Origin of the sequence: Microbacterium zouquanmingi (assembly GCF_052266675.1) — a bacterium.
Taxonomy (GTDB): domain Bacteria; phylum Actinomycetota; class Actinomycetes; order Actinomycetales; family Microbacteriaceae; genus Microbacterium.
On record NZ_JBQPRA010000001.1, the window covers coordinates 1 to 56,502 of the forward strand.

The 56,502-nt window shown below is 67.2% G+C and carries 54 protein-coding genes and 1 pseudogene (1 of these 55 only partly in view); 25 read left to right on the forward strand and 30 right to left on the reverse strand.

What is annotated here, in order from left to right; all coding sequences use genetic code 11:
- Positions 1 to 279: 279 nt before the first annotated feature.
- Positions 280 to 1,161 carry an NAD(P)H-binding protein gene (locus ACTU6V_RS00005; protein ID WP_443474563.1) on the reverse strand — a complete coding sequence of 294 codons (882 nt, stop codon included), beginning with the start codon at positions 1,159 to 1,161 and terminating at the stop codon, positions 280 to 282.
- 84 nt (positions 1,162 to 1,245) lie between these two features.
- Here ACTU6V_RS00005 and ACTU6V_RS00010 point away from each other — a divergent pair, with 84 nt between their 5' ends.
- The 11 genes from ACTU6V_RS00010 (at position 1,246) to ACTU6V_RS00060 (ending at position 13,876) form a co-directional block, all read left to right on the forward strand.
- Positions 1,246 to 1,974 (forward strand): helix-turn-helix transcriptional regulator, encoded by a 729-nt coding sequence (locus ACTU6V_RS00010; protein WP_443474564.1) that lies wholly within the window; start codon positions 1,246 to 1,248, stop codon positions 1,972 to 1,974.
- Positions 1,975 to 2,108: 134 nt separating this feature from the next.
- Positions 2,109 to 2,594 (forward strand): pyridoxamine 5'-phosphate oxidase family protein, encoded by a 486-nt coding sequence (locus tag ACTU6V_RS00015; protein ID WP_443474565.1) that lies wholly within the window; start codon positions 2,109 to 2,111, stop codon positions 2,592 to 2,594.
- A 279-nt stretch (positions 2,595 to 2,873) separates the two neighbouring features.
- The gene (locus ACTU6V_RS00020) at positions 2,874 to 3,902 is read left to right on the forward strand and encodes a LacI family DNA-binding transcriptional regulator (RefSeq protein WP_443474566.1); all 1,029 of its coding nucleotides are present in this window, start codon (positions 2,874 to 2,876) and stop codon (positions 3,900 to 3,902) included.
- Positions 3,903 to 4,025: 123 nt separating this feature from the next.
- Positions 4,026 to 4,916 (forward strand): ROK family protein, encoded by an 891-nt coding sequence (locus ACTU6V_RS00025; RefSeq protein WP_443474567.1) that lies wholly within the window; start codon positions 4,026 to 4,028, stop codon positions 4,914 to 4,916.
- Positions 4,913 to 6,727 (forward strand): class I mannose-6-phosphate isomerase, encoded by a 1,815-nt coding sequence (locus ACTU6V_RS00030; protein ID WP_443474568.1) that lies wholly within the window; start codon positions 4,913 to 4,915, stop codon positions 6,725 to 6,727. The genes ACTU6V_RS00025 and ACTU6V_RS00030 overlap by 4 nt, the downstream gene beginning before the upstream one ends.
- Positions 6,728 to 6,775: 48 nt before the next feature.
- Positions 6,776 to 8,047 (forward strand): ABC transporter substrate-binding protein, encoded by a 1,272-nt coding sequence (locus ACTU6V_RS00035; RefSeq protein WP_443474569.1) that lies wholly within the window; start codon positions 6,776 to 6,778, stop codon positions 8,045 to 8,047.
- 8 nt (positions 8,048 to 8,055) lie between these two features.
- Positions 8,056 to 8,931 (forward strand): carbohydrate ABC transporter permease, encoded by an 876-nt coding sequence (locus tag ACTU6V_RS00040; protein ID WP_443474570.1) that lies wholly within the window; start codon positions 8,056 to 8,058, stop codon positions 8,929 to 8,931.
- A 1-nt stretch (position 8,932) separates the two neighbouring features.
- Positions 8,933 to 9,742: a carbohydrate ABC transporter permease gene (locus tag ACTU6V_RS00045; protein WP_443474571.1), complete on the forward strand. Its 810-nt coding sequence runs from the start codon at positions 8,933 to 8,935 to the stop codon at positions 9,740 to 9,742.
- Positions 9,743 to 9,754: 12 nt separating this feature from the next.
- Positions 9,755 to 11,863 (forward strand): glucosidase family protein, encoded by a 2,109-nt coding sequence (locus ACTU6V_RS00050; RefSeq protein WP_443474572.1) that lies wholly within the window; start codon positions 9,755 to 9,757, stop codon positions 11,861 to 11,863.
- A 130-nt stretch (positions 11,864 to 11,993) separates the two neighbouring features.
- Entirely contained in the window at positions 11,994 to 13,148 is a 1,155-nt protein-coding gene (locus tag ACTU6V_RS00055) for a DUF5005 domain-containing protein (RefSeq protein WP_443474573.1), read from the forward strand.
- Positions 13,145 to 13,876 (forward strand): SGNH/GDSL hydrolase family protein, encoded by a 732-nt coding sequence (locus ACTU6V_RS00060; RefSeq protein ID WP_443474574.1) that lies wholly within the window; start codon positions 13,145 to 13,147, stop codon positions 13,874 to 13,876. Before ACTU6V_RS00055 ends, ACTU6V_RS00060 begins: the two co-directional genes overlap by 4 nt.
- Positions 13,877 to 13,926: 50 nt before the next feature.
- Here ACTU6V_RS00060 and ACTU6V_RS00065 read toward each other — a convergent pair whose 3' ends face one another.
- On the reverse strand, positions 13,927 to 14,316 hold the full coding sequence (locus ACTU6V_RS00065) for a glycosyl hydrolase-related protein (RefSeq protein ID WP_443474575.1): 390 nt from the start codon (positions 14,314 to 14,316) through the stop codon (positions 13,927 to 13,929).
- A gap of 53 nt (positions 14,317 to 14,369) precedes the next feature.
- Positions 14,370 to 14,534: pseudogene (locus ACTU6V_RS00070) on the reverse strand (glycoside hydrolase family 38 C-terminal domain-containing protein); the annotation flags it as partial.
- A 111-nt stretch (positions 14,535 to 14,645) separates the two neighbouring features.
- Here ACTU6V_RS00070 and ACTU6V_RS00075 point away from each other — a divergent pair.
- A complete protein-coding gene (locus ACTU6V_RS00075) occupies positions 14,646 to 15,029 on the forward strand; it encodes a hypothetical protein (protein WP_443474576.1) in 384 nt (127 codons plus the stop codon).
- On the opposite strand, the gene ACTU6V_RS00080 is transcribed toward ACTU6V_RS00075, so the two are convergent.
- The 3 genes from ACTU6V_RS00080 to ACTU6V_RS00090 are packed head-to-tail and all read right to left on the reverse strand — an operon-like array spanning position 15,013 to position 16,700.
- Positions 15,013 to 15,189: a hypothetical protein gene (locus ACTU6V_RS00080; protein WP_443469537.1), complete on the reverse strand. Its 177-nt coding sequence runs from the start codon at positions 15,187 to 15,189 to the stop codon at positions 15,013 to 15,015. The two genes, ACTU6V_RS00075 and ACTU6V_RS00080, sit on opposite strands and share 17 nt — an antisense overlap.
- Before the next feature lie 20 nt (positions 15,190 to 15,209).
- Positions 15,210 to 15,776, reverse strand: coding sequence for a TetR/AcrR family transcriptional regulator (locus tag ACTU6V_RS00085; RefSeq protein WP_443474577.1), 567 nt, complete (start codon positions 15,774 to 15,776; stop codon positions 15,210 to 15,212).
- Positions 15,777 to 15,815: 39 nt separating this feature from the next.
- On the reverse strand, positions 15,816 to 16,700 hold the full coding sequence (locus tag ACTU6V_RS00090; protein ID WP_443474578.1) for an SDR family NAD(P)-dependent oxidoreductase: 885 nt from the start codon (positions 16,698 to 16,700) through the stop codon (positions 15,816 to 15,818).
- Between the two features lie 153 nt (positions 16,701 to 16,853).
- Here ACTU6V_RS00090 and ACTU6V_RS00095 point away from each other — a divergent pair, with 153 nt between their 5' ends.
- Positions 16,854 to 17,849, forward strand: a complete 996-nt coding sequence (locus tag ACTU6V_RS00095; protein ID WP_443474579.1) for an SDR family NAD(P)-dependent oxidoreductase — start codon at positions 16,854 to 16,856, stop codon at positions 17,847 to 17,849.
- A gap of 194 nt (positions 17,850 to 18,043) precedes the next feature.
- On the forward strand, positions 18,044 to 21,193 hold the full coding sequence (locus ACTU6V_RS00100; protein ID WP_443474580.1) for an ATP-binding protein: 3,150 nt from the start codon (positions 18,044 to 18,046) through the stop codon (positions 21,191 to 21,193).
- Here ACTU6V_RS00100 and ACTU6V_RS00105 read toward each other — a convergent pair.
- Positions 21,171 to 21,659, reverse strand: coding sequence for a hypothetical protein (locus ACTU6V_RS00105; RefSeq protein WP_443474581.1), 489 nt, complete (start codon positions 21,657 to 21,659; stop codon positions 21,171 to 21,173). The genes ACTU6V_RS00100 and ACTU6V_RS00105 overlap by 23 nt on opposite strands.
- 179 nt (positions 21,660 to 21,838) lie before the next feature.
- Between ACTU6V_RS00105 and ACTU6V_RS00110 the strand changes: the two genes are divergently transcribed.
- Positions 21,839 to 22,372, forward strand: coding sequence for a large exoprotein (locus ACTU6V_RS00110; RefSeq protein ID WP_443474582.1), 534 nt, complete (start codon positions 21,839 to 21,841; stop codon positions 22,370 to 22,372).
- Positions 22,373 to 22,386: 14 nt separating this feature from the next.
- On the opposite strand, the gene ACTU6V_RS00115 is transcribed toward ACTU6V_RS00110, so the two are convergent.
- The 4 genes from ACTU6V_RS00115 to ACTU6V_RS00130 all read right to left on the reverse strand — a co-directional run bounded on the left by ACTU6V_RS00115 (position 22,387) and on the right by ACTU6V_RS00130 (position 25,776).
- Complete coding sequence (locus tag ACTU6V_RS00115; RefSeq protein ID WP_443469544.1) at positions 22,387 to 23,253, reverse strand: CPBP family intramembrane glutamic endopeptidase; 867 nt, start codon at positions 23,251 to 23,253, stop codon at positions 22,387 to 22,389.
- 92 nt (positions 23,254 to 23,345) lie between these two features.
- Positions 23,346 to 24,014 carry a response regulator gene (locus ACTU6V_RS00120; RefSeq protein WP_443469545.1) on the reverse strand — a complete coding sequence of 223 codons (669 nt, stop codon included), beginning with the start codon at positions 24,012 to 24,014 and terminating at the stop codon, positions 23,346 to 23,348.
- On the reverse strand, positions 24,011 to 25,195 hold the full coding sequence (locus ACTU6V_RS00125; protein WP_443474583.1) for a sensor histidine kinase: 1,185 nt from the start codon (positions 25,193 to 25,195) through the stop codon (positions 24,011 to 24,013). The genes ACTU6V_RS00120 and ACTU6V_RS00125 overlap by 4 nt, the downstream gene beginning before the upstream one ends.
- A gap of 8 nt (positions 25,196 to 25,203) precedes the next feature.
- Complete coding sequence (locus tag ACTU6V_RS00130) at positions 25,204 to 25,776, reverse strand: TetR family transcriptional regulator (protein ID WP_443474584.1); 573 nt, start codon at positions 25,774 to 25,776, stop codon at positions 25,204 to 25,206.
- A gap of 65 nt (positions 25,777 to 25,841) precedes the next feature.
- Between ACTU6V_RS00130 and ACTU6V_RS00135 the strand changes: the two genes are divergently transcribed.
- Both ACTU6V_RS00135 and ACTU6V_RS00140 read left to right on the forward strand, forming a co-directional pair.
- A complete protein-coding gene (locus tag ACTU6V_RS00135) occupies positions 25,842 to 26,429 on the forward strand; it encodes a biotin transporter BioY (RefSeq protein ID WP_443474585.1) in 588 nt (195 codons plus the stop codon).
- Between the two features lie 56 nt (positions 26,430 to 26,485).
- Positions 26,486 to 26,629 (forward strand): hypothetical protein, encoded by a 144-nt coding sequence (locus ACTU6V_RS00140; protein ID WP_443474586.1) that lies wholly within the window; start codon positions 26,486 to 26,488, stop codon positions 26,627 to 26,629.
- Between the two features lie 21 nt (positions 26,630 to 26,650).
- On the opposite strand, the gene ACTU6V_RS00145 is transcribed toward ACTU6V_RS00140, so the two are convergent.
- Both ACTU6V_RS00145 and ACTU6V_RS00150 read right to left on the reverse strand, forming a co-directional pair.
- Entirely contained in the window at positions 26,651 to 26,848 is a 198-nt protein-coding gene (locus ACTU6V_RS00145) for a hypothetical protein (protein WP_443474587.1), read from the reverse strand.
- 111 nt (positions 26,849 to 26,959) lie between these two features.
- Entirely contained in the window at positions 26,960 to 28,450 is a 1,491-nt protein-coding gene (locus ACTU6V_RS00150; protein ID WP_443474588.1) for an alpha-L-fucosidase, read from the reverse strand.
- A 99-nt stretch (positions 28,451 to 28,549) separates the two neighbouring features.
- Here ACTU6V_RS00150 and purL point away from each other — a divergent pair, with 99 nt between their 5' ends.
- From purL to ACTU6V_RS00165, 3 genes are all read left to right on the forward strand, one after another.
- Complete coding sequence (gene purL / locus ACTU6V_RS00155; RefSeq protein WP_443469552.1) at positions 28,550 to 30,871, forward strand: phosphoribosylformylglycinamidine synthase subunit PurL; 2,322 nt, start codon at positions 28,550 to 28,552, stop codon at positions 30,869 to 30,871.
- A 154-nt stretch (positions 30,872 to 31,025) separates the two neighbouring features.
- Positions 31,026 to 31,175, forward strand: a complete 150-nt coding sequence (locus ACTU6V_RS00160) for a hypothetical protein (RefSeq protein WP_417512334.1) — start codon at positions 31,026 to 31,028, stop codon at positions 31,173 to 31,175.
- Positions 31,176 to 31,339: 164 nt separating this feature from the next.
- Positions 31,340 to 31,693, forward strand: a complete 354-nt coding sequence (locus tag ACTU6V_RS00165) for a TraR/DksA family transcriptional regulator (protein ID WP_443469553.1) — start codon at positions 31,340 to 31,342, stop codon at positions 31,691 to 31,693.
- Between the two features lie 85 nt (positions 31,694 to 31,778).
- Here ACTU6V_RS00165 and gnd read toward each other — a convergent pair whose 3' ends face one another.
- Complete coding sequence (gene gnd, locus ACTU6V_RS00170) at positions 31,779 to 32,834, reverse strand: phosphogluconate dehydrogenase (NAD(+)-dependent, decarboxylating) (protein WP_443474589.1); 1,056 nt, start codon at positions 32,832 to 32,834, stop codon at positions 31,779 to 31,781.
- Between the two features lie 106 nt (positions 32,835 to 32,940).
- On the opposite strand from gnd, the gene ACTU6V_RS00175 reads away from it, so the two are divergent.
- Positions 32,941 to 33,735 (forward strand): hypothetical protein, encoded by a 795-nt coding sequence (locus ACTU6V_RS00175; RefSeq protein WP_443474590.1) that lies wholly within the window; start codon positions 32,941 to 32,943, stop codon positions 33,733 to 33,735.
- 122 nt (positions 33,736 to 33,857) lie between these two features.
- Here ACTU6V_RS00175 and ACTU6V_RS00180 read toward each other — a convergent pair whose 3' ends face one another.
- Both ACTU6V_RS00180 and ACTU6V_RS00185 read right to left on the reverse strand, forming a co-directional pair.
- Positions 33,858 to 34,715 (reverse strand): fumarylacetoacetate hydrolase family protein, encoded by an 858-nt coding sequence (locus ACTU6V_RS00180; protein ID WP_443469556.1) that lies wholly within the window; start codon positions 34,713 to 34,715, stop codon positions 33,858 to 33,860.
- A 19-nt stretch (positions 34,716 to 34,734) separates the two neighbouring features.
- Positions 34,735 to 35,712, reverse strand: coding sequence for a C-terminal binding protein (locus ACTU6V_RS00185; RefSeq protein WP_443469557.1), 978 nt, complete (start codon positions 35,710 to 35,712; stop codon positions 34,735 to 34,737).
- A 78-nt stretch (positions 35,713 to 35,790) separates the two neighbouring features.
- Here ACTU6V_RS00185 and ACTU6V_RS00190 point away from each other — a divergent pair, with 78 nt between their 5' ends.
- From ACTU6V_RS00190 to ACTU6V_RS00200, 3 genes are all read left to right on the forward strand, one after another.
- A complete protein-coding gene (locus ACTU6V_RS00190) occupies positions 35,791 to 36,540 on the forward strand; it encodes an SDR family NAD(P)-dependent oxidoreductase (RefSeq protein ID WP_443469558.1) in 750 nt (249 codons plus the stop codon).
- Positions 36,533 to 36,883, forward strand: coding sequence for a nuclear transport factor 2 family protein (locus ACTU6V_RS00195; protein ID WP_443469559.1), 351 nt, complete (start codon positions 36,533 to 36,535; stop codon positions 36,881 to 36,883). The genes ACTU6V_RS00190 and ACTU6V_RS00195 overlap by 8 nt, the downstream gene beginning before the upstream one ends.
- 268 nt (positions 36,884 to 37,151) lie before the next feature.
- Complete coding sequence (locus tag ACTU6V_RS00200; RefSeq protein WP_443474591.1) at positions 37,152 to 40,049, forward strand: hypothetical protein; 2,898 nt, start codon at positions 37,152 to 37,154, stop codon at positions 40,047 to 40,049.
- An 83-nt stretch (positions 40,050 to 40,132) separates the two neighbouring features.
- On the opposite strand, the gene ACTU6V_RS00205 is transcribed toward ACTU6V_RS00200, so the two are convergent.
- From ACTU6V_RS00205 to ACTU6V_RS00240, 8 genes are read right to left on the reverse strand one after another with little or no spacing between them, the layout of a single operon-like run.
- Positions 40,133 to 40,909 carry an SDR family NAD(P)-dependent oxidoreductase gene (locus ACTU6V_RS00205; protein ID WP_443469561.1) on the reverse strand — a complete coding sequence of 259 codons (777 nt, stop codon included), beginning with the start codon at positions 40,907 to 40,909 and terminating at the stop codon, positions 40,133 to 40,135.
- Position 40,910: 1 nt separating this feature from the next.
- A complete protein-coding gene (locus tag ACTU6V_RS00210) occupies positions 40,911 to 41,990 on the reverse strand; it encodes an enolase C-terminal domain-like protein (RefSeq protein ID WP_443469562.1) in 1,080 nt (359 codons plus the stop codon).
- On the reverse strand, positions 41,987 to 42,748 hold the full coding sequence (locus ACTU6V_RS00215) for an SDR family NAD(P)-dependent oxidoreductase (RefSeq protein WP_443469563.1): 762 nt from the start codon (positions 42,746 to 42,748) through the stop codon (positions 41,987 to 41,989). Before ACTU6V_RS00215 ends, ACTU6V_RS00210 begins: the two co-directional genes overlap by 4 nt.
- Before the next feature lie 42 nt (positions 42,749 to 42,790).
- Positions 42,791 to 44,206: a hypothetical protein gene (locus ACTU6V_RS00220; RefSeq protein ID WP_443474592.1), complete on the reverse strand. Its 1,416-nt coding sequence runs from the start codon at positions 44,204 to 44,206 to the stop codon at positions 42,791 to 42,793.
- A gap of 32 nt (positions 44,207 to 44,238) precedes the next feature.
- Positions 44,239 to 45,981, reverse strand: a complete 1,743-nt coding sequence (locus ACTU6V_RS00225; protein WP_443474593.1) for an ABC transporter ATP-binding protein — start codon at positions 45,979 to 45,981, stop codon at positions 44,239 to 44,241.
- Positions 45,981 to 46,826 carry an ABC transporter permease gene (locus ACTU6V_RS00230; RefSeq protein ID WP_443474594.1) on the reverse strand — a complete coding sequence of 282 codons (846 nt, stop codon included), beginning with the start codon at positions 46,824 to 46,826 and terminating at the stop codon, positions 45,981 to 45,983. Before ACTU6V_RS00230 ends, ACTU6V_RS00225 begins: the two co-directional genes overlap by 1 nt.
- Positions 46,819 to 47,781 (reverse strand): ABC transporter permease, encoded by a 963-nt coding sequence (locus ACTU6V_RS00235; protein ID WP_443469567.1) that lies wholly within the window; start codon positions 47,779 to 47,781, stop codon positions 46,819 to 46,821. The genes ACTU6V_RS00230 and ACTU6V_RS00235 overlap by 8 nt, the downstream gene beginning before the upstream one ends.
- Position 47,782: 1 nt before the next feature.
- Positions 47,783 to 49,315: an ABC transporter substrate-binding protein gene (locus ACTU6V_RS00240; protein WP_443474595.1), complete on the reverse strand. Its 1,533-nt coding sequence runs from the start codon at positions 49,313 to 49,315 to the stop codon at positions 47,783 to 47,785.
- Positions 49,316 to 49,466: 151 nt separating this feature from the next.
- Here ACTU6V_RS00240 and ACTU6V_RS00245 point away from each other — a divergent pair, with 151 nt between their 5' ends.
- Positions 49,467 to 50,123 (forward strand): GntR family transcriptional regulator, encoded by a 657-nt coding sequence (locus ACTU6V_RS00245; protein WP_443474596.1) that lies wholly within the window; start codon positions 49,467 to 49,469, stop codon positions 50,121 to 50,123.
- Between the two features lie 99 nt (positions 50,124 to 50,222).
- Here ACTU6V_RS00245 and ACTU6V_RS00250 read toward each other — a convergent pair whose 3' ends face one another.
- The 6 genes from ACTU6V_RS00250 to ACTU6V_RS00275 form a co-directional block, all read right to left on the reverse strand.
- Positions 50,223 to 52,403, reverse strand: a complete 2,181-nt coding sequence (locus tag ACTU6V_RS00250) for a peptidase C14 (RefSeq protein ID WP_443469570.1) — start codon at positions 52,401 to 52,403, stop codon at positions 50,223 to 50,225.
- 102 nt (positions 52,404 to 52,505) lie between these two features.
- Positions 52,506 to 52,634, reverse strand: coding sequence for a hypothetical protein (locus ACTU6V_RS00255; protein ID WP_443469571.1), 129 nt, complete (start codon positions 52,632 to 52,634; stop codon positions 52,506 to 52,508).
- Positions 52,631 to 53,590, reverse strand: a complete 960-nt coding sequence (locus ACTU6V_RS00260) for a Gfo/Idh/MocA family oxidoreductase (RefSeq protein ID WP_443474597.1) — start codon at positions 53,588 to 53,590, stop codon at positions 52,631 to 52,633. The genes ACTU6V_RS00255 and ACTU6V_RS00260 overlap by 4 nt, the downstream gene beginning before the upstream one ends.
- Positions 53,587 to 54,588 (reverse strand): hydroxyacid dehydrogenase, encoded by a 1,002-nt coding sequence (locus tag ACTU6V_RS00265; RefSeq protein ID WP_443469573.1) that lies wholly within the window; start codon positions 54,586 to 54,588, stop codon positions 53,587 to 53,589. The genes ACTU6V_RS00260 and ACTU6V_RS00265 overlap by 4 nt, the downstream gene beginning before the upstream one ends.
- Complete coding sequence (locus tag ACTU6V_RS00270; RefSeq protein ID WP_443474598.1) at positions 54,585 to 55,646, reverse strand: dihydrodipicolinate synthase family protein; 1,062 nt, start codon at positions 55,644 to 55,646, stop codon at positions 54,585 to 54,587. Before ACTU6V_RS00270 ends, ACTU6V_RS00265 begins: the two co-directional genes overlap by 4 nt.
- Positions 55,646 to 56,502 carry the 3' portion of an NAD-dependent epimerase/dehydratase family protein gene (locus ACTU6V_RS00275; RefSeq protein ID WP_443469575.1) on the reverse strand. The gene runs 178 nt beyond the window's last position, so 857 of the gene's 1,035 nt are visible here — the last part of the coding sequence; the start codon falls outside the window, past its right edge — the gene reads right to left on this strand; it ends in the stop codon at positions 55,646 to 55,648. The genes ACTU6V_RS00270 and ACTU6V_RS00275 overlap by 1 nt, the downstream gene beginning before the upstream one ends.

A 56,502-nucleotide genomic window follows, 5' to 3' on the forward strand; every position in this document is an offset into this window, starting at 1 on the left:
GCCTGAAAACCCCAAACAAGACGAGTCAACTAAACCGACAGCAGTCCCAGGCGAGAACCGGCCGCGCATGGGATTCGACTGAGTACGTCCCGGGCCATCACGGTGGCTGAGAACTGGGAAACGGTGTCCCGGCTTGTCCCGAAACGTCGAAGCTCCGATGACTTGGGCACGACCAGCTCAGCTAAGTCGGGGAGCGTCAGTGAATCGTTCCGCCCGAGACTCTCAGTTGCCAAGACAGCCGCACTCACCGCCGCGGTGGCGCGGCGGTGTAGAAAGCTCTCACTGGCTCACCGCTTTGTGAGTCGCGAACTCGTCCCGCACCCACGCCCGCAACGTCGTCGGAGTGGTCGTCACCACCGACCGCTCCTGCTCAGGCGTGAAGTCATCGCGCAGCCCGGTCGACATCCCCAGCAAGGCATCCGTCATTGCCGCCGGCATGCCTGCGTCGACGTACTGCCGCAGCATCTCCTCATCCGCGATCCGTTCGACGATCACATCTTGCCCGAGCTCTTGCGTCAGGATCCCGGCGACCTGCGACCAGCTCAGGTCTTCTGGTCCGTGCAGAGCCTGCACGCGATGTCCCGTCCATTCACGATTGAGCAGCATCAGCGCCGCCACTTCAGCGATGTCGCGGGGCGCCACCCAGGCCATCGGGGCGTCGATCGGCAGCACCGTCTGCAGCCTGCCTGACTTCAGCGACTTGACGTCGAGCAGCAGGTTCGTGAAGAAGTAGCCGCACCGCAGATGGGTGACGTCGGTGTCGAGTCCGTCCAGTGCGACTTCGGTCGCCGCGAGTCCGTCGATCTCACCGGCACCGTGGCGCTTCTCGGCGCCGATGCTGCTCTGGAACACGACGCGACCGATACCGTTCTCGGCGACCGCACGCACGAGAGCCTCCGTGGCGCGGGCGTAGTCCGCGAGCGGATCCTCCGAAATGACAGACGGATCGACCCAGTAGATGGCGTTCACGCCGCGAGTCGCGTCCACGACCTCATCGACATTCTGCGAGTCCGCGCGCGCCACGTCGACGTAGGGGATCAGCTCCGGGGAGATCTGCTCTGGGTGCCGAGTGAGCAGCAGCGGGCGGATGCCTGCGCGCACCAGCATCCGTGTGAGGTGGCGTCCGACATTGCCGTTGGGTGTGGTGACAGCGATTCGCATGACGAGTCCTTTCCTCTGTGTGACCGGCCACGATAGAACCAGATGCGGCCTGTTATTGACCGCATCTTCGGTGATCATGGAATCGTGGACTCGCCATCGAATCGCACCCTGCATCTGCTGTCGCTGCTCCAGGCAGGCGGCGATTGGAGCGTTGCTGCGCTCGCTGAGCGACTGGAAGTGAGCCAGCGGACCTTACGGCGAGACACCCAACGACTGCGCGAGCTCGGGTACGACGTGCAGTCCCGACCGGGTCCAGGTGCCGGATATCAACTGCGCCCAGGGACGAAGATCCCGCCACTGCTCCTCAGCGCTGATGAGGTCGCCACGATCATCACGAGTCTGCTCGTGCTCGAGACCTGGGCCCCCGATGACCCGACGGCGTCTCTCGCCCGCTCGAAGCTCGAGCAGACGCTGCCTCCCGCCCTGCGCCGACGCGCGGCCGCCACTGCGATCTCGACCCAGATCCTGCACGAGGCGCCCGCACCCGTGGACTGGGCGCTCGTCGGCATCCTGTCGGATGCGGTCGCCCAGGGCGCACGCGTCGGCTTCGATTACACCGATCAGTCCGAGCGGCAGTCCGCGCGCGTGGTCGAGCCGCACCGCCACTTCCTCCGGAACCGGCAGTGGTACGTCGTCGGGTTCGACATCGACCGAGGCGATTGGCGCCTGTTCCGACTGGATCGGATGCAGTCGACCAGCATCCTTCCGGGCGCGCACTCGCCCCGGGAGCTCCCGTTCGCGTCGATCGAGAGCTGGTTGGCGAGCGACTTCGGCCGGGTGGGCTCAGCACCCGAAGGAGCCGCTAGTCGCTGAACGCCCCGTGGCAAGGCTCCGAAATCACCTCGCCTTTATCTCGGATGCACGCCGCTTTCAACCCCGTTCCCACGAATGCACGGAGAGCGCATCGTTGATTGCGACAGATGGAACGGAAGAGAAAGGTGAACCACATGACTGACTCCACGGACGACCGCGCGAAGGTCGCAGAACTCGTCAAGAAGTTCCGACTCGCGATGTTCGTCACGGCCCACGCCGACGGCACCCTCGTCGCGCACCCGCTCACGGTGCAGGAGGCGGAGTTCGACGGCGACCTGTGGTTCCTCGTCTCGAAGAACTCGTCGCCGATCAGAGATCTCGCCGCCGACTCGCACGCCAACGTCTCGCTCAGTTCGAATGACGCCTGGGTCTCGCTGTCGGGCACGGCACGCCTCGTCGAGGACCGCGAGAAGATCGACGAGCTGTGGAACCCTGTGGTCGAGGCCTGGTTCCCCGATGGTCCGGACGACCCCGCCGTCGGCGTGCTCAAGTTCAGCGCGGACTCGGCCGAGTACTGGGATACCCCGGGCGGAAAGATCGCCACAGTGTTCAGCTTTGTGAAGTCGAAGATCACCGGGGAGCGCTACGACGGCGGCGAAAGCGGCAAAGTGGATCTCTGACCCTGACGGGCGCGACGACCGCAGGCTGCCACACAACGAAGGAGCCACCGTGACTTCCCACGACGACCAGCCACACCGGGATCACATCCCCTGCCCGGAGGAAGAGGTCGCTGACCTGCTCCGGGCAGAACCCGACGTCGAGAATCACGCCCAGCATCCGGAGTGAGCCTGCGCCGCAGCACACCGAACCGGATCTTGCGAGAGCTGCGTACTCCGACTGGTAACGTTCCCTCGTAGCGCTCCTCATGCTCCATAAGTGAGCGCGCGTCGAAGGGCAACATGATGGCTGACAAGCCGCACCGTCCGACCGTCAAAGAGGTCGCGCAGCGCGCGGGTGTGAGCCCGATGACGGTCTCACGCACGCTTTCCGGCGGTGTCAACGTCAAGCCCGACGTGCAGCAGCGAGTGATGGATGCCGTCGCCGAGCTCGGCTATCACCGCAACGAGAACGCGCGCAGCATCCGTCCTGGCCAGAGCAGCGGGCTCATCGGCGTCGCCATAACGAACATCGCCAACCCGTATTACAGCACCTTCGCCCTCGGCGTCGAAGAGGAGGCCGCGCTCACCGGTCGGCGCATCCTGCTCGGCAACACATCGGAGGATCCCACCCGCGAAGCGGAGCTCGTCGGCGACTTCCTCGGACGACGCGTCGACGGCCTCATCGTTGTGCCCGCGAGTTCCACCGCGCTGCATCTCACCCACTCGCAGAGCCAGGGCGTACCCGTCGTGCTCGCCTCGCGCCGGGTCGACGGACTCGATGCGGACAGCGTCGTGCTCGCTGACGACGACGGCGCCTATCGCGGAGCCATCGCACTCATCGACGCCGGCCACACCCGCATCGGATACCTCGGCAACACGCTCTCGATCTTCACCGGAGAGCGCCGGCACGCAGGCTTCGTCCGGGCCCTCGAGGAACGCGGCATCACGATCGAACCGACACTCATCGCGGCCGGGCAACAAACGGTCGACCAAGCCCGCGATGCCACCCGCGCACTGCTCGGCATGAAGAACCCGCCCACCGCGATCTTCTGCGCCAACAACCGCAACGCGATCGGCGCCGTCAAGGCGATCAGCCAGCAACTGCACGCTGGGCTCAAGACGGCCGACGAGTTTCCTGAACTCATGAGCTTCGACGACTTCGAACTGGCCGAGCTGTCGCCGGTGCCAATCAGCGTCATCGATCACGACCCGCGCGAGCTGGGTCGGACAGCGGCGCGGATGCTATTGGACCGGCTGGACGGCGGCGGCGAGGCTGCTGCGGTGCGGGAAGTCGAGCTGCCGGTGTCGTTGCGGATGCACGTGCACTGACGGAAGCAATCCGACGCTTCGACTGACTCAGCGACCGCGTTGAGTGACGGCGTTGGAAAAGTGGTTGACACCTTTGCCGCAGGTTGGTAACGTTACCAATCAATCGACGGACGAGGAGGCCTGATGGAGCTGTGCATTGACTTCGGTGGCACCGAGATCAAGCTCGCCGTCATCGACGACGGACGCATTCTCGGCGCCGACAGCATTCCCGTCCGCGGCAACGCGACCGACCTCGAGGCGGCGGCCACGGCATCCCGTGCACTGATCGCGCAGACCCGGACCGCCCCGACCGCGGTCGGCATCGCCGTTCCGGGCGTCGTGTCACCAGCATCCGGGCGCATGCTGCACGCCAACGACAAGTACGACTTCCTACGCGACTTCGACCTCCACTCCTGGGCAAAGAGCGAACTCGGCCTGCCTGCTGTCATCGAGAACGACGCACGCGCGGCGCTCATCGGTGAGACGTCTACGGGATCAGCCAGCGGCGAGCGCGATGCAGTGCTCGTGACGCTCGGAACCGGGATCGGGACTGCCTCGATGATCGATGGAGTTCCGCTGCGCGGAGTCACCGGGCACGCTGGGATTCTCGGTGGTCACGCCACCGTCGACATCAACGGGCCGACCTGCCCGTGCGGCAATGTCGGATGCGCTGAGGTACTGGCCAGTGCGTGGGCGTTGCGCGAGCGGAGCGACGGGCTCAGCGTCAAGGCGCTCTTCGAGAGCGACGACAACGCCGAAGTCCGCGACAGCTTCCTGCACGTCTGGGGTGCGGGTGTCGTCACCCTGATCCACATGTACGACCCGAGCGTCGTCATCCTCTCCGGCGGCATCCTGCGCGCCGGGGCCGCCGTCAGCGCGCCTGTCGAGGCGTACGTGCGCGGGCACCTGTGGCCTTCCATGACACCGCCGCGGTTCATCGTGCCGCCGGAACCCGAATACTCCGTCGCCCGCGGGCTGAGCACGCTCGCCCGCCAGACGCATCCACGTACCGAGAAAGACCAGGAGACCAAGTGAGCACGCCGATCAGCGACATGCACCAGGGCCACACAGAACGCGGCCGTTACGACACCCAGCCCACCGTGGCTCTACCCAAGGGCGAGACGATCCTTCGCGGATCCGCCGGCTGGCTGGCTGCCGCCGAGACTGCGACGTCCCGGGGAGGAGCGATCCTGGCCGACACCTATCCGGGCGTCGACGTCCCCGCCCTCAAGACGCAGATCCGCGAGGCGCTCCCCGACTGGAACATCGTCGATGTCGAAGACGCCGCGCTCCCCGTCGCCGACGTCGAGCAGCTGATCGCCCCGAACCTCACCGACGACCGCGTCCTCGGCGTCATGAGCCACTTCGCGCTCAGCGACTTCTACGACGCGGCGGGGCTCGATGAGTTGGCCTCGGCCATCGCCGAGCGAACCGTCGTCGTCGGCTGGGGTGCCGGTCTGCTGGCCGAGCGGCTCGAGAGCGCCACCACGATCATCGTCGACATGGCCCGCTGGGAGATCCAACTGCGCCAGCGCGCCGGCGCCACCAACTGGCGTGCGAATAACGCGGACGAAGACAGCCTCCGCAAGTACAAGCGCGGCTTCTACGTCGAATGGCGCACGGCCGACCGCCACAAGCGCACCCTCTTCGACACCGTCGACTTCGTCGTCGACGGCAACGCGATCGCTCCGGCCGAGCCGCACCCCGATTCTCCGGATGCCGGGATGATCACCGGCAACGCCTTCCGCCAGTCACTGCGGGATGCGGCGGCCCGCCCCTTCCGCGTCGTGCCGTTCTTCGACCCCGGAGTGTGGGGTGGCCAGTGGATGAAGAAGGTCATCGGGCTCGACCCGGCCAAGGACAACTACGCCTGGTGCTTCGACTGCGTACCCGAGGAGAACTCGCTGCTGCTCGAGGGCGACGGCGGCGTCATCGAGATCCCGTCGATCGACCTCGTCTTCGCCCAGCCGGTCGAACTGCTCGGCGCGAAGAACTACTCGCGCTTCGGGGCAGACTTCCCGATCCGCTTCGACTTCCTCGACACCATGGGCGGCGGCAACCTCAGCCTGCAGGTGCATCCGCTGCAGGACTACATCCGCAACACCTTCGGAATGGCCTACACGCAGGACGAGAGCTACTACCTGCTCGACGCCGACGACGACGCCGTGGTCTACCTCGGCACCAAGACCGGCATCGACCAGCAGCAGATGGTCGATGACCTCCACGCTGCTCAAGACGGCGGTGCGCCCTTCCCCGCCGAGACGTACATCAACTCCTTCCCCGCCCGAAAGCACGATCACTTCGCGATCCCGGCCGGCACGATCCACTGCTCGGGCGCCAACTCGATGGTGCTCGAGATCTCGGCAACCCCGTCGACCTTCACCTTCAAGCTGTGGGACTGGGACCGGGTCGGGCTCGACGGCATCCCGCGCCCGGTGCACCTCGACCACGGCGTGAAGAACATCCAGTGGGATCGTGACACCGAATGGGTCAACGAGAACCTCATCGATCAGGTCGAGACCCTGCACACCGAGGGCGACGTGACCGAAGAGCGCACCGGCCTGCACGAGCTCGAGTTCATCGAGACCCGACGCCACTGGTTCACCCAGGGCGCTGACCACGACACCGAGGGCACCGTCAACGTCATCAACCTCGTCGAGGGCGATGAAGCGCGGGTCGTCAGCCCGACCGGATCGTTCGAGCCGTTCGTCGTCCACTACGCCGAGACGTTCATCATCCCGGCATCCGTCGGCCGCTACCGCATCGAACGGACCGAGCGTTCGCAGAGCACCCGGTTCGCCACGTTGAAGGCCTACGTGCGTGGATCACGCATGAGCGACAACTGAACACACAGCACGACCCACAGAAGCATCACCAAGAACAAGGGAGTTCCCATGATTTCGCGACGCAAGATCGCCATCGCCATCACCGGCGTGGTCTTGGCCGGAGTGGCCCTCGCAGGCTGCTCCGGCGGTTCCGGCGGCGGAGGCGGTGACGGCGAGACCACCGGCACGCTCAACTTCTACACCGACAAGGCCGCGTGGAAGCCCGACTTCGAATCACTCAACGAGACGAGCGGCGCCGACGTCGACATCACCCTGAAGACGACCGGCTACTCGGACGCCAATCAGTACGACGCGTTCATCAAGCAGTCGTTCCGCACCAACAAGTCACCGGGCCTGTTCACCTGGCACACCGGCCAGTCGTTGAAAGAGCTCGTCGACGAGGGCCTGATCGCTGAGACCACCGACATCTGGAAGAAGGCGATCGACGAAGGCTGGGTGAGCGAAGACCTCGCCGAGAGCTACACGTTCGACGACAAGCAGTACTGCGTTCCGATGAACATCGCCTACTGGATCATGTTCTACAACAAGGCCGCCTTCGCCGACAACGGCGTCGAGGTTCCCACCACCTGGGACGAGCTCAACACCGCCGCCGAGACCCTCAAGGCCGCCGGCGTCACGCCGTACTACCAGACCAGCACGCTGTTCACTTTCCAATGGTTCCAGCACCTCGTCGCCTCGACCGACCCCGAGCTCTACGAGGGCCTGACCACGGGCGAGGTGAAGTACACCGACCCCGAGATCGTCGACGTCATGAACATCTGGCTCGAGGAGCACGAGAACGGCTGGTTCAGCGACGCCGGCAGCACGACCGATCCCGCCGTCGCGCTCAAGCAGGGCGATTTCGCGATGATCAACTTCGGTACCTTCTACGCCGGCAACCTCGACGGTGCCGGCATGAGCGCCGACGACTACGGCATGTTCGCGATCCCCGCGGTCAACGCCGACCTCGAGAAGACTCCTGTGGCCGTCGAGTCCGGACCGATCTGCGTCGCCGAGAGCTCGTCGCAGAAGGATCTCGGTCTCGCCTACTCCGAGTGGTGGATGTCGGACGGCGCGCAGACCGCATGGAACGCCGCCCACGGTGACGTGGCCTTCAACCCGAAGGCCGAGGTCTCAGACCCCGCCCTCGCCGAGATCGGAACCGCCATCGCCGGTGACGACTACCAGTTGTACGACCGCTTCTTCGAGGCGATGCCGACCGAGATCGTGACCACCGCGATCGAGCAGTTCGGTGCGTTCAACGCCAACCCCGGCGACCCTATGCCGTTCCTGGAGAAGATCCAGGCCACGGCTGACAAGTACTGGGCAGAGCAGGAGTAACGCCCCGCATGGCGCAACAGAAGACGCGTTACCAGTGGTCCGCCCGGGGCTTCATCGCCCCGGGCGTGCTGCTCATCGCCGTACTGCTCTACCTGCCGCTGCTGTGGACCGTGTTCCTCAGCTTCACCGACTACAACGGACTCGGCAGTCCCGACTGGATCGGCTTCGACAACTACGTCGAGATGTTCACTGACGGCGACTTCGTCACCTCGGTGCTGAACACGCTGCTGTGGGTGGTCGGAACGCTCATCATCCCGGTCGGCATCGGTCTCGCGGTCGCTCTGCTCACCTGGAACCTCGGCGGCGGACTCTGGCTGCGCCTGCCCTTCCTCATCCCCTATGCCCTCTCGGGCATCGGCGTCGGTGTGGTCTGGTCGTTCATCCTCTCCTCCGGCGGTGCCCTGGATCAGGCCCTCGCGATGTTCGGGATCATGGATCCCCCGCGCTGGCTTCTGGATGCTCCGCTCAATACGATCGTCATGATCATCGCCGCCTCCTGGCAGGGAGTGGGCGTGAACGCCCTGCTGTTCACGGTCGGCCTGCAGGCCATCCCCAAAGAGCCTCTCGAAGCCGCGCGCATCGACGGAGCCAACGGCATCCGCCTGTTCACCAGCATGCTGTGGCCGATGCTGCGCCCGCTCACCGCAGTCGTGGTCGGGCTCTCCATCGTCGCCAGCCTGAAGACCTTCGACATCGTCTGGGGTATGACCAAGGGCGGGCCGGGCACCGTCTCGGAGACCCTCGCGCTGACGATGTACAAAGAAACCTTCGTCAACAGCGACTACGGCCTCGGTTCTGCGATCGCCGTGTTCCTCACGGTCATCACCCTGATCGCCTCCGTGACGTACCTGCGTCAGCAGCTCTCGCCGAAGAAGGAGATGTGACATGAAAGCCCTCCGTTACGGCATCCTCATCGTGCTCGGAATCGTGTGGCTGCTGCCCGCGTACCTGCTCGTCGTCAACGCGATGAAGGATCCGATGACCTTCACCTCGAAGACATCGTGGATCCCCACCGACTTCCACCTGTTCGAGAACATCGCCGCGGCCTTCGAGCTGTCGGGTCTGGGGGACAGTATCGTCAGCACGCTGCTGTACGCGATCATCTCGCCCACCATCGCGGTGCTCGTCGGCGCCGCGGCCGGATTCGCGATCGTCGCCCTACGCCTGAAGCACGGCTTCACGTGGTTCGTCGTGATCTTCGGCGGCTCTGTGTTCCCGTTGCAGATGATCCTGCTGCCGTTGTTCGATGCCTACTCCCGCACGGGCATGTTCGACACCCGCGTCGGCATGATCATCATCTACACGGTCATCTCGATCCCGTTCTCGGCGTTCGTGATGCGCAACTTCTTCACCGGCGTCGCGCACTCCACGTTCGAGGCCGCGGTGCTCGACGGCGCCACGACCTGGAAGATCTTCACCCGCATGTACCTGCCGATGGCATCCAGCGCACTGGTGGCAATCTTCATCCTGCAGGCGACGTTCGTCTGGAACGACCTGCTGCTCGGTCTGACCCTGAGCCAGTCCGACGACATCCGTCCGATCATCACGACTCTCTCCGGAATGCAGAGCACCTACGGCGGCGCGCAGATGTCGACCGTGCTCGCAGCGGCCGTGATCGTGTCGCTTCCCACCGTCGTGCTCTTCCTCTGCACGCAGAAGTTCTTCAGCAAGGGCCTGGCCCTCGGCCAGTACTGAAAGGCATCCATCTTGTTTCCTCTCATCCCGACCGTCGACGATCTCGCGGCCGACCCGGTCACGCACCACTACGACGACATGATCGCGCCCTCGGGGCTCACGAACATGCTCGGCACCGTGCGCGTCGACCACGACCTCACCGCGGTGTCCGCAGTGCAGTTTCCTCCTATCTCGCAAGGGCTCACGCAGACCGCTGTGCTGTTCGTCGACGGGCGCCTGTTCGCGTCGTACGGCGTGCTGGCCACGCACGAATGGCGACCGGATCGAGTCGTGCGGCGTGCGGTCATCGGCGAACTGACCATCGAGACGACGACGGTGTGCGTGCCGGGGTCGATGGCGGTGGCGATCGACATCGCGGTGTCGTCTTCTGTCGCGCGTTCTGTGGCGATTGGGATGTCGGCGGCGGCCCGCGTGACGCGGTCGGATGACGCGTGGTTGGATGCGGAGTCGCCTTCTGAGCCGGATGCCGCAACCGTCGTCGACGGCACGATCGAGTTCGCTTCGTCGGGTGCCGGGGCATGGAGCGTGCAAGGGCTGCTCGGCGGGTCTGCGGCGTTGAGCGGAGTCTCAGAGCCGGAAAGGTTCGACCTGGGCATCGGCGGCAACGGACGCGGGGGCGATCTGACCGTGACGCTCGACGTGCCGGCGGGCGGTACCGTCCGCACCTCTTATGTCCAGGCCGTCGGCACCACGGCATCCGCTGCCCGGGAGACATACGCGTCGATCGTGGCCGACGTGCCAGGGTCCGTCGCTTCGGCCGAAGAGTTCTGGAACCGGCAGCTCTCCGCCGCGTTCACTCCTGGCAGCGGTGAGTTCTCGGGTTCGCTGCCGGTGCTGGAGACCGCATCCGAGCCGCTTCGTCGCATCTACTGGTGGGCGGCGCTCGGCGTGATCTGGTTCCGTCGCGACTACGAGGGCAATGTTCTCGGCCGCTCATACGACACCCTGATGCCGAACTACTGGGGCACGACGACCTTCATCTGGGACTACAGCCTCAGCTCGGTCAGTCACGCACTGCTCGACCCCGCCGAGATGCGCAATCAGCTGCGGCATTGGATCTCGCTCGACATCCACTCGCACTTCGGCACGTCCTCTCTCACCGGCACGCCAGTCGGGCGGTGGTACTCGGTCAACGACTACTCGATGATCCGGCTCGTGCACGACTACGTGCGCATCACCGGCGACGTCGGGTTCCTGTCGGAGCGGGTGGGAGACACGACCGTGGCCGATTCCGTTCAGGAGTGGGCGACCGCTTGGAAGGCACTGCGCCGCGGCACCGACCTCGCCGACTACGGAGAGATCGACAATCTGCTGGAGTGCGTCAGCTCGTACACGCACGAGGTCGCGAGCCTGAACGCGGCGAACGTGTGGAGTATGCGGACGGCTGCCGACCTCGCCGAGCTGCAGGGCGACGACTCGGCGGCTGCTGAACTGCGCGATTCGGCTTCGGAGTTGCTGCCGTCGGTCGTCGCGCGTTACCTGCCCGGCGAGGGGATCTTCTCGGCAGGCCAACCAGACGGCACCCAGCTCGCGGTGCGGCACTGCTACGACTTCAGCGTCGTCGGCACCACGATCGCCGACGACCTCGCGCCCGAGGTTCGCGCCGAGATGGTGGAGTTCTTCCAGCGCGAACTGCAGACCGACAACTGGATGCGGGCGCTCTCGCCCTGGGATCCGGATGCGAGCTACAGCCCGCGCCCCGACCATCAGTGGAACGGTGCGTATCCGGCATGGCCGGCGGATGCGGGGCGCGCACTCGCCACCCTCGGAGCACCGTCCGTGCTGCTGGACTGGCTTCCCGGGCTCGCGCGGACTGCCAACCAGGGGCCGATGGGGCAGGCGCATTTCGTGGAGGAAGCGGTGCCGGGCATCAACGGCGGCGCACGCAAGGCCCCGCCGCAACTGCCGTACATCATCGACTGGGCGTGCTCATCGTCCGGCGCATGGATCGAGCTCGTGATCGAAGCACTGTTCGGGGTCTCGGTGGCCACGGACGGCACGGTCACTGCGGCCGGGTGCGTCGCGGGGATCGATCCGTCGGCGACGCTGCGCGGGCTGCGAGTCGGCGGGGAGTCGTACGACGTTCATGCGGACGGGCGCGTGGTCGCGGCATCCACCTAACCCGCACCCCATTGAAAGAAGAGTTTCCAGGGTTCAAGCCGACCTGAAGCCCGGAAACTCTTCTTCCACCCGGAGATGAGCGTAGGAACACCAGGCACGACAACAACCGAAAGAACACAAAGGAGTGGTCATGAAGAACAGAAGAATCCTCGCCGCAGGACTTGCCACGGCATCCGTCCTCGCCGGCGCACTGCTGGCCGCACCGGCGAGCGCGACGGTGGGAACCGGAACCGCCAGCGGTCAGTGCTCCCTGACCGACAAGACGCTCACGGCGACAGCATCCATCAATGAATCGCTCACCGACCAGTTCACCACCTACGCCGACACCGGCGGCGAGTGGACCGGCGGCGACAGCACATACTCTCTGCCGCTGCGCGGAGGGAAGACCGGCTGGTTCTTCTCCGACTCGTTCCTCGGCACGGTGAATCCCGACGGGTCTCGCCCGACCGACTCGCCGTTCGTCAACAACTCCGTCGTCGTGCAGACGAGCAAGGGCCTCTCGACCATCACGGGTGGCACGCCGGATGCTCCGGCCGGGATCATCCCGCCCGAACCAGACGGAAAGTGGTACTGGATCGGCAACCCCACACCGGGCGAGAAGCACACGGTGCAGGTGCCGCTGCTGCAGTTCGAGAAGACCGGCCCCAACCCCTTCGACTTCCGCTGGACCGCGAACCGACTGGCCACGCTCGACGACGAAACGCTGCAGCTGCAGTCGATCGTCGATCTCCCGTCTGAGACAGGCATCAACTGGGGATCGTGGACGCTGCAGGAGGGGCAGACCACCTACATCTACGGCATCGCCGACCCCGAGGGCGTGCGCTCGTCTTACGTCGCGCGCACGCAGGGCAAGGACGCACTGGCCGGTGACTGGACGTTCTGGAACGGCACGGACTGGGTCGCCGACGAGGCGGCCGCCGTGCCGGTCGTGCCCTACGTGGCGAACGAGTTCAGCGTCGCGAAGTTCCGCGACGGGTACCTGCTGATCACGCAGGACACCTCTGAGCTGTTCAGCACCCGCATCGTCGCGCGCACGTCGTGCTCGCCGACGGGTCCGTTCTCTGAGCCGGTCGAGTTGTACCGCACGCCCGAGACGGGGCTGGCCGGAAGCTATGGCGACGCCGATGTGTTCACGTACAACGCGCACGAGCACCCGCAACTGCGACAGGGCAACAAGCTGCTCGTCACCTACAACGTCAACACGTTCGACAACGTCGGTGACGTCTACGACGACGCGTCGATCTACCGGCCGCGCTTCGTCGATGTCGAGCTGGAGGTGCGATGACGGATGCTGCACGCCTCGAGGCTCTGCTGGCTTCGGATGCACCGCTGACGTGGGTGATGACGGGCGACTCGATCACTCACGGCCTCACCCACACCCGCGGCGCACGCAACTACGTCGACCATCTGCACGAGCTGATCCGGGGCGACCTCGGTCGCGTGCAGGATGCCGTGATCAACACCGCGATCAGCGGGTGGCGCATCCCGCTGATCCTCGACGACTTCGAGAGGAGGGTGGCGACGTGGCAGCCCGACGTCGTCACCCTCATGATCGGCACGAACGACTGCTCGACTGTGTGGGTCGAGCCGGTCGTCTCGCCTTCGGCATTCGGCGACGACATCGCGACGTTCGTGACTCGCGTTCGCGCACTGGGTGCGTTCCCGGTGCTGCAGACGCCGCCCTTCATCGACCAGTTGCGTGCGCCCGATCGGTCGCGGATCGGTGAGTTCGCCGCTGAGATCCGCGAGGTCGCCGCACGCGAGGAGGCGATCCTCGTCGACCAGGATGCGCTGTTCGCGGGGTTCTCGACCGGCACAGGTCCGGGCAACGAGGGGATGCCCTGGGGTCTGCTCGACGACGCGTTCCACCCGAACGCCGCAGGTCATGCGGCGATCGCGCTCGAACTCGCGCGGGTGCTCGGACTCGGCTCGACGGGTGAGACGCGTGTGCTGACCGACCTCACCTCGCGGGTCGCCGTGGCGCGGCATCCGCACTGGGGAACTGTCGACTGACGAAGATGATCACGCAGTAGCGAAACGCAGCGTCACTATCTCGAACGGGCTCAACTGCAGCTCGACCCTTCCTCCTCCGTCCGTACGATCGCGTGACCGTCCGCCGGGCGCTCGATGAGGTCTGTCTGCTCGATGGCCCGCACCGCGAAGCCGACGGTGAGGTCGACACGCGCGCGCACGCACAGCGGTTCGTAGAGACGGATGATGACATCTCCTGAGCCGTCCCCTGCGGACGTGACCGTCTCGATCAGCGCGCCGTCACCAGCGACGACAAGCGGGGCGACCGCGGTAGCAGCCTCGCGCAGCGGCAGATTCAGTCGGTAACCTGCCTCGATCGCGACGGAAACACCGCCGCGCACGAACGACGTCTTGAACGAGTAGCGCCTCTGATCAGCCTCCGGGTCCGGGAACAGCGGTGCGCGCACGAGAGTCTGCCGCACCAGGGCGAAGGTGCCGCCGCCGGTCCGCTCGTGGCAAGTCCCGTCGTGCCATAGATCGCGGCGTTCGCGACGCCGAAACCGAACTCGGCATCACCCACATGAACCCACCGCCGCGCAGCCGTCTCGAATCCCGCGGCTTCCCGGCTGGTGTTCGTGTGGATCGGGCGCTCGATGTGCCCGAACCGAATCTCGGAGCACGCAGTCGTCGTATGCAACATCGACCGGGACGCCGAGCTTCAGCGTCTTCTGCTGCTCGTGCCAGTCGACGTTCGTCTCGAGATCGACGGCGGCGATGCCCGCTGTAACGGTGATGCAGTGCTCCACGGTCGATGCGCGAACCAGCGCGTCACCCGGACGGTCGCGGATTCGTCGCCGTGTTCGATCTCGATACTTTCGGCTGTGACGAGATCGACGACCGACCGCCTGCACTCGATGTCGACGTCCCATGCATCGAACTTGCGTGGGGTATCACGGAACACCTGCAGCAATCCGCCGCGTCCACGAGCGAGACGAGAAGTCCGTCGGCATCCACCACCACGCTGACCAGTCCGTTGGACAAGGTGGTACTCCCCTCGGCCTCCGAGACGCGGACGTCTCCTGGGACGTCTCTGGTTCCGATCGCGAACGGCGGCACCCCGTCAATCGTCACCGGCCCCGAGTTCGCGAAGAACGACTCCTGTGCACACCGCCGAGACCTCACTCCGACCGGCTGAACATCCCCCGAAGCACCAGAAACACCACGAGCGCGACCACGGCGACAAGCAGCAGCTTCACGACGAACCACAGCACGCTGAACAGCACGCTCACCAGGGTCCACGCGATGATCACGGCGAGAACGACGCCGACGATGGTCCACAGGGTGCTCTTGTTCATGTGTTCCAGGGTACGGCGAGTCAGCGCGCAGAGATCCCCCGCATCAGCACGTCTACCACAGCATCCACCCGCGGCTCATCGAGCGGTCTGCCCAGCAGCGCCGCGTACGAAGACATCGCGATGAACTGATCCGCGACGACCGCGACGTCGACGTCGCTTCTCACATCCCCCGCGTCCTGCGCCACCCGAACACGCGAGATAACCTGCTCGACGATCGGACCGGCCAGGCGCTCGTTCAACCGCAAGCCGAGCACAGCATCCGTCGCGGTCACCGCGATCAGCGCCCGCGCGACCTCGACGCTCGCGCCGTGCGAAGCATCCGAAGACATCGCCGAGAACCAGGCCCGCAGATCCTCTGCCAGATCCTCCGACACGGGAAGCGCAGGCGTAGGCAGCGAACCCTCCAGCAGCGCCTCACCGAGGATCGCGGCCTTCGACGACCACCAGCGGTAGATCGTCTGCTTCGAGACGCCTGCCTCGGCCGCGAGGCCTTCAATCGTCACCGACTCGTATCCATCCGACGTCACCGCAGCACGCATCGTCGCCAGTATGGACTGGCGGGCTTTCTCACTGCGAGGACGAGGCATTCATCGAGCGTATCGGGCACCTGGTTCGGACGAAGCGGCTCAGCATGCCGCCTCAGTGAGATCCCACATCAGCCGCGCCTCCCGGTCATTCCGCAACGACCGGAACAACCGCCGTTCGCGCGGAGCGCCCGACAGCCCGAAAGGTCCACCGGGCGCGAAGAAGCTGCCCGGCGCAGCATCCCTCTCCAGTGCCATCAACGCGGGCTCCGCCGCGCGGGCAGGAGGGTTACCCAGATACCGCGCCAGCCGCGCCATCATGCCGAGTTCTCCTCCGGGCACCCTGCGACGCAACTCGGCAGCGATGCCAGTGTCGGGCGCAACGCCCGGATGACACAGATTCACGCCCAGGCCCCAGTTTTCCAGTGCATTCTGCCGCGCCAGCTCGACGCCCCACAGCCCGAGCGCGCGCTTCGACCCGGCATACGCACGCCACGCGCTGTACCGTCGTTCGCCCTCGAGATCGTCGAGCCTGCCGCGAGCCGCCGCCACACTCAGCTCCACCGCGATGCGCGCACTCCCCTCACGGAGCGCAGGCATCAGCTCACGTGTCAGCGCAGCATGACCGAGGAAGTTCGTCTGCAGATGCAGCTCGTGCCCGTCGGCAGAAACATGCCGCTCCCGATCCCCGAGCAGAATGATCCCCGCATTAATCACATACAGCTCGATCGGCTCGCCCGCGGCGCACAGGTTCTCGCCGAGCGACGTCACCGTCGCGAAGTCTGCCAGGTCGAGATCGCAGAGCTCAAGCGACGCATCCGGCATCGTCTCTCGGATGCTGCGGACCGCAGACTCCCCTCGCCCACGATCACGCACCGGAAGAAGCACATGCGCACCATCCGCAGCGAGTGCCCGCGCGATCTCCCGGCCGACGCCGTTGCTCGCCCCGGTCACGAGCGCGCGCCGCCCCCTCCACCTTCCGGCCATCGCTTCCTCGCTTCGTCGACTGGTGCTCCCACAGTGTCCGACTGCCCACGAAGCGGCAAGCCCCCAGCGACTTCCGTTCCTCTTCGGCGTAGACTCCTAATAACGAGACGTACCGTTGCGAAACATGCAGACGGCGGACGAAAGGGAGAAATCATGGCACTGACCGCACACTCCACCATCGGCGAATGGCTGAACGACGAGGTCGGCGGTGAGCTGGTGCGCGGCATGCTCGCGCAGTCCGGTGCCAACCCCGATTCCCTCGCCCCCGTGCTCGGTCTGCCCCTGCAGCAGCTCGTTGTTCTCAGCCAGGGTCAGATGCCGCAGTCGGTCGTCGACGACCTCGTCCGCGCGGCCAACGGCGGCGAGATCCCCGAAGACACCGGCCCCGCGGGCTGGGTCGAGAAGATCACCCCTGGCCGCTTCGCAGGAAAGACCGTGATCGTCACAGGTGCGGCATCCGGAATCGGCAAGGCCACCGCCTCCCGCATCGCCCGTGAAGGCGGGCGCGTGATCGCCGCCGACATCTCCGCCGAGAAGCTCGCCGCACTCGCCGAAGAACTTCCGGGCATCGTCACCGTCGCAGGCGACCTCACCCAGCAAGACGCGATCGACGCCGTGCTCGCCTCCGCCGGCGACCGCATCGATGCCCTCGCCAACGTCGCCGGCATCAACGACGATTTCTCGCCCGCCGGCGAGACGACGGATGCCGTGTGGGACCGCGTCATCGCCATCAACCTCACCGCCCCGTTCAAGCTCATGCGCGCGGTTCTGCCCGTCATGGAGAAGGCCGGCCGCGGCGCGATCCTCAACGTCGCCAGCGAAGCGGGCCTGCGCGGCAACGCGTCGGGCAACGCCTACACCGCAAGCAAGCACGGCATCATCGGCGTCACGAAGTCCGCCGCCTTCATGTACGGACCGAAGGGCATCCGCGTGAACTCCGTCGCACCCGGCGGCGTGGCCACCGGCATCCCGATGCCTCCGAACATGTCTTCCGCGGGGTCGGCACGCCTGTCCCCGTTCCAGCGCGCGATCCCCGCACTGGCGACCGCCGAAGAGCTCGCTGCGTCCATCACCTTCCTCCTCAGTGATGACGCAGTGAACATCAACGGCGCGATCGTCGCGAGCGACGGCGGGTGGTCGGTGCAGTAACCCGCGGCGCCCCGCCCCGCCCGGCGGGCTGCCGCGCTCATGCGGGATACTTTTGGTCGGTTATGAGTGCGCATAACAGACCAAAGTCATCCCGCATGAGCGCGGTGCCGGCGCAAGGAAGCATGAGCGCCCCGACGCCCGACCCACCCCACTGATATGGTGACGCCTGATGGGGTGGGAAAGGACGTGAGGGTGTGCTCGACGTCTCAGTACTGGGCGCGGTCAAGGCCAGCACTGGTGGCCGCGAACACCCTCTCGGCAGCGCCAAGCAGCGCGGACTCCTCGCTCACCTCGTCGTCTCACGCGGGCGGACGCTGTCACCGCAGTACCTGATCGACGAGCTGTGGGATCAGTCTGCGCCCCGAAATCCCGGCCACGCCCTGCAGGCGCACATTTCGCGCTTGCGCGCGGCGATCCCGGTAGAGATCACCCTCGCCGACGGCGGATACCGGATCGACCCGGCACATGTGCACACGGATGCCGCCCACTTCGAGCTCCTCGTCCAGCAGGGCGGCGTCTCGCTGTCCGACGGCGACTTCTCCCGCGCAACCGCGCTGCTCAGCGACGGCCTCGACCTCTGGCAGGGGACGGCCTACACAGGACTCCACGATCACACCGTGCTGCGAGCAGAATCCGCACGGCTCGGTACTCTGCGCTCGAGCGCGCTCGCAGACCGCATCGACCTCGATCTCGCACTCGGACAAAGCGCCGCGGTGCTCTCCGAACTCCACGCCCTCGTCGAAGAGAACCCCCTCACCGAACGCCACTGGGGCCAGCTGATTGCCGCTCTCTACTGCGACGGACGCACACAAGAAGCTCTCGACGCCTTCGCCCGCGCACGCGCGACCTTCGCCGAACACCTCGGTGTCGAACCCAGCAACGAGCTCAGCCGACTGCACCTCGGCATCCTTCAGGAGCAGCCCGCAGAATCGCTCCTCCGACTCTCGAGCGCGACGGTCGCCGAGTCCGAATCAGATCTCCCGACTCCGGATGCCGCAGTGCACAGCATCACCTCGCACCGACCCGATCTGCTCGCAGCCCTGCTGCGCGAGGGACAAACGACCCTGCTGACCGGCCCTGCCGGCATCGGCAAGACGCACCTGCTGCGTGCGATCCGCGCGCGATTCGAAGCGCACCGCTGCACCGTATCGCTGCTGACCGCGACTCCGCTCAGCCATGCCGTGCCGCTCGGCATCTTCGCCGGTATCGTGCCCGAGAAGTGGCTGACCCCCGCGCTGCTCGTCGACCATTTCACCCGAAACCGCTCGAACACGGTACTGCTCGTCGACAATGTCGAGCAGCTCGACGACGCATCCCTCTTCGTCGTCAGTCAGCTCATCCGCAACTCACGCATGCCGACGATCCTCACCGCCACCGACCTCGAAAGCACCCCGGGCGAGATCCACGCTCTCTACGACAGCGGCGAGCTCGCCGAGATCACCGTCGAACCGCTCACCGCCGATGACGCCCGCGAGCTCGTGCTGCACACGATCGGCGGCAGCCTCACCCCGGCATCCGCTGCCCGAATCTTCGCCATGGCGCAGGGCAACCCGCTGCACCTGCGTGAGATCCTCACCGCCTCGGTGCGCGAAGAGCGCCTCGTACGCACCGAACATGGCTGGGACCTGCACGACGACCCGGTCTCGTCCAGGCGCCTCACCCGCCTGGTCGGCGAGCGCTTCAGCGGCCTCAACGAGGCCGCCATCGAGGCGGCCTCGAAGATCGCAATCGCGGGAGAGCTTCCGATCGCAGCCCTCGGCGATGTCGAAAGACGGATGCTGGCGCGCGCCGACGTCGTCGTCTACTCAGCCCCAGGGTGGCTGCGCCTCTCGCACCCTCTGGACGGCGACTTCCTGCGCGGCCAGTTCAGCGATGCCCTCTGGCGCGAGCTCTCGCTCGAAGTGCTCAGCGCGCTCAGCAGCGACGAGGCCCAGGCGTTCCCCGCCGTGCGTCGCCACGTGCACATCCTCCGCCTCGAGCTCAGCGAGCCTGTCGACATCATCCCCACGCTCGAACTCGCCCAGTACGCGCTCGGCGCCTTCGATGAGCGCCTCGCGCTGCGCGCCGCGCGCGCCGTGATCGACCTCGATCCCGACAGCACCGATGCCCACCGGATCGCCGGCACCGCGGCATCCACCCTCGGCGATACCGAATCGGCGACCACGTACTTCGCGACCGCCGCCCGCACCGCCGTGACAGACGCGGAGCGCACAGCCGCAGCGCTCGCCCACGCGCAGCATGAGGGACTGCGCAACCACGACGCCTGCGCCGCGCTGAACCTCATCAATAATGCCGTCGGCACCGTCGATGACCCTGTCGAAGTGCAGCATCTGCAGCGCGACGCGACGCGCTGGGCCGCGATCGCCGGGCAGACGAGCGAGATCGCCGACGCTCCAGGAACCACCACCGACGCGATAGCGGTGCGCGGGCTCATCACCGCGGCCAACTCCGCAGCCGTCACCGGCCCGCTCCAAGACGCCACCCTCACTCTGCAGCGACTGAACCTCACTCCCGAAGAGCTCATCGCGCAGGTTCCCGGCGGGGCCGAACTCATCGAGCTCATCGCCATCGTGGCGCTTTCGAACACCGGCGACCTCACCGCCAGTCGTCGACGATTCAACCGTGCCATCACCCGCACCGAGACCGGTTCTTCGGAGTCCCTCGGCAGCTGGGAGTACGGACTCGCGCTCATCGACCTGCTTTGCGACGACGTGCGCCGCGCCCATGAGGGCGCCGAATCCGCCACCCGCCATCTGCAATGGCGCGACTCTTCAGGACTGCTGCCGGCCGCGACCGCTCTCGCCGGAGCCGCCGCCCTCGCCACCGGACGTGCGGAAGAATCGGATGCTCGGTTCGCCGCCATCCCCGCCTCAGCCGATACCGACCCGAAAGTGGTCATGCTGCGCGCCTGGACTCAGGCCTGGCATGCGCGCGCGGCCGGATGCGGCGGCGAGGCCGCCCGACTGCTCTTGGATGCCGCCCGCCGAATCCTGCTCGCACAGCACACCTACTTCGCCGGGCTGCTGGCGCACTGCGCGGTGCGCGCAGTCGGTGCTGCGCGCACCGAACACGCCGACCTGCTCGCCGAAGCGATCGCACTACTGAATGAAGCCCATGCGATCGGCGGCGGCGGCCTTCTCGGTTTCGCCACGCGGCACGCGATAGCCACGGCATCCGCAGACCGGATCACCCTCGACGCGCTCGCGCGCGAAGCAGACACCCTCGGAATGGCGGCGTCCGCCGCCGACACGCGCCGGATTCTCGGCCGTCCCCACAGAGCCGATTCCACCGGCGGCATGGCGCTCTGGGCGCCAGAACCGCCTACTCCTGGGCGCCAACGATGACGGTGTAGTTCACCCGACTGTCCTCTTCTTCATCACCCGCCAAGATTGCGGCAGACACGGTCAACGCGTCGCCCTTCTTATACATGACCGTGTACATCACCCCGAAGTCGTTCACTGCGGTCTCTTCCCAGCCCGCGAAATCTGCCGTGACCTGTTCCACGAGCTCTTCCTTGCTGCGCGGGTCGGTCACGATGACCAGCATCCCCTCCGTAACGGCCATGCTCTGAACGATGTTCTGGCTGACCAGCTTCACGTCCGGGGGGAAGTTCGCCGGCAGCTCGCCGAAGCTGACATCGACCTCGCCACCGCCCACCCCTTCGATGATGCTTTCCGCGGTGTCCTTCGCGTTGTCCTCGGTCACCTGTTCGACGAACGCATCGAGCGGATTCGCGAAGCATCCGGTCAGCATCGCCGCGATGACCACGGCCAGCGCACCACCGGTGATCCGTGCAGATCTGCGCCTCATGGTTGTCCCCCTGCTCTCTATGATTCCCTCGTAGCGCAGTTCAGCAGACCGCACTCACAGAGCGCTCACACGCGCCCGCACCCGCGTTACGGCCCCGCGCCGGTCGGGCCGCGTGAGCGGTCTGTGAGCCGACCCTGGTTGCATGGCGCACGCTGATACACCGATTCAAGGGGGAACAGATGGACGCTTACTCAGGACTGCTCGCTGCCTACATGGCTGCCATGGTCGGCATGGTCATCTTCGCTGTGCTCGCCTACGTGCTCACGGCGTTCTTCATGTCGAAGGTCTTCGCGAAGGCCGGCGTGCACGGCACCTGGCGGGCGTGGGTGCCCGTCTACAACTTCATGGCGTTCTTCAAACTGGGCGACCTGAGCCCGTGGCTGGTTCTCTACTGCGTCGGCGGCGCTGTGCTGCTCAGTTGGATCGGCATCGGGTTCATCTTTTCTCTCGCACTCTTCCTCGGCGGCGGCGTGGCGGCGTATCGAATCGGCATGAAGCTCGGCAAGGAGACCGGCTTCGTCGCCTTCTGGCTGATCCCCGTGCTGTGGCTCGGCATCGTGGCCTTCAACAAGGACCAGTGGAACACCGCCGTCGCACCCGCACAGTGGGCCGGCAATGGATTCCTCGCCGACCGCACCGTGTGGGAGGGCGTGCCTGTACAGACCACGACGGGCCCGGCACTCCCCGGCACGCCGGCCGGAGCCGACGCCTGACGCCGCTGTCCTGCTCAGCCCGCGAGGGCGATGGGGCCTTCGGCGCGGATGCGGCGGCGAGCCGCGACGATCATCAGCGTCGAGAGCACGAGGCTCAGGCCGACAGAGACGACGGATGCTTCGACACCGAAGCCGCCACCCGTGAGCCAGTCGTCGCCGTGCACCGTGGTCTCGAACAAGCCAGGGTTGCGGTGTCCGGATACCGGAATGCCGAACAGGCTCTGGACGGTGTTCCACACGAAGTGCAGTCCGATCGCGAACCACAGGTTGCGGCGCCACACGAAGGCGGCACCGATCAGCACGCCCGCTTCGACCGTGATCGCGAAGCCGCTCCACAGCGACGCCCCGGGGTTCAGCATGTGCGCGCCGCCGAACAGCAGAGCGGTGACCGCGATCGCCACCCACGGGCCGACGTACTTCTCGAACACCTGCAGCGCGAGACCGCGGAACACCAACTCCTCGATGACGGCGGCGCCGAGATTCACTGCGACCGCGAGCATGACGGTGGTGAAGACATCCACCGGATGCCACTGCACGGTGTAGCCGCCGAGGGCGGCGACGATCATCACCGAGGCGATGATGAAGAACGCTCCGACCGCACCGCCGAGCAGGAACTCGCGTCCGGCTGCCCATCTCAGCTCGGGAGTGCGGCGGCGGGCGAGCACGCGCATCGTCAGCAGGTACAGACCGATTGAACCCGCCGTGCCGATGAGCGCCGCAGCGATCTGGAACGGAGTGCTCATCTCGGAGGCGACGCCGGTGAGCACCGCGTAGACGATCACGATCGCGGCGGCGCCGAGCACGAGCCAGACCGGCGGAAAGGCGAATATGCGCCGGACGATCCCGGGCTTGTCGAGGGTGGGGGTGATGGACGAGGTCATCTCATGTCTCCGCTTCAGGCCGCGTCTCGGCCGTACTTCGACAGTAGAAATTCGACTGACGCCGCGAATCCCCCGAAGGTGGACAATCCCGCTCAGTGTCCGGCGATGCCCACCCGGTGCGCGAACACGACGGCCTGCACTCGATCACGCAGACCGAGCTTCAGAAGCACCCGCGACACATAGGTCTTCGCCGTCTCGGCGCCCACGGTCATCGCCTCGGCGATCTCGGCATTCGACATCCCCTCGGCGAGAAGAGTGAGCGCCTCGAGTTCGCGGCCGGTGAGCGTCTCGAGCGCACCATCGTCGGCGAATGCCGGTCGGATGCGGTCGCCGAAGGCCCCGATCAGCGCACGAGTTGCCGCGGGATCGATGAGCGCGTCGCCGCGGGCGATCGTGCGCAGCGCATGCAGGAGCGCTTCGGGCCTGGTGTCTTTGAGCAGGAAGCCGCTCGCGCCCGCCCGCAGCGCGTCATAGACGTAGGAGTCGAGATTGAACGTCGTCACCACGAGCACGCGCGGTGGCCGCTCGCTCGCCGCGATGATCTCGGCCGTCGCGGCGATGCCGTCGAGCCGCGGCATCCGCACGTCCATGACGACCAGATCCGGCTGCACGAGTGCGGCGAGCTCGACTGCTGCGCTGCCGTCTTCGGCGGTGCCGACGACCTCGAAGTCGGGTTGAGAACCGATCACCCGCGCGAATCCGTCACGGACCAGCGCCTGGTCATCCGCGATGATCACCCGCTGAGCCGTCTGCCCGCTCACCTGGTCCACCTCGCGGTCGTCGTGTACTGGTTTCCGGTGGCCTCGCTGGTGAAGGTGCCGCCGATCTCTGCCACCCGGTTCGCCATTCCTGAGGTACCGCGGCCTGATCCCACTGCGTCCGGGCTCGCGGTTGCGGCGAGTGCGTTGATGATCGTCAGCGCCATCTCGTTCTCGGTCGCCGCGATGACCAGCTGCACCGGCATTCCCCTGGCGTGCTTCATCGCGTTGGTGACCGCCTCCCGCGCGACGCTGCGCATCACGGCCACGACCTCGGGAGGGAGCTCGTCGACGGCGCCGGTGAGTCGGAGCGAGATCGGATAGCCCGTCTCCTTCAGCCGCTGCACCATGTTCGAGATGTCGCCTGCTTCGGCGAGCGCGGCAGGGCTGTGCGCTGCGGCATCCGGATCGAGAGTGCCCAGAAGCGAACGCAGCTCGGTGAGGGCGAGGCGCCCGGTCGATGCCACCGACGTGAAGATCGCGTCGCGCTCCGCAGCGCCATCGGGCGTCTCGGCGAGATAGCGGGCGGACTCCGACTGCACGACCATCGCCGTCACGTGATGGGTGACGATGTCGTGCAGGTCGCGTGCGAGCAGGGATCGTGCGGCACGGTCTGCGTCTGCGGCAGCCCGCTCGAGCCGTGCGGACTGCTCAGCCCGCCAGCGACGCACGAGCTCTCCGGTGACCCACGGCACGGCGAGGACGGCGGCGAAAGTGATCCAGTCGATGGGCTTTTCCGGCGATCGCTGAGCGACGAGCACCGCGACCAGGGTGAGGTACACCGCGGCACTCGCCAGCACGACTGCCAGCCGCCCGCGACGAAGATGCACCCCGCACGAGTACAGCGCGATCAGCAGTCCCAGCCCGGCAAGGCCGGTACTGGCGCCGAGCGCCTGCGTCACCGCGAAAGCGATGCCGCTCAGCGCCAGGGCCAGCGCGGGAACAGCCCGCCGCAGAGTGAGCGGAAGCGTCTGCGCGACCACCAGCATGACCGGAACCCACAGCGGGTACTCCCGCTGCATCTCGCCGAGACGCAGGCCGTCGATGCCGAGCGGCAGCAGCGACACCAGCATCAGCGCGACTGCCCCGATCCCGTCGCGCACCACCGGGCGTGCGGAGCGCCACCGCTCGCCCATCCCGCCGCGTGCACCCGGCCGGTCGCGCGCACCCGACCGGTCGGCCACGCGCGCGCTCATCGGGTGCGGGCCGAAGCGTGCACGCCGGCGACGACCATCGCGAGCCCGGCGGCGAAATCATCGCTGCCCTGCTGTGCGCCCGAGGGAACGAGGTCGACCGAGGCATCCGCTGCGCCCACGATCGCCGCGTGCAGACGTTGCTGCTCGTGGAACGTGTACCCGATCACGTAGTGCACGACGGTGTCGGCAGCGACTTCGGCGGCCGCGGCATCCAGCCCGATCTCTCGCGCTGCGCCCACCAGTTCGGCGCGGGCGGGCAAGTCGAGCAGTCCGAGTGCGAGCGAGCTCGACACGATCTCGGCACCGTCGCGGTGGTCGAGCAGGCGGTCGCGCAGTGCGCGGGCGATGGCATCCAATTGATCGGATGCTGACACCGCACCCGCGATCTGCGCACTCACGGCGGCGAGCAGCGCCTGCTTGTTGGGGAAGTGCCAGTACAGTGCACTGACCTGCACCTCAAGTTCGTCGGCGATGCGCCGCATCGAGAGCCCGGGCAGTCCATTCTCTGCCAGCACGCGCATGGCCGCGGCGACGACTGTTTCTTTGTCGTTGCGAGCGGGTGCGTTCATAGTGCTACTCTACCGAACGGTGTTCAGGTGAACACTGTTCTAGTGAACGTCGTTCAGGAGGAACCATGTCCGCAACCGCGACCCATGCCCCACGCGTCCCCGTGCTCGCCGATCTCGTGCCCGGTGCGCGCGTTCGCGATGTCGCCCTGGTGCTCATCGGCACCGCGTTCATCACCGTCGCCGGCTACATCGCCATTCCCCTGCCGTTCACCCCTGTGCCGCTGTCGCTGGCGACTTTCGCGGTGCTGCTCACCGGCGCGAGCCTGGGCCCGCTGCGCGGCGGAATCAGCGCGGGGCTCTATCTCGCCCTCGGCATGGTCGGGCTGCCGCTGTTCGCGAACGGGTCAGCGGGATGGGCGTTCTCGTCGTTCGGCTACATCGTCGGATACGTCGTTGCCGCCCTCGTCGTCGGCACCCTCGCCCGCCATCGCTCCGACCGGAACGTATGGTCGACGCTCGGCCTTGCGAGCCTCGGATCGCTGACGATCTACGCGTTCGGCGTGCCGTGGCTGGCCGCATTCCTCGGCGTCGACCTGGCCACCGCACTCGGATTGGGAGTCGTTCCGTTCCTGATCGGCGACGCGATCAAGATCGCCGCGATGGCGGGGTTGCTGCCGCTGGCGTGGCGGCTTATTGACCCCTCCCGCCGCTGACGCCGCTGCGCGGTCGCGCGGCGGCAGAGGCGGCGCGCTTGCGCAGGGGGCGCGGGATGGAAAAAACGCCTCGCAAGGCCACCGGAGGCGCGATGTCTGCGGCGACGGCGTCCTGCCCGCGGTACGCGATCGGCCCGGTCGTGGTGGGGAAGGCCGTCGCGGTGCGGCCGGTGCCGATCCCCGCTACCGGGTCGGCGTAGGCGTCGGCGAACGCTCGGCGGTCACGCCGATCGAGGAAGCTCGTCAGCACGACGTTGCCGCTCGACGACCTTGGCGACGGCTTCACCGATCAGCGCCTCGAACTGCGGGGTGGACTCCAGCGTGAAGCCGTCCTCCGCGAGCGAGCGCGAAGCATTGGCATCGAGCAGCGCCTGCGTGCGCGGCAGACTGCCTGACGTCGTGGTCTGGATCTCGGTCACGGGAACTCCTTAACGCGGGGTGAGACCACACTACGATTCAGCGCGCTCGCGCACACCTCACGTGTCCGTCCGTGACTCTGAGTCTCAGAACCCGGGCGCTCGGTGCGCCCCTCAGCGCACCCCGGTGATGCGCAGAGTGTGCACCGGAGCATCCGCAAGCGCATCGGGAACCTCGACGGCGAGCTTGCCGTCGACCACGCTGTGCGCCACAGGCCCGACCCCGAGCAGCTCGACGGCAACGCGCTCATCCGATACGGCGATCTGCTCGATCACGTGCCGACCGGCGGGGGGCGTCTGATCCATCAGGAACGCGTGCAGCACGGCGTTCGACCGAGTGAACCGCAGTGAGGTACCGCGATCGGTGCGCCCCTCGGCGATCCGCCAGGGGCGCGTGCCCTTGATCGCCGTGCCGTTGACGGCCATCCACGCCCCCAGCGCATCCAGCACCCGCTGCTGCTCGACCGGGATCGTGCCGTCGGCATCGGGTCCGACGCCGAGCAGAAGGTTGCCGTTCTTGCTCACGACGTCGACGAACCCGCGCACGAGGTCTGCGACATCGATCATGTCCTCCGCGCGCTCGTTGCGGTTCAGCGCAAACGAGTGCCCGACCCCACGCGTCTGCTCCCACTTCTCGGCCTGCACCTCATCGAAGGTGCGGTACTCGGGCGTTGTGAAGTCTGAGTGCCGGGCAGCCGGAAAACCGACCTGCTTGAACGCTGGGGGCATGAGCGGCCAGAAAATCTCCGTGGCTGCGCCGACCAGCTTCGTGACGAACGCCGCGAAGCGGCCTCGCTGTGCCGGGCCCTCTGCCCACCGGTCGTTGATCACACCATCGGGAACCTGCTCGTAGTATGCGCGGAACAGCGCCGGCAGGTCGCCGCCGCCCGGCCAGCCGATGTCGTTCCACAGCACGCTCGGCCGGTAGCGCTCGATCAGCTCGCGCACGTGTGCCGTCGCGTACTGCTCATAAGCGGCCTCCGCGGGCAGCGCGAGCATCGCGTCGGCATTGCGCTTCATGATGACATCGTGCACCGACCAGTCGTAGCCACCCGAGTAGTACAGCCCCATCCGCATCCCGGCCCCGCGCACCGACTCGGTGAGATCGCCGACCAGATCACGATCGGCGTACCGCTGCGTGCCGCGTGGGTGCTCGACCTGGCTCGGCCACAGCGTGAAGCCGTCATGGTGCTTCGAGGTGAGCACCACGTATTCGGCGCCCGCGTCGCGCAGGAGCGCGGCGAGACGATCCGTGTCAGCAGCGGATGCTGCGCGATCGAAGTCACCTGCGAACTCGTAGTAGTCACGGTCGCCGTAGGTCGCGAGATGGTGCTGCGCCGATGGGCTGCCCGGCACGCGGTAGCTGTTGCGATACCACTCCGAGTACGGGTTCGCCCCGTAGAGGCCGCGCACCCCCGACTTCGCGATGATCGCGTTGATGTGCTCGACTCGCGGCGCCCACGCCGGAACGGAGTACAGACCCCAGTGCAAGAAGATGCCGAGCTTCGCATCGTGGAACCAGTCGGGGACTTCGCGCCCGCTGAGCGTATCCCACGCCTCATCCGGTGTCTGATCCGAAGACTTTACGTCTGCCGCGCGCGCCATGATTCACCGGTTCTGTCGAAGGTCAGATTCACGCAGATTCTATTGGTTCCGCGGCGGATAGACTGGGACCGCCCGCCTCCCCCGTCTCCAGGAGTCCGCGTGACCACGCCCACAGCATCAGTTCATGTCCCTGACTCCGTCTCGAATGCCGAGGCGACGCCCGAGAAGGAGCAGCCCTACGGCGCCCTCGGGCTGAAGGATGACGAGTACGCCCGCATCCGCGAGATCCTCGGCCGTCGCCCCACGTCGGGTGAGCTGGCCATGTACTCGGTGATGTGGTCAGAACACTGCTCTTACAAGTCATCGAAGAACTACCTGAAGCGCTTCGGCGCGAAGGTCAGCGACGAGATGAAGGAACGCCTCATGGTCGGCATGGGCCAGAACGCGGGGGTCGTCGACGTCGGCGAGGGCTGGGCCGTCACCTTCAAGGCCGAGTCGCACAACCACCCGTCGTTCATCGAACCGTTCCAGGGCGCGGCGACCGGCGTCGGCGGCATCGTCCGCGACATCATCTCGATGGGCGCACGCCCGGTCGCGGTGATGGATGCCCTCCGCTTCGGCGCGATCGACCACCCCGATACCGCCCGCGTCGTGCACGGCGTCACCAGCGGCATCTCGTTCTACGGCAACTGTCTGGGGCTGCCGAACATCGGCGGCGAGACCGTGTTCGACTCGGTTTACCAGGCCAACCCGCTCGTGAACGCACTGGCCGTGGGCGTCCTCCGCCACGAAGACCTCAAGCTCGCGAACGCTGAGGGTGTCGGCAACAAGGTCGTGCTCTTCGGGGCACGCACCGGCGGCGACGGCATCGGCGGAGCCAGCATCCTGGCATCCGATTCCTTCGACGACGGCGGCCCGACCAAGCGCCCCGCCGTGCAGGTCGGCGATCCCTTCGCCGAGAAGGTGCTCATCGAGTGCTGCCTCGAGCTCTACAAGGGCGAACTCGTCGAGGCGATCCAGGACCTCGGTGCCGCCGGAATCTCGTGCGCGACCAGCGAGCTCGCCGCCAACGGCAACAGCGGCATGCATGTCTCGCTCGATAACGTGCTGCTGCGCGATCCCTCGCTGACCGCCGAAGAGATCCTCATGTCGGAGTCGCAGGAGCGCATGATGGCGATCGTGGCTCCTTCGAAGTTGGAGGCGTTCCTCGAGGTCGTGAACAAGTGGGACGTCGAGACGAGCGTGCTCGGCGAGGTCACCGGAGACGGCCGCCTCGTCATCGACTGGCAGGGCGAGCGCATCGTCGACGTCGACCCCTCGACCGTCGCGGTCGACGGCCCGGTCTACGACCGCCCTGTCGCCTACCCGACGTGGATCGACGCACTGCAGGCGGATGCTGCGGAGCTACTGCCTCGCACCGACGACGCCGAGGTGCTGCGCGAGCAGTTCCTCGCGCTGGTCGGCTCGCCGAACCTCGCGGACACCCGCTGGATCACCAACCAGTACGACTACTACGTCGGCGGAAACACCGCGCTGGCCTTCCCCGATGACGCGGGCATGATCCGCGTCGACGAGGAATCCGGCCTGGGATTCGCGATCTCGACCGACGCCAACGGCCGCTACTGCCAGCTCGACCCCTACGCGGGTGCGCAGCTGGCCCTCGCCGAGGCGTACCGCAACGTCGCCGTCACCGGGGCGACCCCGACCGCGATCACCGACTGCCTGAACTTCGGATCCCCCGAGAACCCCGAGGTCATGTGGCAGTTCGGGAAGGTCGTCGACGGTCTGGCAGACGGATGCTACGAACTGGGCACCCCGGTCACCGGCGGCAACGTCTCGTTCTACAACCAGACCGGTGACACCCCGATCCACCCGACCCCGCTCGTCGGCGTGCTGGGCATCATCGACGACGTCTCACGTCGCATCCCCTCTGGCTGGCAGGACGAGGGCCAGAACATCTACCTGCTCGGCACGACCTCGACCGAGCTCTCGGGTTCGGCGTGGGCCGAGACCGTGCACCAGCACCTCGGCGGTCTTCCCCCGAAGGTGGACCTCGCGGGCGAGAAGCGCCTCGCCGGCCTCATCGGCGCAGCCCGCGACGAGTGGCTGATCTCCTCCGCGCACGACGTGTCAGAGGGTGGCCTCGCCCAGGCACTCGCCGAGGGCGTCATGCGCTTCGGCATCGGCGCCCGCGTGTGGCTGACTGAGCTCATGGAGCGCGACGGGGTGGATGCAGCATCCGCTCTCTTCTCGGAATCGACCGGCCGCGTCATCGTGACGGTGCCGCGCGAGGACGACGTGAAGTTCCGCGGACTGTGCGAGGGACGCGACTACCCGGTACTGCGCATCGGCGTCACCGACACGGTCGCCGACCTCGAGGTGACGGGACTGTTCACGGTCAGCGCTGCCGAGCTGCGTGAGACGTCTCAGGCGACTCTGCCGGCGGCCTTCGGCCCGACCGTGGCGGAGCCCGCCGTCTGATGGCTGTCGTCGCGCTGGCTGCCACCGCGGCACGGGCGGTCGCGCTGTCAAATCCTGTTGGCGCGGCTGAAGTTTCAGCAGCGCCAACAGGATTGAGCAGCGCGAACCAGGAATCAGCAGCGCGAGCATCAAGCAACCAGAGCAGGAGCAGCAAGTGAGCGACGAGGTCGACAACATCGACGACGACTACGGACGCCTCGGCGAGCGCCGCACCCGGCGCATGCGCGTGATCGCGTGGGCCACGATCATCTCGCTGATCCTCATCGGCGGCGGCTCGACCGTGCTGTCGCTGCTGTTCGGCTAGGTTGTTCTGACACTTGTCAGCCGCCTCGACACTCGCCGGGCCGGATGGGCCTGTTTCGACTGACGGGTGTGATCTGGACTGACGGGTGTGTCGGGTCGTGTCGTGTCGTGTCGTGTCGGGGAGTGCGGAACACTCCGGCGCGTGCACGGGCCTAAGGTATGGGCATGAGTGACGACGAACTGCGAACACTGCTCGAGGTGTTGCGCCGTGAGGCGAGCGACCGCACGGCGGCGCTCGATGCCACGCTCACCCAGCTCACCCACGACCGCAGTAGCCAGAGCGACGACGACGAGCATGACCCCGAGGGCGTGCCGCTCTCGGCAGAATGGTCGCGCCTGAGCGGACTCCTCGACGGGGCCCGCGCAGAACTCGACCAGGTCGACGCGGCGCTCGCCAGGATGGATGCTGCAACCTACGGCGTCTGCGCGAACTGCGGTCGCCGCATCCCGATCGCGCGCCTGCGCGTGCGCCCGTTCGCCGAACTTTGCGTGCCATGCGCCGAGAAGTTGGGGCGCTGAACGCGTCCCCGCCTCTCAGACGTTCACACGCCCACGTGCTGCTGCGGTGCAAAGCGCTCGAACAGCGACGGCGCGTCGCCGACACTCACCCGGCGTCGGACTTGCGCCCACCCGCCTCGAGCACGTCGCCCGCCGGGAGCTCCTGGTGTCCGCCGAACTGCAAGCGCATCGCCGAGAGCACCTGGTTGGCGAACCGATCCTCGCCGCGCGAGGCAAAGCGCTCGAACAGCGCCGCCGAGAGCACGGGGACGGGGACGCCGACGTCGACGGCCGCCTTGACCGTCCATCGGCCCTCACCCGAGTCTGAGACGCGACCGGCGAGCCCGTCGAGCGTGGGGTTCTCGGTCAGCGCGGCAGCGGTGAGATCCAGCAGCCAGGAAGAGATCACCGAGCCTCGACGCCAGAGCTCTGCCACCCTGTCGGTCTCGATCGGGAACTGGTAGAACTCCGGCTCTTCTAGAGGTGCGATCTCCGCGGAGTGCTCCGCTTCGCGGATTCCGGCATCCGCATTCTGCAGCAGGTTGAGCCCCTCGGCGATCGAGGCCATGATGCCGTACTCGATGCCGTTGTGCACCATCTTCACGAAGTGACCTGAGCCGGCCGGGCCGCAGTGCAGGTACCCCTGCTCCTCAGATGCGAGTTCTCCGGTGCGGCCGGGTGTGCGCTCGATCTCTCCAGGCCCGGGGGAGATCGTCTTCAGGATCGGCTTGATGTGCGCAAAAGCGCGGTCCGGGCCGCCGACCATGAGGCAGTACCCACGCTCGAGCCCGAAGACACCACCGCTCGTGCCGATGTCGACGTACTCGATGCCCTTCTCGCGCAGCGCCTTCGCGCGGCGCACATCGTCGCGATAGTTCGAGTTGCCGCCGTCGATGAGGATGTCGCCCTTTTCGAGTACCGCCGCAACCTCTTCCGCGACGCTGCCCGTGAGAGACGCGGGCACCATCATCCACACGACGCGGGTCGGTGCCAGCTTCGCCGCGAGATCTCCCATGCTGTCGGCGCCGGTTGCGCCCTCCGCGACGAGAGCCGCGACAGCATCCGGGTTCACGTCGTAGACGACGCACTCGTGGCCATCCTTCATCAGACGGCGAACGATGTTCGCGCCCATCCTGCCGAGTCCGATCATCGCCAGCTGCATGTCTGCTCCTCACTCTCGGGGCTCTTCGAGCCGAGTCGTGGTCATCCTGGCACGGCATCGTCTGACACGCCAGCCACTTGCGCCCCCGCAGTAGGCTGAACGCATCATGCAAGAGTTCTGGCAGTGGGCGGGCAGCTTCTGGTGGTTGATCTTCCCCATCATGGGGATGGCCGGCGGAGCTGCGAAGGCGTGGGAGCAGGGCGCGAAGCGCCGCCACGAGCGCCGTCTCGAGACGCTGCGCCTCAAGGGCGAGCTGAAGACCGCGCAGCTCGCTGCGCGCGGGCAGGTGCTGCCGGCGCCGAAAGATGCCGTGCCCGACTCCCAGCTCTCCTCGAACGAGCTGCTCGAGCGTCTGTTCGCCGAGCATGACGAACTCACCGCCCGCTGGCTCGACTACGAGCTCGACGTCGCGAAGCTCATCGCCTACCCCGCGATGAGCGATGGTCGCCAGCCGCTGACCGCCGCATTCCTGCGAGCGAAGAAGACGGCGGACACCCTGCGTCCCCGCTCCGCGAACGCCAAGGTCAGCGAACAGCAAGTCACTGAATATCTGGATGCCGTCGGCAACGCCGCCGTCGCATTCGACGTCGCCGAGAGAGAAGCTAAGCGCCTGCGCACCTCGACCTTCAGCGAGGCCGAGCGCAAGAAGCTCGACCGCGCACAGACGCTGTTGAAGGTCGCCGTCGACGAATCCGCCACGCAGGCAGAACGCAACATCGCTTACAAGCGCGTGCGCGAAGAACTTGACGGGCTCATCGTGCTCAGCGACCAGGCTGTCGAAGTGCTCGAGAAGCAGGTCGCCGGTGCGCTGCCGGCGGCATCCGCTCCCGCCTCGCCCGGGCCGGTGCGCGAGCCTGCGCCGGAACCGATGCGTCTGAAGCGTCCGGATGACGGCGCATGATCGCGTCGAACGTTACCTGAACGATCGCGTACCACGCCGAAGGGTCGGAGTGGGCCGCGGACGGTGACGGCGGCCAGCCGGCGCTGCCGTTCGGCGGGTGAGCGGCGCAGAAGTGGCGCTGTTCAGGGCAGACTGACCCGCTCGGTGCGCTGACGCTGAAGGCCGAGCCCGTCGATCTCGATCACCATCTCGTCGCCGTGCTGCAGGTACGGGAACCGCCCGGACAGCGCGACACCCTGTGGTGTGCCGGTGTTGATCACGTCGCCGGGTTCGAGCACCATGTACTGGCTGAGCTCGTGCACGATCTGCAGCACCGAGAAGATCATATCGGCCGTCATCGAATCCTGCCGCGGCGAGCCGTTCACGAACGAGCGCAGCCGGAGCGCCTGCGGGTCGATCTCATCGGCCGGCACCAGCACCGGGCCGAGCGGGTTGAACGTCTCGGAGCACTTGCCTTTCGACCACTGCCCGCCCGAGATGTCGAGCTGGTACGCGCGCTCCGACACATCGTTCGAGATCGTGTATCCGGCGATCACCTCGCGGGCAGCCTCCGGCGAGGGCAGGTAGCGGGCGGTCTTGCCGATCACGACGGCGAGCTCGACCTCCCAGTCGACTTTGTCGGCTCCAGGCGGTAGCAGCACGACGTCGTTCGGCCCGACGACGGTGTTCGGATGCTTGAAGAACACGACCGGATGCTCGGGCGGGGCCGACCCGGACTCCGCCGCGTGCGCGGCGTAGTTCTGTCCGATGCAGATGACCGCAGTCGGCCGGGCGATCGGCGCCCCGATGCGCAGGCCGTCGGTGTCGGCTTCACGCAGCTCACCGGCTGCTAGTGCCCGACGCACGCGCGCGATGCCGTCGACAGCGAGGAACGCGCCGTCGACGTCGGCGGTCAGCGGCGCGAGGTCGCGGACGATCCCCTCGTCGTCCCGCACGAAGGGATGCTCGCGGCCGGCTTCTCCAAGACGCATGAGTTCCATGTCTGCTCCTTCCCGCGCGTCAGCGCGCGTCGGCGTAGGCCGGGTTGACGATCGCGTCGACGTGCTCGCCGGCGAGGAAACGGATGAGGTTCTCGGCGGCGTGCACAGGAAGGTCCTCGAGCGCCTCGGGCGAGTACCACGCCGCATGCGGTGTGAGCAGCACGTTCGGGGCGTCGCGCAGCGCGGCATCCGATGCGAGCGGTTCGGCCTCGTAGACGTCCAGCGCGGCAGCCCCGATGCGGCCGTTGTGCAGCGCGGCGACGAGAGCAGTCTCGTCGATGAGCGGACCGCGGCAGGTGTTCACGATCACCGCTCCCGGCTTCATGGTCTGGATCGTGGCCTCGTCGATCAGGTGACGGGTGGCGTCGGTGAGCGGCACATGCAGCGTCAGGATGTCGGCACCGGAGCTCGCCTCATCGATGGTGGCGGGCTCGCAGTCGGCGGCAGTGATCGCCTCAGCGGGGGCGTACGGGTCGGCGACGAGCACGCGGAAGCCGAGCGCACGACATCCGCGCGCGACCAGCGAGCCGATCCGTCCGAAACCGAGGACCGACACCGTGGTGCGGGACGGCCGCACGGCCATCGGCCGGGCCGCGACGGGCTTCCACTCACCCGCGCGTAGCGCGGCGTCGTAGGCGGGCAGGCCGCGGGCCTGGGTCATGATCATGGCGATCGTGTGCGCGGCGACCTCCTCGATGCAGTAGCTGGGGGTGTTGGCGACGGCGATGCCCCGCTCGGTGGCGGCCGCGACGTCGACCATGTCGTAGCCGATGCCGAGCCTGCTGATCATCTTCAGGTTCGGCATCTGATCCATCAGGTCACCGTCGATGCGATGCCACTGCACGATGAGTCCTTCGGCCTCGGCTCCGAGCGCGGCAAGGGTGTCGAAGGAGGTCTCAGACGCGCGCTCGGCGCTGATGCCCGCCGTCCGCAGGGTCTGCTCGGCGGCGTCGCCGGGCAGGTCGCAATCGGTGATGAGGATGTGTGGAGAGGCCATGAGAACAAATGCTATAGCATCTAGCAGATCAGATGCCAGTGGTTTCCGATCTGCCTGTTTTGCTATAGCGTCTTGAGTATGACTGCTCGCCGCGCCCTCATCACCGGCGCCAGTTCCGGCATCGGAACGGCCGCCGCCCTCGAACTCGCGCGCTCCGGCGCCGCGCTCTGGATCACGTACACCGGCCGCGAGGCCGCAGCCGCCCAGGTCGCCGAGGAGTGCCTCGCCGCCGGAGCCTCCGAGGTGCACGTCTCGCGCCTCGATCTGCGCGACCCTGATTCGATCGCCGCGCTCATCGCCGACATCACTGCGGAATGGGACACGCTGCACGTACTCGTCAACAACGGCGGCGTCGGCCCCTACACCGGCTACGACGACATCGACATCGACGAGTGGGACTTCGTTCTCGAGACAAACGCCCGAGGCACCTTCCTCCTCACGCGTGCCGCACTGCCGCTGCTGCGCGCCGCCGACGGCGACCGCTCGGTCGTGAACATCTCGTCGATCGCCGGTCAGGTCGGGGCCCTGCAGACCGGCATGCACTACGCCGCCAGCAAGGGCGCCATCCTCGCGATCACGCGCAGTTTCGCCCGCCATCTGGCATCCGAGGGCATCCGCGTGAACGCCGTGACGCCCGGACCTGTTGCCAGCGCGATCACGAGCGAGCTCTCCGCCGAGGGGCGGGCGAAGCTCGAGGCGGGCATCCCGCTGGGCGAGTTCGGCCAGCCGGCCGATGTCGCGTGGATCATCGCAGCACTGGCATCCGACCGCGCCCGGTTCATCACCGGGGCGACCTACGACGTCAACGGAGGCGTTCGCATTGACTGACATCACCGCGAACACGCGCAGCGCGCTGAACACGGTCCAGGCGCAGCTCGACGCCTTCAATGCGCACGACCTCGACGCCTTCGTCGCGACCTATGCACCCGATGCCGTGATCACGGGAGTCGCATCGGAGCCCATAATCGGCACCGCAGCCATCCGCGCGTTCTACGAGCCGCGTCTGCAGAACCCCGAGCTGTCATGCGCGATCGACAACAGCGTGCTGTTCGGCGCCCGCTGGGTGGTCGCGCAGGAGCGGGTCATCAACGCGGGCATTGCGACCGAGACGATCGCCACCTTCGACGTCGTCGACGGACTGATCTCCCGCGCCTCGATGCTCAAGGCCTGACCAGGGGGTGGCGCAGCCCCGCACTTCTGCGCATCTTCACACTCTCAGCCCGGATTCCTGCGGTGTTGTGCATAAGCGCGGGGAAGTGTGTGCACCGGTTCGATAATTAACCCATCGCCTTTGGCTATTCCGCTAAGAGCGCTTAAGCGCTACGGTCGGTATTTATGAAACCTTAGTTTCGTTTGTATCCAGGTGCAGCGCCGCACCTATATCGCGCCGCACGGACACAAGCGGACCCGACGACGCCCCGCGTCAGGCAGGAGTTCCCGTGCGTCCCACACGCCAACACACCCTTCGGAGATCGCTGGCGGTGATCGCGACGGCCGTGGTCACGGCCACGTTGGCCGTCGCCGCTCCTGCCGGAGCTGTCGGAGCGACGACTTCGTCCTCCGCGGCGGCCCCGCGTTCCGCACCCGATGCGACAGCCTCGGTCAACTTCGATGGACTGGTCATCGGCGATGAGCAGCCCGTGGGCATCCCGGTCCAGGTGCCGAGCATCATCGACATGGCCTTCGGTGAGCTCGATGGTCGTGCCGTCGGGTACACGGCAACCTCATCTGACGGTTCACTGCTGAACGTGATCGACATCGAATCCAACACCTTTCTGAAATCAGCACCCATGCCGAGCGTGATTCAGGTGTGGAAGCTTGAGATCGCACCGAATGGAAAGGTCTACGTCGCCGCGATCGGCAAGAGCGAATCCGGCGCGCAGCGCGGTGAGCTGTGGATCTACGATCCCGTGACCAACGAGGCTTCGCTCGCCGGTGTCGTACCCGGCGCGAGTTCGAACTGGTCACTCGTCGTCGATGATCATTCCAACGCGTACATCGGCACGTACAAGTCCGGCGAAGTGGTCATGTACGACGCCGAGACGGGTGACTTCACAGGGTGGGGGCAGGTCGAGGGCGAGGAGTACGTTCGTTCGATCGAGTATCACGACGGATACATCTATGCCGGAACCGGCGCCTCGGGCGCAGTCGTGAAGATCAACGTGGCGGACCCCGGGGATCGTGAACGCATCTCGGATCCGCTGCTCGAGATCTTCGGTGTCGCGGCGCTGCCGTGGGCATACGACATGGAGAAGGTCGGCGACTGGCTGGCGGTCAACTTCTCGGATGGCCTCGCGGCAACCGCGTTCTACAACCTCGAGACTTCACAGTGGAGCACGACGACGCTGAACAAGTCGTCCCTCGCCGGAACGCCGACCCAGAACGGCAATCCCGGCTTCACCCAGCTCGCCCCGAAGGACGGAAAGATCTATCTGACCCACAATGGCACTATCGCCGAGGTCGACCTCAGCGGTGACGAGCCGACGTTCTCCGACGTGGAGATCCCCTTCGGACTCGGCATGCGTGGACAGGGGTGGGTCGACCTCACCGCCGCGGGTCACCCTGGCGAATGGCTGGTCACGGCGTCACGCCAGGGTCCGCTGCGTGCACTCGACATCGCAGGCAAGCGGCAGATCACTCTGCCGAACGTCGTTCAGACCAACACTGGAACGCCGCTTCACTCCATGGGCCTCAACCCGGACGGTGGCATCTACATGGTCACCTACCCGGCAGGCACCGGAGCCGTATACGACACAAGCACCGGTGAGTTCACGAATTTCCCCGCCGAGCAGGCCGAGTCGATGCTCACGGTAGGCGACGCGACCTACTTCGGGCTGTATCCCGGCGGTCACATCGACCGTGTGGTGCGAGGCGGCGATGGCCGACCCTCGTCATCGCGAGTCTTCACCATCGGCGAAGGACAGGACCGACCGTACTACATGGTCGAGGACGACGGAAAGCTCGTGATCGGATCGATCCCCGGGTACGGCATGCACCAAGGGGCGCTGACGATTCACGACATCGCCAGCGGTGAGACGAAGGTCGAGACGGACATCGTCGAGAACCAGAGCATCATCGGCCTCGCCGTTCGCGACGGGGTCGTGTACGGTTCCACGACGATCGTCGGCGGTCTGGGCTCAGACCCGGTAGCCGACGAAGCAAAGCTGTTCACCTACGACATCGCCGGCGGTGAGAAGACGGGCGAGTACCCGTTGATTCTGCCGACCGGTCAGAAGCCCAAGCACATCAGTGCGCTCTCGTTCGGCCCGGACGGTAACCTCTGGGGAACGACCGACGGCTGGGTGTTCGCACTTGACCCCGAGACCATGCAAATCATCCCCGAGAAGTCGAAGAACATCGCACCGGATGTCACCCGCTATGGAATGTGGCGTCCGATGAGCTTCGCCTGGCACGACGGCAAGCTTCTGATCAACGTGGCTTCGCAGCTGACGATCGTCGATCCGCAGACCATGGAGCACCTCGCAGTGACCACGACGGACGAGGAGATCGCGCGATTCATCATCGCTCCGCTCGCTCCATCGTTGCGCACGCCGGGACAGGGCGCGCAGGACGGCATCTACCTGTTCGGAAGCTCCGATGCCGGGAGCCTGCGGGTGATTCCGCTGAGCATCAGTGCGTCCGCCCCCTCGCCGTCGCTGGCGTTCCGTTCCGATTCAGTGGTCGCCGGCACGAGTGTCGATGCCATCTTGCGCGGTTTCGACCCGCACGAAACCGTCACCCTATGGCTCGGCAAGTCGCAGATCGGCACCGCCGAGACGGACGCCGACGGAACGCGCACTGTCACGGCGCAGATCCCGGCTGATACGGCAGCGGGTCCCCACACCGTCAGGGTGAAGGACGCCAACGGTGCAGTTCGCGCAGAAGCGGTGCTGCGGGTCGAACCTGCGACACCCGCGCCTCGCATCACCCTCACCCATCAAGAGGTACGCGCCGGTGACGCACTGGAAGCCCGGCTGGACGGCTTCGCGGCGAATGCACCGGTAACTCTGTGGCTGAGGTCAGAACCGGTGCTTCTTGAGGAGGCGACGATCACGGCCGATGGCTCTGCGACGCTGAATCTGACGATCCCCGTTGGCACGGCGGCGGGCGAGCACACCATCGTCGCGACCGACGCGGGCGGCACGGATCTCGCTCAGGTCGCGGTGCAGGTGACAGTGACCACAGACTCGCCCCCTGTCCCGCCGTCCGATGGTGGCGAGCAGACCGGCGGACTTGCGACCACCGGCGCCGAAGGCGCACTGTGGGTCACCGTCGGCGCCGGGGCACTGGCTGTCATCCTGATGGGCGCGTGGCTGATGCGACGCCGCAAGGCCTGACGCCTCGGTTCATGGATCTGAGACCCGTGCTGCGGACTGCCGCGCACGGGTCTCAGACGCGTCAGGCGACGCGACCATGTGATTCAGCGACGAGCGATGTCACCGAAGGATGCCGTCCAGGCGCCGTCCACGGCGATGGACTGCCCCGTGAGGTACGGCGCCTCGTCCGACAGCAGGAACGCCGCGACTGCGGCGACCTCCTCCGCCCGTGCGATGCGCCCCATCGGCGGCCCCTCGGCGAGGGCGCGCTCCGCCGCGACTGGGTCGGGCGAGGAGGCGATCTGCGCTTCGAGGTGCGGGGTGCGCACCCCGCCGGGTGCGACGGTGTTGGTGCGGATGCCCTGGGCGCCGTAGCTGACGGCCACGCTTCGGGTCAGTGCGTCGATGCCGCCCTTGGTGAACTCATATGCGGCGTGATCGAGGTGACTGGCGCGGCCGTGGATCGAGCCGATATTGACGATGGAGCCCGGCGTGGCCTGCTCGAGAAAGGTTGAGACCGCCACCGAGCAGCCCCACACATACCCGAACCCGTTGATGCCCACGATCTCGCGGACCAGGCCCTCATCGAGCTCGTGCAACGGCGTCTGCTTCGTGATTCCGGCGTTGTTGACCCAGCCGGCCAGCGGCGCGAGCGCCCGCGCCTTCGCCGCCGCCGCGACGTGCGTCTGCCGGTCGGACGCGTCACCGAGCACGACGTCGGCCACGATGCCCGCCTCAAGCGTTCCCGACCCGGGCGAGCGCTCCAGCCCGACGACGATCCACCCGTCGGCGGTGAGACGCTCGGCGATGGCGCGGCCGATGCCCTTCCCGCTGCCGGTGACCACCACGCTGCGTGGTGCCTCCTGCGATTCGGCGTTCATCTCAGATCTCCTCGAAATCGAACACGGTCGGGTCCAGCGAGAACCCGAGCCCGACGGCATCCGATGGCCGCACCCGGCCCTCGAAATGCGGACCACCGACGATGAATGACGGCGCGGGGTCGTACGGGTTGATGCCGCGCGCGAAGGTCTCGACGCCGATGCCGAGGTGCGCGGTGACCTCGGGGTAGACGTGCCCCGAGACCGGCATGCCGCGGGTTCCCGCCCAGCGGATCAGCTCCCGGGCGGGGGTGACGCCGCCGATCGCGACGACGTCCAGGCGCAGCACGTCCACACCGCCGACCTCGGCCAGTGCCTTGAGCACGGCGGGATCGGTGACCTCGTCGCCCACCGACACCGGCAGGCCCGTCCTGGCCCTGATGCGCGCGACGCCGGCGGCGTCCTCGGGCAGCAGCGGGTCTTCGAGCCAGGCCAGACGTGGGTCGCCCCATTGCGAGACCTCGGCGATCGCGGCATCCGCACTCGGCCAGCCGAAGCCGACGTCGACGACGAGGCCGGTCGATGATGGCAGCTCGGCGTTCAGAATCCCGATGAGTTCACGCATATATGCCGCATCGGGAATGCGAGAGATCTTGACGTTCGTCCAGCCGTCCGCCTGCCCGATCACCTCGTTCGCGACCTCGCGCGGCGTGCGCCCTGGCGTCGGGTACGCGGCGACGAGCATCGAGTCGCGCGGCGCATCCCCGGTGCCGATCAGTCGCCACAGCGGCTGCCGGGCCCGGCGGGCCGCGACATCCCACAGCGCGATGTCGACCAGTCCGATGGCCCGACGCACGAGTCCGACGCGTCCGACGATGGCGCTGCCGCGCAGCATCCGCTCCCACGCCGCCGCCGGGTCATCGGCGTCCTGTCCGAGCGCGTGCGCGACGACGAGCCGTTCGACGATCTCGGCCATCGGCGCCTCACGCGACAGGCAGTACGCGACACCCTGCGTGCCGTCGTCGGCCGTCACCCGCACCGCGGTGTACTCACGACGATGCACAGTCATCGCGCCCAGCTGCAGCGGTGCAGGCAGTGGCAGCACCGCTGTGGCGGTGTCGATCCGCGCGACCGTCGCCATCATTCCGGCCTCTTCGCGAGCGGTACGCCGTAATCGATCATGAAGCCCCCATCGACATACAGAGTCTGGCCGTTCATGTAGCGCGACTGGTCCGAGACGAGGAAACTCACTGCGGCGGCGATCTCAGCGGCATCCGCCAGCCGCTTCGCGGGGATGCGCGAGAGGATCGTGTCGAGACTGAGGGTGCCCGCTTCGACGCCCTGCCGGAACACGCCGGTGTCGACGTAGCCGGGGGCGACCGCGTTGACGCGGACGCCGCGAGCGGCCCACTCGGCGCCGGCCGTGGAGGTGAGCCCGATGACGGCGGCCTTCGTCGTGGCGTATGGCGCGCGACCCGCTGAGCCGCGCGAGGAGATCGACGAGATGTTGACAATCCGTCCGTCGCCGTGTGCGAGCATGCGCCGTCCGGCCGCCTGCAGGCAGTTGAAGACGCCGTGGAGGTTGACGTCAACGACGGCGGTCCATTCGTCCCAGGTGAGGTCTTCGAGGCCGCGATGACGCTGGATGCCGGCATTGTTCACCAGCACCTCGATGGGTCCGAATTCGGCTTCGACCTCGCCGAACACGCGATCGACGCCCTCGTGGTCGGTGACGTCGAGCTCGCGCCAGATGATGCCTGCGGGATTCTCGTCAGCGGTGAAGCCGGGCACGCGGTCGGCGGCGATGACTCGGTAGCCGTCGGCGGCGAGGCGCTGGCCGATCTCCCAGCCGATTCCTGCCGAGCCGCCGGTGACGATGGCGACGGGGGTCTGAGAGGTCATGGTTCTCCTCGTTGTGGCGGGTCGAAATTTGCTATAGCAAGTCTACAGAGGTCGCTGCTCCACGAGTTCGGAGACGACGGCGATCACATGCTCCTCGAGCAACTCCAGCGCACCCGCCGCCAGCGGGGTCTGCCAGGCCTGGTACGCGCCGCGCTGATACGCCTCGCGCGTGGGCAGGTAGACGAAGCCGGGCCCGTTGGTGAGGTTCATCACGACGATCGGCGTCTCGGGGAAGCGCGTGCGCAGCCTGGTCTGCAGCCGCGAGTAAGCCTCGCCGGGATGTCCGACGATCACCGCGTCACCGAGACGCCATGCCCAGACCGGATGCTGCACCGTGGGTCCCGTGATGTATCCGTCGCGCAGGTTGCGCGCACGTCCCAGCCGCTCGTCGCGCGAGCGCGGGTCGATGTCCCGCCACTCCTCGGCGAGCTCATCGAGGGTGGGCAGGTCGCGCAGCGGCAGTTCGACGGACGTCATCGATTCGGATGCCACGGCGCCGCCCTCCGCAGCCTGGGCGGCCCAGATCGCCAACGGCGCCCCGGACTCGACCACCGAGTCGAGGGTGAGCTCCGCGCCCGGAACCGGCAGCGAATCCAGCGCCGCCATGACCGCATGACCGAGGGATCGCCCGTGCCGGTCGGCGACGGCCACGTCGCCGGTGTACTGCTCGCGGGGCGCCAGTTCGCCCGACGCACCCTGCACGAACAGACACGGAGCGTCGGTCGCCTGCTCGACGATCTCGCGCATCGCGCCGACATAGTCGGGTGAGACCTCGCGGGACTGCCACGCGAGCGTCGTCGGGTGGCAGGCGTAGTTCACCAGCGTCGCCGTCACTGCGCCGTCGATGCTAACCCGTCCGATCGTGACGGTGTCGTCGGCGGATGCCGCGGGGTTGTACCCCACCAGGGCGCGACCGTCGAGATCGAGCTCGCGGTTGGCGGCGAGGGTGCAGCGCCCCGTCGTCCACTCGATGAGCCCCGGCTTCGCGGCATCCAGCGCCTCGCGCCCCGCCTCGATCCCCGCAGCCGCGAGCGCCTCGAGGTATCCGGGGATCAGCTCGCCGCCGGGCAGGTGCGCATCGGCGGCGCACAGCACGGCACCGGCATGGGTGTGCGACAGCGAGAGAATGAGCTGCTCGGCATCCAGCCCGAGGCCGTCGAGGATCGCACCGCGCACGCCCTGCTCATCGGCGACCCGACGCCACCAAGTGCCGTCCACCGCCAGCAGCATCCGAGGACGGTCGTCGGAAGCGATGACGGCGAGCGCGGTCAGCGTGAACGGACGGTGCGCCCCCTCCGAGCGCTCCCAGTCGGCCGGGCCCCAGTTCTTCGCGCGGATGCCGACCGGTGGGGTGATGTCGCGCCGGGCGATGCCGATGCGAGCCGCCGTACGCGGAACGCGGATGGGGTCGCCGACGCGAGCCGCCCGCGGGGTCGTCGAGTTCTGCACGTCGTTCATGATGCTGGCATCCTCCGTCATCGTCGTTCCGATCATCGCGCGGTCGGCGTGACCGTGGTGTCCGACCCCTGCTCCTGCCAGAGTTTCGCCGCCTCGGCCCGGCGTCTGCGCTCAGCCACCGGATCTGCGATCGGGATCGCTGCCATCAGACTCCGCGTGTAGTCGTGCTGCGGTGCGGCGAACAGCTCGTCGCGACCGCCCGTCTCGACGATGCGCCCCTGCTGCATCACGGCGACGGTCGACGACATGTAACGGATCACGGCGAGGTCGTGGCTGATGAACAGGTAGGTCAGGCCGAGCTCAGCCTGCAGCTCGCGCAGCAGGTTGAGCACCTGTGCCTGGATCGACACGTCCAGCGCCGAGACGGATTCGTCCAGCACCATGAAGTCCGGTTCCAGAACAAGGGACCGCGCGATCGACACGCGTTGGCACTGCCCGCCGGACATCGATCGCGGCAGACGATCAGCGAACTCCTCGTCCAGCCGCACCCGGTGCATGGCCTCCCGAACCTTGTCGGCGCGCGAGGCCCTGGTGCCGATGCCATGGGCGCGCAGCGGCGCCTCGATGATCTGCTCGACGGTCTGACGGCGATTCAACGCCGAGAACGGGTCCTGGAAGACCATCTGCATCCGCCGCCGCAGCTGGCGCAGCGGCTCCGCGCGCATCTCATGCGGACGATGGCCGTCGAACTCGACACTGCCCGCGTCGATGCCACCAAGCGCGAGCACCGCCTTCGACACCGTGGACTTCCCGGAGCCGGACTGCCCGACCAGGCCGAACGTCTCTCCTCGGCGGATCTGGAACGACACGTCATCCACGGCGGTCACGCGGCGACCAGAGCCGAGCGTGAAGGTCTTGGTGAGATCGGTGACCTCCACCAGCACCTCACCGTTCTCCCGAGCCTCGTCCACCGCACTGCGCACGTTCGCGTCTTCGAGGGGTTCGGTGCCCCGTTCGAGCACCTCCACCGCGGTGCGGATGGGCTTGTGCACATCGACGGTGAGATCGACCACCGCACCCAGCAGCGCCTGGGTGTACGGATGCTCGGGATGCGCGTACAGCTGATCGACGGGAGCCTCCTCGATGATCCTGCCGTGGCGCATCACGTGGATGCGCTCGCAGAAGCCCGCCGCGACGCCGAGATCGTGGGTGATCAGGATCACCGCGGTCCCGTGCTCGTCAGCCAGCTTGTCGAGCAGATCGATGATGCGCGACTGCGTGGTGACGTCGAGCGCCGTCGTCGGCTCGTCGGCGATCAGCACCTTCGGTCGCGAAGACATCGCCATCGCGATCATCACCCGCTGGCGCATTCCGCCAGAGAACTCATGCGGATACTGTGCGAGACGCTCTTCGGGGAGGGGAACGCCCACCTCGGTCAACAGCTCGATGGCTCGCGTCGCGGCATCCGTCTTCGACATCCTGTCGTGCAGTCGTATCGCCTCGATGAGCTGGTGGCCGATGGTGCGCACCGGATTCAGCGAGCTCATCGGGTCCTGATAGACCATCGCAATCTCGCCGCCGCGCACACGGGTCATCTCGCGCTTGCTCAGCGCGAGCAGTTCGCGATCGCCCAGACGGATGCTGCCGCCGAGACGCGCCCCGTCGTTCAGCCGCATGATCGACAGGGCCGTGAGCGACTTGCCCGAGCCCGATTCGCCGACCAGCCCGATGCGCTCCCCGGGGCGGACGCTGAAACTGATCCCCTTGACAGGCATGACGTCTCCGTACGAGACGGTGAGGTCCTGCACCTGCAGGATCGGCGCGGAATCGCTCATCAGCGCGCCCCCTTCCTGTCGCCGCCGAACTGATCGGCGAGCACGTTGAGCAGCCAGATGGTGACGAAGATGAACAGCGCAGGGAACAGCACGTAGCCGATCGACTGGTACATCTTCTGGTAGCCCTGCTGCACAAGGGTTCCCCAAGTGGCCTCGGGCGGCGCGATGCCCAGGCCGACGAAGCTCATCGAGGCCTCGAGCAGGATGGCGTTGGCCGCGTTGATCGCCGCCTGCACGACGATCGGACCACGGGCGTTCGGCAGCACCTCCGCGAACAGCAGTCGGGAGCGCTTCGAACCGAAGGCGACGGCCGCGGTGAAGTAGTCCTCCTGCAGCTCGCTGATCACCGCGGAGCGCACCAGGCGCGCCGTGGTGGGTGTCAGCAGGATGCCGATGATGACCGCGAGCTTCACGGGATCCGCCCCGAAGGCGGAGATGAAGACGAGCGCGAACAGGATCTGCGGGATCGCCATCACGGTGTCGGCGAGGCGCATCAGGATCTCGTCGACGATCCCTCGGGTGAAGGCGGCCGCCATCCCCCATGCGACTCCGAGCACCATCGCGACGAGTGTCGCCCCGCCCGCGATGAAGATGGTCAGCTGGCCACCGTAGAGCACGCGACTGAACAGATCGCGCCCCAGCTCGTCGGTGCCGAACAGGTGCGCACCAGATGGGCTGGCGAAGCGGTCGGGGGATTGCTGCGCGGGATCGTAGGGCGCGACGAGGGGCGCGAGCACCGACGCCACCACGATGAGGGCGAGCACGCCGAGCGAGACCCAGGACGCCACAGGAAGGTGGCGCCGCGGAGCCCGGGCGCGGAGGGCGAGGGAGACGGTGTCAGCCACGGCTGCTCCTTGCACGAAGACGCGGATCGAGCACACCGTAGAGCAGGTCGACGATGAGCGTGGTGAGGATGAACATCGCCGAGATCAACAGCACGACGGACTGCAGCACGGCGTAGTCGCGCTTGAAGACCGCGTCGATCGCCAGCGACCCGAGACCGGGGATGCCGAACACGTACTCCACGATCACGACACCGCCGAGCGTGTACCCGACGATGAGCCCGAGCATGGTCAGCCCCGGGATGAGCGCGTTGCGCAGCGCATGCCCCAGCACCACTCCGCTGGCCGACTGGCCCTTGCCGCGGGCGGTGCGGATGTAAGGCGCGTCGAGCACCTCGACCATCGACGCCCGCAGGAACCGCATGAGCAGGGGCGCGGCGGCGAACGCGAGCGTCAGCCCGGGCAGGATCATCCTCTGCAGGTTCTCGGCGGGGTCTTCGGCGAACGGCGTGTACCCGCGCGCGGGCATGACCTTGAGCTGCACGGCGAAGATGACAATCAGCACGATGCCGATCAGGAACTGGGGCAGCGCCATGCCGGCCGTTGAGATCGCGGTGAGGATGCGATCGACCGCGCCGAGCGGACGGAGCGAGGCGATGACTGCGGCGGGCGTGGCGATGATCACCGCGAGCAGGATGCCGATGATCGTCAGTTCGATCGTGGCGGGGAACCGCTGCGCGATCAGTTCCGAGACGGAGTACTGGTTGAAGTACGACTGCCCGAAGTCTCCGGTGAAGACGCCGCCCATCCAGCGCAGGTACTGCTCGATGATGGGCGCGTCCAGACCCGCCTCTTCACGGAGTCGCGCGAGCATCTCGGCGTCCACGCCCGGCGTCGACCCCAGCCGGGTGATGACGGGGTCTCCCGGCAGCAGCCGGAGCACGACGAAGACGAGAAGCGAGGTGGCGATCAGCATCGCGATGCTGATCGCCACCCGGCGAAGGATGGACCAGACCACGTCAGCCCTTCAGCTGTGCGTTCTCGAGGTGCAGCTGGCCGCCGCCTTCCGCCCAGATGCCGGCGACGTTCGTACCGGTGGCCGTGACCACCGTCGACTGCAGCGGGACGATCAGCGGCACCTCCTCGTTGATGATCTCCTGCACGGTCGCCCACTTGTCCTTGCGTGCCGCGTCGTCCGGCTCGGCGACGGCCCCGGCGAAGGCCTGCTGGAACTCGTCGCTCTTCCAGTTGCACTCGCAGCGACCGTCGAGGTAAAAGTTCAGCGAGTACGCCGGCTCAGGAGGAGTCGACTGGAAGTTGGGAACGATGTAGCCGGGGAACGACTTGCCGGCCGGGTAGAACGAGTCGACCCAGGTGCCGATGTCGTTGTTGTCGATCTTCAGAGTGATGCCGATCTCCTTCAGGCTCGCCTGAAGGATCTCACCGCTCGTGTTCCATTCAGGGTACGAACCGGCGATGCCCCACCAGGTGAGCGTGCTGCCCTCGGTGATGCCGGCCTGGGCGAACAGCTCCTTCGCCTTGTCGAGATCGTAGAAGTAGTCGGTCAGATCGCCACCGAACCAGGGGTTGACCTCGCCGAGTGCGTTGTTGGTCGGCGAGACGGTGCCCTGACCGTAGTACGCCGCCTCGAGGATCGCCTCACGATCAGTGGCATAGGCGAGCGCCTGACGCGCACGGACATCGTCGAACGGCGCCGAGGTCGTGTCGACCTCCCACGACGGCCACTGGCTCGGGTTGTCCGGACGGACCAGGGCGATGTCTCCACCGGCCTCGAGTCCCTCCACGTCGCCCTGCGGCACCGACCACAGCACGTCGATGTCACCCGAGCGCAGGCCGGTGACGGCCGCCGTCGACTCAGCCGCCTTGACGATGGTGATCTCGTCGAGCAGCGGCGCCTCGCCGAAGTAGTTCTCGTTGGAAACGAGCGTGACGCTGTCGTCCGGAGTGAACTTGTCGACGACGTACGGGCCGGTGCCGATGGGCTCCTTGTCGATGGTGTCGAGCGAACCGACGTCGATCATCTTCACCCACACGATCCCGGCCGCGAAGGTCGCGATCGGCTCGGAGAGCGTGATCACGACGGTCTTGTCGTCGGGTGCGGTGACGTCGGTGATCATGGAGATCTTGTTCTTCTCCTGCGTCGCCGTGTCATCATCGAGGTAGTACTCGAACGCGGCGACGGCTTCCTCTGCGGTGAAGGGATCCCCGTTCGAGAACGTCACCCCGTCGCGCAGCGTGAACGTCCACGTCTTCTGATCGGGCGAAGCCTCCCACTTCTCGGCGAGGTCGCCGACGATCTCACCGGACTCATCCGTCTTGGTGAGCCCGTTCCACAGAAGCGGGAAGAGCACCTCCTCCCACGCGAACGTGCGGATCGCGGGATTGAGCTGCGGGATGCCCTGCGCGGCGGCCACGGTGAGCTCACCGCCGTCGACAGCGTCGCCGCCGCCCTCTGTCGTGCTGCAACCGGCCGTCAACAGGGCCGCGGTGAGAACCGCCACTCCTGCCAGCCATGAACGTCGACGTGACATGGTGCCTCCTTCATTGGGTGCATCGGGAACACTGTTGCTATAGCATCTAGCAAATCGCCGGATTTGTCTACTCTGCGCCCTCGATGCCATAGCATCGGTCGAGCAGGAGGGCGCGATGCCCTTCCGGCACGTCGCCCGGGGAGGTCACGCAATGCGCACCGTTTCTGATCAGAACATCGCCGAGCAGGTCACGGACGAACTCCGGGCCGCGATCCACTCCGGCGAGTTGGCTCCGGGCGACCGCCTGGTCGAGCGCAAGCTCGCCGAGCGCCTCGGAGTGAGCCACATCCCCGTCCGCGAAGCGCTCACTCGGCTGGCGGAGGAGCGGCTGATCATTCGCGAGCCACGCCGCGGAGCGCGGGTGGCCGCACTGACCGCTCAAGACCTCGAGGAGATCGCGAGCCTTCGCACCGTGCTCGAGCAGTTCATGGCCATCCGCGTGCAGGAGCGGTGGACGGATGCCTCGGCCGCGCGGCTGCAGGCGATCATCGATGCGATGGCGGCGGCCGAGGTCGGCGACATGGAAGAGGTGCTTCGGCAGGACCGCGCTTTCCACGAGGCACTTGCAGAGCTCAGCGAGCACCGCTTCCTCACTGAGCTCAGCGCCCAGTTGCGCGGACGCATCACCGGATTCATCAGCGCCGCCAACGCGGCGCTCCCTGAAGACCAGCAGGCGGAGCATGTGCACAGTCACCAGCAGATCCTGGATGCCATCGCCAGCGGCGATCCGGATGTAGCACGCACCGTCATCGCCGAGCACGTCACCCGCGCCTTCGCCCGGATCGAGCCGCTCGCCGACCCCGCCTGACCGAGAGACCGTCCTGCCACACCCCCGGCCCCGCCGCGCCGAAACCCACCCCGCCGCGGGGCCGAGCCCGATGAATCGGGCCCGACCCTGCAAGCCGGATCAGGCGATCGCGTTGGCGGCGATCACGACGGCATCCGACTCCTCGGGCACCGCGGTGCGCTTCACGCCGATCTCGACGTTCGACGAGTGCACCAGCGTTGAGCCCTTGCCGAAGGCCTCGGGCTTCAGTTCGAGTGAGCCGCCCTCGAACCGCGTGCCGACCGCACGGTAGTGGTTCACGCCGTCGGCGAGCTGCACGTGCACGCCGGCGTCGCCGACGAAGGCGCTGTTCGCCAGAGTGATGTCGCGACGGCCATCGCCCTTGCGCGAGATCGCGGCGCCCTTCACCCCGGTCACCTGCGTGCCGGTGATGTCGACCTGCTGACCGTCGGCGCCCGCCGCCACGAGACGCACACCCGACAGTGTCGACCCGTCGACGCGCACCTTCTGCGAGGCGATCGAGACGGGATCCGCATCCTCACCGGCGACCAGCGTCGACCCGCGGAAGGTCACCGGCGCCGGGCCGTTGATCTTCATGCCACCGACGCCCTGCAGAACCGTATCGACGAAGGTGACCGGCTCCTTGACCGTCGCGTTGGTGAGCTCACCTGGTGCGACGAAGGTGAAGTGCGAGTCGGCGATCACGGTAGGCCGCGACGAGATGTCGGACGACTGCGTGATGATCAGCGTGTCGGATGCCGTGCAGCCGCGCAGCTGCGCACCGTCGGCATTGATCCACAGCATGCCTGAGCCCTCGAGCGACTTCTTGCCGATGACCTGCACGTCTTCGAGCGTCAGGTCGGTGACGTTCACGCGTGCGACGAACCACGAGCAGACGTGCTTGCGCACCGTGATTCGCTTGGCTGCCGAGCCCCAGGCGGCGCCCGAGTTCGCGAACGTCATCAGCCCCGAGTTGCCGACGTAGGTGAGGTCGTGCTCGTACTGGCCGTGCGTGACGAACGGTCCCTGGTCGTCACCGTCGCCGTGGCAGTTCTCGACCAGGCAGTACGCACTGGCGGTCCAGTCGTTCAGATGGCGGGCGTTGGAGGTGTGGCAGTTCGCGACGTACCCATACAGGCAGTAGATCTGCTGCGTGAGGTAGCCGGCGCCACCCCAGGTCACTGAGGTCGGGTTGGTGAGGTTGCATTCGGTGGTCGAGAAATACGTGTTCCAGCGGCGCTGGATCAGCGGCCAGAACGTGCCGGTGCCGTCGATGTGGTCGACGTCGCAGCGAACCGCGTACTCGAAGGCGAGCGGGTGTGAGCCGGTGAGCTCGTCTTCGCCCTTGCCGAGGAATCGCAGGTTCGACACTGAAACGTCCTGCACCGGCTTGACGTGGCGCCACGCCATGACGCGATCCTCACCGAGCGTCCAGCCGTTCAGATAGTTGACCCGGATGTGCGTGCCATCGACGATCTGCGTCACCTGCACCAGGCGCTGCAGCTCGCGCTCCCACCGGCCGGCGAGCGCGTTCACCTCGGCCGCATACCAGGAGCCGACCGTGAAGAACGACGAGTCACCGACGGGGAACACGTCGGAATTGTCGGGCACGACCTCACCGAGCTTCGCCTCGTGCACCGCATCGGTGACCTCGCCCTGGAAGAACATCACCGCGGCGAACGGATTGTTCGCGGGAGCGTTCTCGATGCCCTCGGTGGTCATCAGGTGTCCACCGAAGTCGAACGCGATGTTCGAGCGGGTGAAGGTATGGCGGCGCACGAAGTTGAGATCGGTGTGCGCCTCGATGCGGCTGATCGACGCGTCGGCGACCATGGCGTCGAGGGCGTCGTCGGCGTTCTGCTCCGGCCCGAAGACGCCGAACACGCGGAAGTCGACGGTACCCGAGTGCACCAGCGCCCAGCTGCCATTCTTGCCCTTCTTACCCTTCTTGCCGTTCAGCACCGTTCCGCCGTTGGGCGGCGGGGCGTCCTTCGTCACGAACCGGTACATCGCCCCGCCGCCGTCGCCGGGAGAGGTGCGCCCGGCGGTTTGTACGAGGTCGCCTGCCTTCGCGTTGAGTTTCGCCAGCGCGGAGGCGTCGGATGCCGCGCCGACGGACTTCGAGGCGGTGGACTTCGCCGGCACGGCGGAACCCGCGGCCTGCGCGGCGGCGGGCGCCGACACCGCGGCGACACCGCCGATCGCGGCAGCGGCGAACCCGGCGAGCACCATGCGCCGGCTGCGTACCGGTGCGGGCCTCTCGAGTGTTGTTGCCTGTGTGAGGGTCTCGTGATGCGTCATCGTCATCCTCCTTGCGGCGTCGTCGCCGCGGTCAGTGCGCGCGGTGGGGTTCCGGGCGCTTCGTCCCCGTTCCGCATTCCGTACGGGGTCCTGAGCCAAGGCTCAGAAGTAGTCGGCCGCCGTGAAATGGCGGATGCCCTCGAGTCGGGGCTCGCGGCGCAGCAGTGCAGCCAGAGCGGCGGTGTCCGACTCCTGGGCCGGGCGGATCGCGATCTCGGATGCCGTCATCATTCCCCCGATTCCTGCACGTCACGCACGAATCCCGCAGCGCGGATAGTGTTCGTGACGACCGCGCGTGCCTCAGCCCACGGGGCGGGCACACGTTCGGACGGAGCCTCCTCGAGCAGTGCACGCACCAGTCCGGCGAAGCCGAGCTGCTCGTTCGCCGCGCCGACGTCGAGCTCGACCGTGTGCAGCCCGCGTGCGGTGAGCACGTCGGCGGAATACCGGTCGGGGCCGGAGAGGCCGGTGATCGTCACCTGCACTGGGATCGGCTGTCCACCTTCAGCACGGCGCAACAGGCCGTCGACGCCCGCTGCGTCCTCCGACCGCGTCGTCGCTCCGGTCGAGCGACGACTCCAACCCGATGCGGGGTCGAACCTCGCTCCTGGGACGATGCGGTCGATCATCTCCCACGCGTGCACGCCGACTGTGACCAGCGTGCCACCGCCTTGCACGGGGTCGTCCTGCCAGGCGCGCCCTGGCAGCTGGAATCCCGCGTTGTCGTGCTGTGCGTGCACGCGAACGCCGATGATCTCCTGCTCGGCCAGATCGCCGGCGAACCGCGTCAGCGCGGGCGCGAAGCGCAGCACCGAAGCGGTGCCGACCGGTGCCCGCACGTCGTCGAGCGCACTCTCCCACGCGGTGAGCTGGGCGTCCGTGGCGGCGACGACCTTGTTGAAGAACACCGGCATGACAGCACCCGACTGCGCCACCGCGCGCAGAAGCGGCACGATCTCATCGGGTCGCGGCGTGGCCACGAGCACATCGGGACGGTGCGTGATCAGCGCAGCGGGAGAGCCGACGACGCGGGCGCCGAAGCGGTCGGCGAAGTCGGTCGCCGCATCGGCATCGGCATCACACACCGCAACGACCTCCGCCCCGAGTCTGCGCGCGTTGCGGGCGTCGGTGAACGGATGCGAATGCGCGAGCCCCGCGAAGGCGATGCGCAACGGCGACGGGATCATGCCATCGATGACAGGTGCTCGCGCGAGATCGCGTGCTCGAGCAGGCCGCCTGCCAGATACGACTCGATCTCGCCGATCACGATGTGGCCGAGACTCCGCCTGCCCTCGCGTGTGCCGGCCGCGCGATGCGGCGTCAGCAGCACGTCCGGCAGCGATCGGAACGCGCTGTCGCTGGCCAGCGGCTCCTCATCGAACACATCGATGGCGGCTGCGATCCGGCGGCTGCTCACCTCTCTGAGCAGCGCCGCCTCGTCGACCAACCACGAGCGGGCGGTGTTGACCAGGCCGGCACCATCTGGCATCAGCGCGAGCTCCCGCGCGCCGACCATGTGGTGCGTCTCGGGCAGCGTCGGTGCGTGCACCGCGACGATGAGAGACCGGCTCATCGCTTCGTCGAGCGGCACCAGCTCAGCACCCAACTCGGCCGCGGCGGCAGCATCTAGCGTGGGATCGACCAGCAGCGGACGCGCCCCGAGGGCGCGAATCATCGCCAGGTACGCGCGCCCGGTGCGCGACGCGCCGATCACGCCGATCGGCGCGTTCAGGATCTCGTGCTGCGCCCCGGCGGTGCGCTCGTCGTACCAGCCGCCGTCGCGCAGGGCGTGATGCATCGTGGGGATGCGGTGCAACAGCGCCAGCGTGAACGCGACCGAGACCTCGGCGACCGACCGTGCCATGCCGGCTCCAGCCTGGGTGATGAGGATGCCGCGGTCGTACAGTTCATCGGTGACGAATGGTTTGATGGTCGCGCCCGTGTGCGCGACCAGTCGCAGTCGCGGCATCCGGTCCAGCCGTGTCGCATCGAGCGGACCGAGGCCCCAGCTCGTGACGAGCACCTCGACATTCCCGACGTCGACGGCGTCCTCGAGACGATCGACTCGTTGGAACGACCCGCCCATATCCGCGGCAGCCCTGTGCAGACGCTCGGCATCCTCTGACGAGAAGAACTCAGCGAACAGGCCCTCCGAGACGACGGCGAGGATGCGCGGGGGGGTCATCGCAGCCACTTCTCCCGGTTCTCGACGATGAACGCGTCGTCATTGAGCTCGGGATAGGCGAGGCGCACGCGCTCGATCTCTTCGGCCTGTCCCGGCGAAAGGCTCTCGTGCGGATCGAGGCACCAGGTGCCCTCGAGCAATCCCTGCTGACGAAGCATCTCGTGCACTCCGGCGATGACCCCGTGGAAGTCGTTGCCTGGATCGAACACCGCCTGGTTGACGTCGACCATGTCCGAGGCGAGCCGGCCCAGCCGCTGATATGCCTCGAGGTCGCCGGCCGCCGCGCGGTGCGCGACCTCGAGCATGGTCACTGCGGCTCGCGTGCCCACCGCCCACTGCCCGAGCAACCCGCCGACGAATCGCAGGGTGCGGTGCCCGTGCGGCGAGTCGACATGGAACTCGCTGAGCAGATCTGCGACGATCGCGTCGTCGTTGCCGGTGTACAGCGCGATCTCGTCGGCGCGACCCGATGCCGCCACCCCGCGCACCAGTTCCAGTGTGCGGTAGCGATCGAAGGGAGCGGCCTTGACTGCGACGACCGCGGGGATCGAGGCGAACTCTCGCCAGAACTCGCGATCGAGCACCGGACCGCCGATCGCGGTCTGCAGGTAAAAGCCGACAACGGGCAGCACCTCGCCTACCGCGCGAGCGCGATCGAGCAGCGCCCGATCGTCAGCTCCCGAGACCCTCGGGCTGACGAGCACTGCATCAAAGCCCAGGCTGCGGGCCAGTTCAGCTTCGGCCACGGCCTGCGCCGTACCGCCGGCGACACCGGCGATGCGCACGACATCGGGACCGGCCGCCTTCAGCTCTTCCGCCGCGAGTGAGAGCACCGGCTCAAACAGGGCGTGCTCTGGATCTCGGATCTCGAACTGGGTGGTGTGCACGCCCACGGCCACACCGCCGGCCCCTGCGTCCAGGTAGTAGCGGGTCAGCGCACGTTGGCGGCGCTCGTCGAGGCGGCGCTCGGCGGTGAGGGCGAGTGGGTGCGCGGGGATCACGGCACCACGGGCCAGAGTCTGCGCCGCTTCCGGACGCAGAGCGGGTACAGCGGTCATCAGAACTTTCCGTCTCGAACGGCCCACTTGGTGGGCTTCGCGGTCATCGGCAGGTCAGCCTGCATCCACGCCGCCTGCCACTCGATCAGGGTCTCGGCCGAGACTGACGGGTAGCCGAACAGTGCCATGCAGCGGCGTGCGTCGCTGAGCAGAGCCGTCGGCTGCGGCTCGTCGGCGAGCGTGACCTCGCGCCCCAGCAGCGTGCCGAAACGCCGAGCGATCGACTCGACGCTCAACAGTTCCGGTCCGGTGAGGTTGACGGTGAACACGTCGCTCGAGGCGTGCAGCAGACTGCGCAGCACCACCTCGTTCGCGTACCCCTGCCAGATCACGTTGACGTTGGCGGTCGCCACCGAAACGGGCTCACCTGCGAACACCGCGCTGCCGATGTCAGCGAGCACACCGTAGCGCAGGTCGACCGCGTAGTTCAGGCGAATTAGCGACACCCTGGTGCCGCGCTCCTGTGCGCCGAATTCGAAGACGCGCTCGCGCCCGAGGCAAGACTGCGCGTACTCGCCGATCGGTGACGGGGTGACCTCTTCGGATGCGCCACCCGAGGCGGCGGGCAGGAACGGGTAGACGTTGCCGGTCGAGAGCACGGCGACCGTGCTGTCGCGGTAGCGGCGCGCGACCCGGTCGGGCAGCGCGGCGTTGACCTCCCATGCCCAGGAGGGGCTGGTGGCGGCGCCGAACTTGGCACCGACCATGAAGACGACGTTGGGGGCATCCGGAAGCGATGAGAAGTCGTCGTTCTCGATCAGGTCGAACGGCACGACCTCCACTCGGGCGTTTTGCAATCGCTCCACCACGGCCGCGTCGCCGAAGCGAGACACGGCGTGCACGGTGTCGGACGCCC

Bases quoted from the DNA above. Each gene is read 5' to 3' on its own strand.
- ACTU6V_RS00005 (WP_443474563.1), bottom strand. From the start codon at position 1,161: ATGCGAATCGCTGTCACCACACCCAACGGCAATGTCGGACGCCACCTC.
- ACTU6V_RS00015 (WP_443474565.1), top strand. From the start codon at position 2,109: ATGACTGACTCCACGGACGACCGCGCGAAGGTCGCAGAACTCGTCAAG.
- ACTU6V_RS00020 (WP_443474566.1), top strand. From the start codon at position 2,874: ATGATGGCTGACAAGCCGCACCGTCCGACCGTCAAAGAGGTCGCGCAG.
- ACTU6V_RS00025 (WP_443474567.1), top strand. From the start codon at position 4,026: ATGGAGCTGTGCATTGACTTCGGTGGCACCGAGATCAAGCTCGCCGTC.
- ACTU6V_RS00035 (WP_443474569.1), top strand. From the start codon at position 6,776: ATGATTTCGCGACGCAAGATCGCCATCGCCATCACCGGCGTGGTCTTG.
- ACTU6V_RS00040 (WP_443474570.1), top strand. From the start codon at position 8,056: ATGGCGCAACAGAAGACGCGTTACCAGTGGTCCGCCCGGGGCTTCATC.
- ACTU6V_RS00045 (WP_443474571.1), top strand. From the start codon at position 8,933: ATGAAAGCCCTCCGTTACGGCATCCTCATCGTGCTCGGAATCGTGTGG.
- ACTU6V_RS00055 (WP_443474573.1), top strand. From the start codon at position 11,994: ATGAAGAACAGAAGAATCCTCGCCGCAGGACTTGCCACGGCATCCGTC.
- ACTU6V_RS00060 (WP_443474574.1), top strand. From the start codon at position 13,145: ATGACGGATGCTGCACGCCTCGAGGCTCTGCTGGCTTCGGATGCACCG.
- ACTU6V_RS00075 (WP_443474576.1), top strand. From the start codon at position 14,646: ATGCGCGAACCAGCGCGTCACCCGGACGGTCGCGGATTCGTCGCCGTG.
- ACTU6V_RS00080 (WP_443469537.1), bottom strand. From the start codon at position 15,189: ATGAACAAGAGCACCCTGTGGACCATCGTCGGCGTCGTTCTCGCCGTG.
- ACTU6V_RS00085 (WP_443474577.1), bottom strand. From the start codon at position 15,776: ATGCCTCGTCCTCGCAGTGAGAAAGCCCGCCAGTCCATACTGGCGACG.
- ACTU6V_RS00090 (WP_443474578.1), bottom strand. From the start codon at position 16,700: ATGGCCGGAAGGTGGAGGGGGCGGCGCGCGCTCGTGACCGGGGCGAGC.
- ACTU6V_RS00095 (WP_443474579.1), top strand. From the start codon at position 16,854: ATGGCACTGACCGCACACTCCACCATCGGCGAATGGCTGAACGACGAG.
- ACTU6V_RS00105 (WP_443474581.1), bottom strand. From the start codon at position 21,659: ATGAGGCGCAGATCTGCACGGATCACCGGTGGTGCGCTGGCCGTGGTC.
- ACTU6V_RS00110 (WP_443474582.1), top strand. From the start codon at position 21,839: ATGGACGCTTACTCAGGACTGCTCGCTGCCTACATGGCTGCCATGGTC.
- ACTU6V_RS00115 (WP_443469544.1), bottom strand. From the start codon at position 23,253: ATGACCTCGTCCATCACCCCCACCCTCGACAAGCCCGGGATCGTCCGG.
- ACTU6V_RS00130 (WP_443474584.1), bottom strand. From the start codon at position 25,776: ATGAACGCACCCGCTCGCAACGACAAAGAAACAGTCGTCGCCGCGGCC.
- ACTU6V_RS00135 (WP_443474585.1), top strand. From the start codon at position 25,842: ATGTCCGCAACCGCGACCCATGCCCCACGCGTCCCCGTGCTCGCCGAT.
- ACTU6V_RS00140 (WP_443474586.1), top strand. From the start codon at position 26,486: ATGGAAAAAACGCCTCGCAAGGCCACCGGAGGCGCGATGTCTGCGGCG.
- ACTU6V_RS00150 (WP_443474588.1), bottom strand. From the start codon at position 28,450: ATGGCGCGCGCGGCAGACGTAAAGTCTTCGGATCAGACACCGGATGAG.
- ACTU6V_RS00165 (WP_443469553.1), top strand. From the start codon at position 31,340: ATGAGTGACGACGAACTGCGAACACTGCTCGAGGTGTTGCGCCGTGAG.
- gnd (WP_443474589.1), bottom strand. From the start codon at position 32,834: ATGCAGCTGGCGATGATCGGACTCGGCAGGATGGGCGCGAACATCGTT.
- ACTU6V_RS00175 (WP_443474590.1), top strand. From the start codon at position 32,941: ATGCAAGAGTTCTGGCAGTGGGCGGGCAGCTTCTGGTGGTTGATCTTC.
- ACTU6V_RS00180 (WP_443469556.1), bottom strand. From the start codon at position 34,715: ATGGAACTCATGCGTCTTGGAGAAGCCGGCCGCGAGCATCCCTTCGTG.
- ACTU6V_RS00185 (WP_443469557.1), bottom strand. From the start codon at position 35,712: ATGGCCTCTCCACACATCCTCATCACCGATTGCGACCTGCCCGGCGAC.
- ACTU6V_RS00190 (WP_443469558.1), top strand. From the start codon at position 35,791: ATGACTGCTCGCCGCGCCCTCATCACCGGCGCCAGTTCCGGCATCGGA.
- ACTU6V_RS00205 (WP_443469561.1), bottom strand. From the start codon at position 40,909: ATGAACGCCGAATCGCAGGAGGCACCACGCAGCGTGGTGGTCACCGGC.
- ACTU6V_RS00210 (WP_443469562.1), bottom strand. From the start codon at position 41,990: ATGATGGCGACGGTCGCGCGGATCGACACCGCCACAGCGGTGCTGCCA.
- ACTU6V_RS00215 (WP_443469563.1), bottom strand. From the start codon at position 42,748: ATGACCTCTCAGACCCCCGTCGCCATCGTCACCGGCGGCTCGGCAGGA.
- ACTU6V_RS00220 (WP_443474592.1), bottom strand. From the start codon at position 44,206: ATGAACGACGTGCAGAACTCGACGACCCCGCGGGCGGCTCGCGTCGGC.
- ACTU6V_RS00225 (WP_443474593.1), bottom strand. From the start codon at position 45,981: ATGAGCGATTCCGCGCCGATCCTGCAGGTGCAGGACCTCACCGTCTCG.
- ACTU6V_RS00240 (WP_443474595.1), bottom strand. From the start codon at position 49,315: ATGTCACGTCGACGTTCATGGCTGGCAGGAGTGGCGGTTCTCACCGCG.
- ACTU6V_RS00245 (WP_443474596.1), top strand. From the start codon at position 49,467: ATGCGCACCGTTTCTGATCAGAACATCGCCGAGCAGGTCACGGACGAA.
- ACTU6V_RS00250 (WP_443469570.1), bottom strand. From the start codon at position 52,403: ATGACGCATCACGAGACCCTCACACAGGCAACAACACTCGAGAGGCCC.
- ACTU6V_RS00255 (WP_443469571.1), bottom strand. From the start codon at position 52,634: ATGATGACGGCATCCGAGATCGCGATCCGCCCGGCCCAGGAGTCGGAC.
- ACTU6V_RS00260 (WP_443474597.1), bottom strand. From the start codon at position 53,590: ATGATCCCGTCGCCGTTGCGCATCGCCTTCGCGGGGCTCGCGCATTCG.
- ACTU6V_RS00265 (WP_443469573.1), bottom strand. From the start codon at position 54,588: ATGACCCCCCCGCGCATCCTCGCCGTCGTCTCGGAGGGCCTGTTCGCT.
- ACTU6V_RS00270 (WP_443474598.1), bottom strand. From the start codon at position 55,646: ATGACCGCTGTACCCGCTCTGCGTCCGGAAGCGGCGCAGACTCTGGCC.